We start from the raw sequence: 57482 nt of genomic DNA on the forward strand, positions 1-57482 counted from the left end.
GAAAGCGGTGCAGACTCAGCTTGTAGCCAATGTTGCCAGGGGGTATTATAACCTGCTCATGCTCGATGCACAGCTTAAAATAGCTAAAGAAAACGAAGCACTGAACACCAATACGCTCCAAATCATCACGCTGCAATATGATTCAGGGCAGGTTACCTCCCTTGCCGTGCAGCAGGCAGAGGCCCAGCAGCTGACTGCCTCCTCGCTTGTTCCGCGCTTTGAGCAGGAAATAGTGCTGCAGGAGAATGCCATAAGCCTGCTGCTTGGTAAAATGCCGGCACCAGTAGTGCGGGCTGCATCGCTCGATATATTTTTTCCCCTGGAATCCATGGGTGCCGGAGTTCCGGCGCAGCTCCTGCAGCGCCGACCGGATGTAAAACAGGCAGAACTTGATATTGTAAGGGCAAAGGCGGTAGCACAATTTACTAAGGCCAATATGTATCCGTCCCTGACCATTACGGCACAGGGTGGGGTCAATTCCTTTACAGCTTCCAACTGGTTTAACCTTCCCGCCTCGTTATTTGGAAATGTCATGGGCGGGCTTACACAACCCCTGTTCCAGCGCCGGAAACTAAAGACTCAATACGAACTTGCTAAAATTGAACAGGAGAAAGCGATCGTACGCTTTAAACAGCAGCTCCTTATAGCGGTAGGCGAAGTTTCTTCCGCGCTGGTTAAGATTGACAAACTGGGCAGCCAAAGGCTGGAGACAGACAAAAGAACACAGACACTCCAAAAGGCTACCGCCAATGCGGATTTGCTTTTTAAAAATGGGTTGGCTACCTACCTTGAAGTAATTACCGCCCAATCCAATGTCCTGCAAAGCGAATTGCAATCGGCAGAAATTAAGAGGGCGCAATTAGAGGCATCCATAGAACTTTACCGCTCAGTTGGCGGCGGCTGGCAATAATTATAAAAGATTAACTAACATAAATTACCATGAGTACACTTAAAGAAAAAACAATTGTGATCACAGGGGCAGCAATGGGACTTGGACTAGCGGCTGCGAGGGAAGCGGCATCACAAGGAGCTCACCTTGCATTGGTAGACCTCAACGAAGCGGCCTTGCAGGAAGCAAAAGCTGCGATTGTTGAATCGTTTCCTGGGGTGGAACTAATCACTATTATTGCGGATGTTTCAGATGAAGCAGCGGTAAAAAATTATGTCCAGGAAACAGTTGCCGCCTTCGGCAGAATCGATGGATTTTACAACAATGCAGGAATCGAAGGTGGTCAGACAAAATTAATTGATTACGATACTGACCTGTTTAAAAAAGTAATTAATGTCAATTTAATGGGAATACATTACGGATTACGATATGTGATCCCGGTTATGAAGAAGCAGGGTTACGGCAGAATTGTAAACGTATCATCAGTGGCCGGAATACATGGCGTGGTTGATAGAACAGCCTATGTAGCCACTAAACATGCAGTTGCTGGATTAACAAAAGTTGCTGCAATTGAATATGCAAAGGACGGGGTTGTTACTAATGCCATTGCGCCTGGTTTTATTTACACGCCAATGGTAGAGGAGGCTTTTCTAATAATGAACCCTGAAAACCCCAAAGCCGCCGAAATAGAGTCCTCACAAAGGAACCCTGCTAAACGATTAGGTCGGCCTGAAGAGGTTGCAAAAGTGGTTGCATTTCTTTTAAGCGAAGACTGTTCATACGTAAATGGGCAAATTATTGCTGTTGACGGTGGGCAGGCAAGCGCATACGGACCCGTGTAAAAAAAAATAAGACGTATTTTATAACTGCTGTCTTTTAATACCATTATGGCTACAACATACGCCATTTCGGCTAATCAGCCCGGGAAACTGAACCAGACATTTGTATAAGAAATAATAGAAGAATTAAAACTTAAAACAATGGAAAAGAAAACAATTTTTATTACCGGAGCTTCATCTGGGTTAGGCAAAGCAGCAGCTAAATTATTTCAAAGCAAAGGATGGAATGTTATCGCTACAATGCGCCATCCGGAAAAAGAGACCGCATTAGGCCAGTTGGAAAATGTGACCCTGCTGCCCTTGGATGTAACTAACAGCGCCCAAATTAAGGAAACCGTTCAAAAGGCAGCATCCATCCATCCGATTGATGTAGTGCTGAACAATGCCGGCTATGGGCTCATTGGCCCATTGGAAGCCTTTAGTGATGAACAGGTCACTGACCAGATCAACACCAACCTGCTTGGCGTCATTAATGTATCCCGCGCCTTTACACCTGCTTTCCGTGAAAAAAGGAGTGGCATGTTCATTAACGTGACCTCGACGTTTGGGCTGCTTAGCTTTCCAACCTGTAGTGTTTACAGTGCTACTAAATTTGCCGTTGATGGTTTTTCTGAAGGCCTTTCCCATGAATTAGCCCAGTTTGGCGTCCAGGTAAAAATAGTGGCGCCTGGTGGTATGCAGACCGATTTTGCAGGCCGTTCGATGCATGGTGCCATGCATGAGGCGTACGGCAAACTGGTGGAAAAGGTAAGTGAAGGGTATAGCGCCGAACAGGTTGCCAACTATACAAAAGCGGAAGATGTAGCACAGGTGATCTTTGAGGCAGCTACCGACGGCAAGGACCAGTTCCGGTACATAGCGGGTAAGGATGCCATAGCGCTATACGACGAGCGCACGGCAATGGGTGCCGAGGGACAGATAGCGAAAATTAGGGCTCAATTTATTTTTTAATTACATTTAGAATTTTAATACTGTATCGTATGAAAAAGCATCCCGTCGTTATGGACTCCTTGTCGCAGTTGCACAAGGCCATGGGGCAGCCAAAACCGCTGCATCCACTGATCAGCATCATAAATTATGGCGAAGCAATTTTTGACCCGCAAGATTACGAGCAGGGTATTGTCCTTAACTTTTACAAGATTTCCTTTAAGACCAATTTTTCAGGCAAGCTCAGGTATGGGCAGGGGTTTTATGATTTTGAGGAGGGCGGTATGTCGTTCATTTCGCCTGGCCAAATCCTGCGCATGCAGGAAGAGGAGGCGGACTATGAGGGCATGTCCCTGCATATCCACCCCGATTTCCTGCGCAACTATCCTATAAACTCAATGATCAAGCAGTACGGCTTCTTTAGTTATGCTGCTGCAGAAGCGCTTTATCTCTCGGATAAAGAGAAAACTAAGATACTCAGCATATTCCAGTTCATAAAAGATGAACTGGAGGAACGGATCGATAAGTTCAGCCAGGACGTAATCATTTCACAGATTGAATTGCTGCTCAACTACAGTAACCGCTTTTACGACCGCCAGTTCATTACCCGGAAAGCCGTGAATAACGATATCCTGGCCCGCCTTGAGCATTTACTGGATGAGTATTTTAACGGGGAGGGAACACTACTGGGCGGCCTGCCAACGGTAAATTCGGTGGCGGAACAACTCAGCCTCACCCCGAGATACCTAAGCGATCTCCTGCGCAGCCTTACCGGGCAGAACACCCAACAGTTTATCCATGGAAAGCTTATTGAAAAGGCGAAGGAACAGCTGGCAAAAGACACACTGACAGTAGCCGAAGTCGCTTACCTGCTGGGCTTTGAGCACCCACAGTCCTTTAACAAGCTGTTTAAAAGCAAGACCTCACTTTCCCCATCCGACTACAAAAAGAGCCTGCTGAATTAGGTAACTATCAGCACAGCGGAAGCCCCGTGCGAAGGATACCGGGCCCGGAAAAGTGCCGGTAGCCCGGGGTTACAAATCTATTATTACCCGCGCAAGCCAACTTAACCATCCGTACCCTAAAAGATAACGGACTTAATTTATATGCCCTGATCGTATCAGGCAGTTTTATACCCTAATACCAGAATGCCATGAAAGAGACAAATGAAGGTACTGTTTTTATAGTAGACATCAGTGGATATTCCAGGTTCATCAAGGAAATTGACCACTTTAATGGCATGGCGATCATCACCCGCCTTTTCAATGGCATTATTGAAGAAAACCACCTGGGATTTAAAATATCTGAAATCGAGGGAGATGCCATCTTATTCTACCGGTTCGGCAAACCCGTATCGGTACCGCGCATCTTACTGCAGTTTAAAAGCATGCTGTTGCGCTTCCAAAAGGAATTGCAAAAGCAGGTACGGGAGTTTTCAATTCTGGCAAGCCTCAGCTTAAAGGCTATTGTCCATTACGGCGATCTGGAAGAGTTTGCCGTGAACCGCTTTTATAAACTGTATGGTAACACGCTGGTCGATGCACACCGGTTACTCAAAAATAGCGTCCCATTGGATACCTACGTGCTTATAACAAAAGAGTACCTTAATAAAACCCATGAAGACCCTGATGGGGTTCCTTCGTGCGGGTTTAGCCAGTGTGAAATCTACGATGTAGGTAACTTGTGCTATACCTATTATCCCTTCGAGAGCCGCTCCCGTTCAAAACAGGCAATGAGCATAGGCTAAAAAAGATAGGCCGGATTAACTTAAGTGAAAAATTTCAAATCTATTTATACGGAATTTTGCCCTATAATATTAAAATACATACATAATGATTAGTAAAGTAAAAAAAATAATTGCGGCTGTATGCAGCCTTTGGATTCTGGCAGGCATGACGGTATTTACATCATGTTCGGACGATGACCGCCACGGCACCGTAAAAAAATCACCCGTCGTGCTTGTCCATGGCGCCTGGCAGGGTGACTACGCCTGGGAAGAAGTAAGGAACGGCCTGGTTGGGCGTGGGTATGACGTTACCGTAGTAGCACTGGCGGGGCACGGTGCCGATAACACACCGGTAAGTGGGTTAACATTTTCAGGTTACGTTAGCCAGGTAAAGCTGGCCGTTACCGCTTTTGATGAGCCGGTAATACTGGTAGGGCACAGCCTTGGCGGGGCATTGATCACACAAGCCGCTGCCGAAATTCCCGGCAAAATCAAAAAGCTGGTATATGTTGCAGGTTTCATACCCGCGAGCGGAAAAAGCGTACTGGATTATTCCATGTTGGATCCTGCTTCCCTGTTGGGCCCTGTACTTGAATTTAATGCGGAGGGCAGCCTGGCAGGGCTGGTAAATCCCGAAATTAATTTTCCTAATGTCTTTTGCCAGGATGGTACGCCCCAGCAAAAACAGTTCCTCCTGGAACACTATAAGCCGGAAGCTGTCGCACCCCTGGCCACACCACTTTCCTACCAGGCAAGCGATTACCAATCGGCAGGAAGCAAATATTATATCTACACGAAAATTGATAATGCTATCAGCCTTGGATTCCAGCAGCAGATGGCAGCAGATGCGGGCATTACCGCTACCTACACCATCGATGCGGGCCATAGCCCCTTTATCTCTAAGCCCGGTGAGCTTACTGCCATGCTGAGTGAAATTTTAATAAACAATAAATAAGGATATTACAATGGAGGTAGGTGAAAGAATACCCGAATTTACACTGACGGACCAAAATGGCGATAACTTTAACGTTCGTGATTATCTGGGCAGGAAACTAGTAATCTACTTTTATCCAAAAGATGAAAGCGGCGTGTGTACCAGGGAGGCCTGTGCGTTTCGCGACAGCTATACGGCCTTTGAGGCAAAAGGCACCACGGTGATCGGCATCAATTCCGGGAGCGTCGAAAGCCATAAAAAATTCGCAACGAACCACAGCCTGAATTTCACGTTGCTCAGCGACCCGGGGAATAAGGTACTAAAGGCGTTTGGCATTAAGAGCGTACTGTTCTTAACTGGTAGGGAAACTTTCGTTGTCGACGGGAGTGGTAGGGTGACCTATAAGTATCGGGGCTTTCTAAACGGTACGGCACATGTGCAAAAAACACTGGAATATTTACAACACTAATAAGGCATGGAGGATCTTCATTATTTAAGTGGAATCTTACTGCCATTTGCAGGGCTAACGGAAAATGATATTTCCGTTAGCCTTCGCTTTTGGCACAGGCGCAACATCGCAAAAGGGAATTTTTACAACCGGCAGAATGTAGTCTGCAAGGACCTTGGCATTGTAACGAAGGGCATTTTCCGCGTGTATTTTTTTGATCCCGCAACAGGTGAGCAAAAGAATGTCTTTTTCTTTTCTGAGGGCCAATTCATTGTATCTTTCCGTAGTTTTATTTTCCAGTACCCGTGCAATTACTTTATCGAGGCACTCGAAGATGCCGAAATTCTTTACGTCCCCTATCAGGACCTCCACTATTTATACAGTGAGCACAGGCCTTGGGAACGCTTTGGAAGGCTGCTGGCAGAACACTTTTTTAATGCCTCACAAGGGCGGACGGAAAATTTGCTTTTCCTTAACCATGAGCAACGCTACCTCGGTCTTTTAAAGGAACATCCTAATATTATACAGCGGGTTACCTCACAGCATATTGCCTCGTATCTCGGCATAAAGAACCAGTCCCTAAGCAGGATTAAAAACCGTATTGCCTCAGGCAATGCCAACCATAGAAATAAATAAGAGCCCCAGGTCGGGGCTTTCGCTTTTTAGCGGCTGTTGGCGCAGCGTCAAAATGGCTACATAACGAACCGGTCCGGTGCAGCACAGCCCGGAATTTGCCTCAAATTTACCTCACCCAACACGGTGGCAAGCCGTTAGAAAATTATATGATAAACAACTGTATAACACGAGGCAAGGCAGCATGCTGCCCTCATAATAAACATAAAAATGGATATAAAAAAATTTATTGAAGAGTGGATTATCGCAAGCAATAGCTTTAACACAGAAAAGTACCTGGACTTTTATAACGATCATGCCGTCCTGGACGACCCCTCCGTAGGTCGCAAATATAAGGGCAAAGAGGGTATCCGGGAGTATTTTGAGAGCTACTTTATAGGGTATAACACGCATACAACCATCATGGAGCTAGAAATTAAGGATACTGATCGTGCCCATTTGCGGGTGGAGTTTACGGGCGACTTTCCTGAAGGCACGATTGGCGGCACTTTCGACTTTAAATTTAAGAACCATAAAATAGAATCCCTTGGTGCTGATTTAATTTAAGATACCCTTTTCTGTAGCAGAACAAAAAATCCCAAAATGGCTTCATTTTGGGATTTTTGTTTAATGGCTGTGTTACACACTACTTAAAAATTTTGTGCACTTTCCAGCCTGCTTGATGAGTGGTTGTCTACAATACTATTGAGCAAAGTCCCATTCTGCTGGGTCTGCTTGGCTGCAATAACCGAGTCGACTGAAAAGGCAAGTAACGCCTGGTCGACAGAAAGGGTTCCTTCGGCGGAATCCTTCCTTCCGTTAAAGGCAAATATATCCGGGCCGCGCTGGCACTGGCTGTTAATGTTGATGCGCCCAACCTGTCCGGTCAGTCCATCGATCAGGGTGCTGATTGCCTGGGTATCATTACTAAATATACTTACCTGTTGCCCGTAAGGGGAATTGGTAACGTAATCTATCGGCGTAGCAATATCGGTAAATTCAATTATAGGTAGTACCGGGCCAAACTGCTCCTCGTGGTAGAGCTTCATGGCTTTTGTTACAGGGAAGACGATTGCTGGTTTTAAGAAGGATTCGTAATTTTCGCCCCCGCCGTCCTGTGCGTTAATAACGGTAGCGCCGTGCTTAATTGCATCCTGGATACATTCCAGCAAATAGGCAGGCTTATCGGGCTCTGCCAGTGGCGTAATATTTACGCCTTTTACCCAAGGCAGCCCTATTACCAGTTTATTGACCTCTTGGCGCAGGCGGCGGATGAATTCTTCGCGGATGTCCTTATGCACAAAAAATATTTTTAGGGCGGTGCACCGCTGTCCATTGAAGGCCAACGCCCCGGCAACGGCCTCGCTCACAGTAAGGTCCAGGTCGGCGTCACTCATGATAATAGCCGCATTCTTTGCATCCAGCCCCAGGACCGATTTCAACCTGTTGGATTTCGGGTGCATTTTCTTTAGGCTGTCCGCTACTTTACTGGAGCCTATCAGGGCCAGCACGTCCACTTTTCCGGATTGCATAAGGCCAGGTATAATATCCCTGCCCCTTCCATAAACGGTATTGATAACACCTTTGGGAAACGCTTTTTGGAAGGCATCGAGTAACGGCTCGAAAAGTAAGGTTCCCTGCTTTGGTGGCTTGAACATGATCACATTACCCATGATAAGGGCCGGGATCAATGTGGTAAAGGTCTCGTTTAAGGGATAATTGAATGGCCCCATACATAAGACCACGCCATAGGGCACTTTTTTCGTCTGCCCGATAAAGTTTTGCTCCAGGGTAAAGGCTGAGGTTTCAGTCTGCAACTTTTGGGCCGCTTTAATGGTTTCCTTAATATAGTCCACGGTCCTGTCAAATTCCTTCTCCGCATCAGTAAGCGTCTTGGCTATTTCCCACATGATCAGCTTTATGACGGCATCGCGCTTACTGATCATCCGGATAGTAAAATTCTCCAGGCATTCGATCCGCTCTTTCATGCTCATGGAAGGCCACTCACCCTTACCGGAATCGAAAGCTTTTAATGCGGCGTCTAGTGCCAGTCCGGCCTCCTTGGTTGTCCCTATAGGATAGCTACCAATAACCAGCGGCTGTTTTTCCGATAAATAATCTGCCTGCCCCTGACTGGTATCGGGGAATACACGGTCTGGGCCTTTCCCTCCCAATGGATCAGTTCCCCATTGATCAGTATTTTATTTTGGTGTACGGGGGCTAATAGCCGTACCTCCTGCGGTATTTCCTCCTTAAAGGGAATAATACCCTGTAGATAACTTTTGGTATCCATTTCTTTTCTCTTTTTAATTTAACAAATCAGTAACCTGCACATTAGGCAGCACGTAGAGCAGCTCCTCACCATAAGCGGACCCGGGCGACTGAAATCCTTTTTTAAAGGATCCGCCGAGCGTCCTGGAGGCAATTTCGACTGCCGAGAATACCGTCGGGGCATATCCCTCTTCCATATCTATTTTAGAGCTTACAACAAGCCCGTTTGCACCAGTTACTTCGGCAAGTAGGGTACTGATGCCCTTCCGGGTAGCATTGGGGGATTCTAAAGTCGCGATGGTGAGCGTTTCATCCTCCGGCAGGTCTTTAGGGAGCGCCATCTGGAAATATTCTTCTATGTTTTTAATTCCTGTCGATTTATAGGAAAGGACAACGCCCCCAGTGGTGTCGGCAGGCAGTCTTCAGGGCCACTTCCAAAATCAAACGCCCTGGGTAATGCCTCATTAAGTTGTACGAGCTCCCCATCCCTTCGTACCAGTAAACCGGCATTAATGATATTGGCGCTACTGGCAACGGAACCCGGGGTAAAGCCGCCGGAATATTTAAAGCCAACCCGTAAGGCCACCGGATCGGCGACGCGCTTGGCCGTATGGAGGACCAGCGGGTCATAGCTTACAAAAAGGCCGGCTCCTGACAATAGCATGATACCCGCGTTTTTCGCCGCTTCATCTTTGGACTCCGCAAGCCTGTAAATGCCTACCTCAGCCGTAATATCGGTATAATGAACCTTGTATTTAATACAGGCATTCATGGCCTGCTCAGCGGTTTCGCTAAATGGGCCTGCCACATTGAGCAGGGTTGTCTTACCCAAAAGGCTTTTACTCCAGCCAAATTCATCATCCACGGAAAAAACATGGTATGGTACGTTCAGTTCTTTTGCCAAAGCAGCAACCTCATGCGGGTTGCGTCCCGCAATTTCAAAGGTAAGGCCCCTCCGGGCAGCCTCCTGGCATATTAATCTGCCTGTATAGCCTGTGGCTCCATAGATCAGTAGGACCTTGTCCTCGTTATTCTCTTTTAGCATCAGTCTGTTTTTAAAGTTGATAACACGTTTTACGTAAACAATTTTTCTGTTTTCACAAGGAAATTTTCCAGGGCCTCTTCAATATCTATATCCATGCGCCCAGCAAGCACGGCCAGCCACCAAATACATTCTCCAAGTTTATGGGCCAACTCCGTATCAGGTTCCCCGCCCTTGGGCCATCTGCCTTGTTGTGACATGGTTAGCCTCCCTACAAGGCCGGCATCAGTTAAAAAAGCCAAGGCGTCTTCCTCAACCGTCCATTCGCTTCCATGGTGTTTGAGCTCAAGCTCATGGTACAGTTCCCTCAATTTCAGGGACCTTTCTATAAATTCCTTTAATTCTATATTTTTACGCATCGTCTTTTTAACTATTTAAAGTTGGTAATCAATATCACAATGGCCTGGCAGTACTACTTCTAAATATTCGAGATTTTCAAGAATAGGGCACAACCCATTATTATTTATGTGCAAACCGGATTAATTTAATGTTTACCAGGGCAGAACCCCCTGAGGCCCAAAAAAGCTTCCGGTAGGCAAATCATCGGTCGTTGTAGCATATTTAACCGAAACAGCTGCGCCCTCATCAGGACTAAGTGTTCCTGTATTACCGTTAAGGTCAGTTTTTATATGTCCCGGTTCTATGGCATACACCTTTATTTCCAGTGGCTCAAGTTCTTTTGCAAAGGCAACAATTACTGCATTAAGCGCTGATTTAGAACTGGAATATCCCATGTAATTAACCTGTCCATACACCGTGGATTTATCCTGGCTAAGCGTAATGGAACCTACAATGCTGCTTACCATAATAATCCTGGCCTGAGGCGCTGCCTTTAGCAAAGGAAGAAAGGACTGCGTTACACGGATAGGCCCAAAAACATTAACCTCATACGTCTGGCGAACGTTTTCGAGGCTCTCAATGCTTGGCGGACTTACTAAGTCTAAGGAAATACCGGCATTATTTATTAACAGGTTAAGGTGCGGCGTTTCGGCGGCTAACAAGGCTGCCGCCTGCTGTACGCTGGTGTCGCCGGTAACATCAATAAGAAGCAACCGTACATCAAGCCCTTCAGTACGAAGTTTCTGAACAGCAGCATTTCCAAGTGCCGCATCGCGTGATCCAAGCCATACGCGATAGCCTTGCCGGGCCAGTGCTTTTACGGTTGCAAAACCAATACCTTTATTAGCGCCGGTTACCAAAGCCGTTTTAGGACTATTCACTTTTAAGGTTTTTTGAGCTTTGTGCCGCAGGATTGGCATGATGTGTATAATCGCCTAAAAGACTGATTACCAAATTACGTTCTTTAAAATGCCAGCCACCATCAATACGCGTAAAACTGTCGTTATACCTGCCTATTATTATGGGCTGCAATGGGAAACCCCGGTCAAGATCCTGTTGAAAAATACTCATGTACGATGAGGCAGTGGCTGAATGATCATCATCACTGATTTTTAATACGGTATTTGTGGTTATGTGCGCAGTATTAGGCGTACCATTGCCATACAGCTGAAGGTTTTCTTTGAGGTGCTTCTCTATATTTTCACTGCCGTCTGCTACAATACCGGTCGATATGATCTTGCCGTATTTAAATAATCCTGCAACCCCGGCAAAATCCCCTGCGTCTAAAAAGTGGGTGTACTGTGCAATTAGATTCTCTATTGCTCTCTCGCTGCTAATTTTATAAGCTTGTTGTTCCATAATTGACTTTATTTAATATGTTTAATCTTTAAAGCGGTTGGTTATACCGTTGCGATTGTGCCGCCATCTATAACATAATTCGCACCGGTTAGGTAAGACGCCCTTGGGGAAACAAGGTAGCCTACAAATTCAGCAACATCTTCCGGACTTGCCATCCTGCCCATGGGTATTCCGCCAAGGCTGTTCATGAGGTTTTGTGTGATTTCATCAACGCTGACCCCGGCTTCCCCGGCAAGGGAGTGCAGGTAGGCATCCATCGTATCTGTTTTCACCATACCGGGGGACACAGTAAGTACGCGCACGCCTTTAGGGGTGAATTCTTTTGAAAGGCTTTTGCTGTAGTTTATCAAGGCTGCTTTTGCCACCGCGTAGGCACCCAGCGACTCATGCACGGGTGATATACCGGTAATCGATGATATGTGGATAATTACACCGCTTTTCTGCTCCAGCATGCCCGGAAGTACCGCCCTGTCAATACGGGCCGGCGCCAGGAGGTTCAACTGGATATCGTTCTCCCAGTGCTCATCTGTAAGGGCGCTGAATCCGCCTGAAGGGCTGCTGGAACCACCCATATTATTTACCAGGATATCTACGGTTCCAAATTTTTCATTAATCTCCCCTAAAACTTTAGCAGTCTCACTGGCCACTGTTAGGTCAGTGGCTATAAAATGATGCGGGAGATCGGTACCTGGATGGTTCCGGGCCGTAACGATTACACTTGCGCCTGCGTCGCGCAAACGGTCGGCAATCGCTTTTCCTATTCCTTTAGTCCCTCCTGTTACAAGGGCAATTTTTCCGTTAAGTTCTGAATTGTAATTCTGAGTGTTTTCCATTTTTAATAAAATTATGAAGTGATTGTTTTAAAATATGAGTGAAATAATTCTAAGTTAATTGTTTCAAAATAAGACAAAAAATTATGGCGTTAGCTGTGCAATAAGGTAGTGGGCCATTTTCTGGATCCGCTCGGTATCCTGGTGCAGTATGTAGGATTCATGCCAGCCGGTAAATGCATTGATGATACAATTGGTTGCAGTTTCAGCATCGAGGTCTTCCCGTAATTCATTTTGTGCTATAGCCTCCTTTATAAGTTGCAGCAAAAATGTATGGGCAAACTCGTTAGCCTGCCGCAGTAGCGCCTTGACATCGGGATCAGTCCCGGCGATCTCAAAGGTCATCTTAATGACCATACAGTTATTATTGCTGGCAATATTGTTTATAGCGGCATCTATAAAGCTGATCACTCCTTGCAATGGGGATGTATGGTTGGCCTTGTGTAAAAGTGCTTCTTCCCTGCTGGCCTTGGTATAGGAGCGGATGCACCGTACGAAGAGTTCCCGCTTGTCACCAATGGTATTGTACAAGCTGCTGCTGTTAATCTGCATCGCGTCCGTGAGGTCACGAAGCGATGCCCCGCTATAGCCCTTCCTCCGAAAAACTTCCATCGCTTTTTGGACTGCTGCCTCTTCGCTAAACTCAACATTTCTTGCCATAGCTTATTTGATTCAAGGCAAAGATAAATTAAATTATGAAACAATCGTTTTAAATTGAAAGATTTATCTAAAATCTATTACTAAAAAGGTGATGGCTTCTATACTTCAAAATATTATTCATGGGCTAATACCCACTAATTATCCTAAGATACATAGCAGGGTGATGATGTAAATCTAGTATTAAATCAAAAAGCTGTTTTAAGGGGATTAGCATAATGTCATGGGGTAAATTACCTAGTTAAGCTGAGGATCCACTTAAGCAATAGCAGCATTTTGACTCTTTACGACGTTAGAATTGCTATTAAACTTAAGTGGTCGGGTAGCAAAAATAGGGACTACGCGAGAGTTTTTAAGTAGCCTCAATACAATGACATTAAAGGGCTGGTACGGATGTGTTTGCAATTTCACGACCAGCTAAACATTTAACTATTAGAAAAAAGTCCATCGTTATTTTAAAAGATTCCACAAAAAAGAAATAGCGTCGGCCGGTGTAGGTAATGCCTGTTTATATCCGGTGGCTAATTCTCCTTACCTAGACGAATCAGCACCCGTACCTATCCATAGTAACAGTATGTAATGCCATATACTCAAACAACATCAATACGTTACCCTTGCCAAAGGCCGGAACTGGATGGCGAAGCTTGCGGGCTTATCCATTTTTTACCGTAGAATGGCTTTTGGAATATTTAGGCAGTAATAAAGTATGCCATGACATTCATGCCCGATTGCTCGAACAAAAGCAGGAACTTTACATTTTCCACAGCCATCAGGATGATGGAATATCGGAACGTGGCAGGGTCATCTTTGAGATGCCTGCCGCACCATGTTTTTATGTGTCCTATCATTGTCCACGTATTGTTGCCTTCTCTTTGTTTTTCTTCAACTATATAAATTAAGGTACTGATTGGTTTCGTTGGTAAATCGCTACCAGCGATTTATGGCACTGGTTGGCCTTGATAGGTTTAGAAGGGAAACTTTTCCCAAGATAATCCGGTAAAAGGCAGCTAATGTATTGCGGGTAAAGCCATCAGCAAAAGCAAAAGACTACGGCATAATGGCTTTGCTCGCATACTCACAAACCCACCCTTCGGGACTTATTCCGTTTCCTTTTGTTTTGCCGCTTTACCCGCACTGTTTATCTGCTTTCTTTTTCCGGTTTTCTTTTGGAAAAAAGTTATGCGGAGCGCAAGCGAGGCAGGACTGTAACAAATTGGAGGACTGGCAGAAGATACAAAACGAATGTATCATTTAATAAGGACGATTATGACAATTATTGGAAGAGTGACAAGGGACGCCGAGGTGCGCAGCCTGTCAAACAACAAAAGTGTAGTGAGTTTTTCTGTAGCCGTGAACCACGACTACAAAGACAAAAATGGGACGAAAGTAACCCAAACCGAATTTTTCGACTGTGCTTACTGGTTTTCTACAGGCATAGCGCAGTACCTGACCAAAGGCAGCCTTGTAGAACTTGCAGGGCGTGTGTCTGCCCGTGCTTGGATGGGCAACGACGGTGTGCCTAAAGCAGGACTGAACTTCAACACGACAGATATTACCCTGCACGGGGGAAATAAAAACGGTGCTCAGGAACAGCAGCCACAGGGAGAAACACAACAGGCGCAGCAACAAGCCCAACAACCTGAGCAGGCGGCAACGAATGCTGCACCCGCCAACGCAGCGGAAACTACTGTGTATGAAGCCGAAATACTGCCCAATGGAGCAGCACCTGACGACGACCTCCCATTTTAAGAACGTTTAACCTTAAAATTTAAAATCATGGCACATAATATAAATTTCAACGAAGCAACAGGGCAGCACGCCTTTATGAGCGTAAAGCAGCCCGCATGGCACGGATTGGGTCAAATCGTACAGGATTACCCGACAAGCGCACAGGCTATCGCCTTTGCAGGCTTGGACTATGAAGTGGCAAAAGCCCCGATTTTCGCACGTGGCGCAGGGCTTTTCGAGAGTTTTCCAGTCCCTGACCAGTTCGCCACCATGCGCACCGATACCAAAGCCGTGTTCGGTGTGGTGGGCAAAGACTACCAAATCGTACAAAATGCCGATGCGTTCGCCTTTTTCGATGCCATTGTAGGCGGCGGCGAGGGCATACAGTATGAAACCGCAGGGGCTTTAGGCAACGGGGAACGCATTTTCATAACCGCCAAGCTGCCCGGCTACATCCGTGTCGGTAACGGGGACGATGTTACAGGCAAATATATTTTCCTGACCACCTCCCATGATGGCAGCGGAAGCATTACCGCAGCTTTTACGCCCGTACGTGTAGTTTGCCAAAATACCCTGAACGCTGCGCTGCGTTCTGCTACCAATGTGGTGCGCATACGCCACACCGCAGGGGCAAAAGAACGCCTGGAACAGGCGCACAAAGTGATGGGTGTTGCCGATACGCTTTCCCTGCAATTAGAGGGCATCTTTAACGAGTGGGCAAATACCCGCATCGAAGATAAACAGGTAAAAGAACTGATACAGTTAGCCCTTTGCCCGAATAAGGAAACCTACAGCCTGCTTAAAAAAGGGGCTACCGAGGAACTTTCAAGCATGTACAAAAATGCCTGCGAAGCGGCATTTGAATACGCTATGGCAGATGACACGCAAAGCATGGAAACCACCAAAGGCACGTTATTTGGCGCGTACAATGCCGTAACGGGCTACTATCAAAATGTGCGCAGCTTCAAGACAGGTGAGGATAAACTCAAATCCATCTGCCTGGGAGGCACAGCGCAGGCACGGGGGCAAAAAGCCTTTGACCTGTGCGGGGGCTTTGCCAAAAATGGGGCAGCCGCCCTGATACTGAACTGATAGTTAACCGCAGCCCTGTTTTGCAGGGCTGCTTAAAATTAAAGTTATGAGTGTATTAGCACAAACCACAGAACGCAAGGCAATTACTGTATTGAAAAAAGTGTTGCCCTATTTTGAAAGGCTTGATACGGTGGCAATGACTGCCGAAGATGATTTTGACACGAGAACCGCCCTAAACCTGATAAGGCGGGTTATTGAGAGCAACCCCGCACGACAACGCAAAACCCTAAAATAATTGTTATGCCAGTTACTAATTTTTTCGCCCATGCAGCCGCCATTCCCTTTGAGGGCTGCCTGAACATCACCATAAAAAAGGATTCCGAACAGCTTACCGTTTCGGTTTTGCTGCAAAACGAGGGCTGTGGGGATGCTGCCAAAAACCATATACCGCCCCTGATACTAAAGGGCAGCGCAAAGGAATTGTGCGAGGGCTTTTTTGATGCCGTTACCGCACCGCTTGCCGAAACTTCCCAACTGCTTGTCAATATGGAGCAGTACCTTAAAGGGCAGGAAGCCGCAAAGAAAAATGCCGCTATGGAGAAAAAGAAAACCGAGAAAGCGGACAAAGCCGACAAGCCTGACAAGACCGCCACGCCTGAGGAAATAAAGGAAATGAAATACGGCGGCATTATGGCAAAAGTCGATGCCCTTGAAAAGGAGGGCAAATTCAGGGATGCGTGGCTCAAAGTGCCGCAGGCTTCCGAATTCCCCGACAAATCAGAAGAAACGCAGAAACGCAGGGCAAGCCTGTCCGCTAAGTTCAGCCCCGACCTGTTTGGGGCAGGGCAGCCTGCCACCGATGTAACCCATCTTGAACCTAAAACCGAGAACGATGCTACAGACAACACTGATGCCGAGGGTATTCCTGATGAAAGATAAGGGCAATGAGTTTGCCCTGACCGACCCCGACCCCAAATGGAGCATAGAAGCTGTAATGAATTTCTATGCAAACAGCTACCCGACGCTGACCACCGCCAAGACGGTCGGCCCTGAAATTACCAACGATACGGTACAGTACCGTTTTGAAACCACAATGGGGACAAAAGGATAATGATAAAAGTAAAATTATGGATTATGCAAAAGTTAATATCGGGGCAGCTACGGCTGCCCCAAAACAAAAGGCAAAAGCTGCTGCACAAAAACGCAGGCGAGTTCCTGATGGGCTTGCAGCGCAGGAGAGATACCGCCGAAGTAATTGCCGACCGACTGCACTCTGCCCCGCAGGGGCTGCTGCCTATGGTTTTCTGAAAACCCGTTTCCTGCCCCATCACACGGGGCAGCCCTTTACAGGGAATGATAAAGAAAAAGAAGATTTTTACCGCAGTTTTGATTTGCTGTGCAGCCACTACCGTATAAATCCCGTTGATACGCGTGGGTTCGCCTATCCCTATGGCAGGGAGGTCGCCCTACACGAAGCCGCACGGCTGCTAAGGGACAAACACCCGCAGCATATTGAAATGGAATTGCAGGAAGATAGTGGCAGTTTTGCGCTACAGGCTATCGAGCGTTTCAACACCCAAAATACGTTGTTCTATATCCCTGTATTGCCCCTGCATACCCTGATGCGGGACAGGAAAAAAAGGAAAGCGGCACGGCTGCTGCTCTGTATTTTCCGTTATCTCTGCCACTCCGCAGGCGTTCCGTTTTACACCGAGGAAAACAGCTACCTGTATTGGAATTATGAGATGCTTGCCGACTGGGTAACAGGCGACCCTGGCGGATGGGATGAGGAGGACTATTATAATAATGTGCGTGAGGTAAGGGCAGCACAATACATCGGGGACACCATGCTGCGCAGGCTATGGAACACCATACACCGTGACCGCTTTGGGGAGTGGGTTTCCCACTACCAGCCTAAGGATATGTTTGAAAGGGACTGCCACCGCCTTGCCAAAAAGTTTTATGCCCTCTCGCAGGACTATCCTAAAATGACGATGTATTCCCATGCCGATGAAAGCTGCCTGCCCGACCCTGAAAGCGATTGTTATGACGATAACGACTGTATTACTATGGAAAAATACATCGGCTTTGTGGCTTCCACCGACGGGTGGCTGTACAACAACCTCGAACAGTCCATCAACAGCGAATTTGGCGAATGCCTTTCGATACAGGAGCCTGTCCTTAAACGCTGCTTTGACGGGCGCAGTCAGGATAACGATACCCTTGACTACGAGTGCCGCCTTCTGCCCCTCATCAACGAATTGTGTTACCTTTTAAATAATTTGGATTATGACACCTGATATATTGCAACTCTACGAACCTAAAGCCGCCCTTGTGGTCTTTACTGCAAACGGCATTACAAAACCTTATATTGAATACTACGATATGGACAGCAGCGGCTGCCCCGTAAACCCGCACCCACTATCGGTACGGGAAGCGCAAAGCCTTGCCAAAGCCCTTGACACCCGTGAGCAGGCAGGCAAGGCATTCCTGCGCCCCGAGGGTATTTTGCCTGCGGGTGTGCTGCATATTGATCCCTCGGCAAACGGCAGCGTAGTATGGTATACCAAACCCCAAATACAGCGACTGTATTTTGTGGAGAGCCTGAACATGCAAAATGGCGATGTACACCTGCCTGCACTCGTATGGAAAGCCGATAAAAAGCAGTTGCAGGTCTTTGCCCTCAAAGGTAAAGCCAAACCGAAAACGGCTACGGTGCTTTATAATGCCCCGTTCTTTAATCTTTACCGTAAAGGTACTGTGTGCATGGGTACGGTCGATGTCTCTATCAAAGCCGCTGCCACATTGGAAGAATTTATGAGCGCATGGCAAGGCTACTTTTTCGGTAGCTATTTCAGCCACCACATCGACAGCCACAACCCAGTAGGGCAAAACCTTATCAGCCTGTACAGGGAGTTGATGGACAGCGAAAAGCCGTTTCCCTGCGATACCCTCATTACGACAAAGCTAACCCTTAAAAATCTATTCTGATGAAAACAGATAAAATAATAAAAGCGCACTTTACCGCACCCGAACTACTGAATCCGACCAATCCCATAGCCGTTTGCCTTATCGGGGCAGGCGGTACAGGTTCGCAGGTGCTGACAGGCTTGGCACGAATGTCCCACAGCCTGCAACAGTTGGGGCATGCAGGTTTTCAGGTCAGCCTGTGGGACAATGATGTAATTACCGATGCCAACCCTGGCAGGCAATTATTTGCCGAGTGCGAAATCGGCTTATCCAAAGCAGCCGCACTCATAACCCGTACCAACCGCTTTTTCGGAACGGCATGGAAAGCTGTAGAAAAGCCCTTTACCGCTGCAACCGCCACGGGCAGGGCAGCAATTTATATTTCGTGCGTAGACACCGCAGCAGCCCGTTTTGAAATTGCGGAAGTTTTAAGCGAACTGGATTTGAATCCAAGCCGTTCCGATACACCCCGCTATTGGATAGACTTCGGAAACGGCAAGGACACGGGGCAGGTTATCCTGTCTACCATAGGCAGTATCAAACAGCCTGCCTCTGAAAAATTCCTTCCTGTAGGCAGCCTGCCACAAGTTACGCAGGAATTTGGCGAACTACTCTTGCAGGGCGATACCGAAGACCTGCCAAGCTGTTCCCTTGCCGAAGCCCTTGAAAAGCAGGATTTGTTCATCAACTCCGTTTTAGCACAAATGGGCTGCAGCCTGCTATGGCAGCTGTTCAGGCAGGGGTTAACAACAGAAAGGGGCTTTTTTCTGAATTTGAAGGATTTTCGCAGCCAACCGTTATCGGTTGGCTGATTATGCCTATTTTCCGGTGCAGAAAGGCAATCCCCCCCGTGGTCGGGAACGCCTTTTTGCAGTTTGAAAGCGGTGCGCCCGCCAGGCAACAGCATCGGGGAAACCCCTGCTGCATTTGCCCGGCGGGCGCGTTTCTTTTGCCGGTGTCTGTACACCGTGCTTTCAGTTTAAAAATATTGACAGCCTATCCTTATAAATCAGAAAGTAGCAAACGACTTTCAATAAATCTGATTGAAGCGGAACTCACTTTAATACTACCTGACATAGTCCGGAGATACACGCTTCTGCCAATACTCAACGATAGTTTTAATAATATCATAGAGTTCAATAAAGTCGGAGGGTTTTATGAAAAATCCCTGTACGGATTTTGAATAGGCATCTATTACATTCTCCTGTTCCGCCACTGTGGAAAAAAACAGATATGGAATTGACTAATGCGGAGCTCTTCATTTTCACGGATCTTAGCACGCAGCTCCATACCATTTAACTTGGGCATATTAATATCTGAAAAAATAATGAACGGCTCCGTTTTATTTTCGGTCAGGTAACTAAGGGCAGCCTCCCCATCACCAAAAAACACGATCATTTTTATATTTCAGCTTTTGGAATACCTCCGATAGAAATTCCTGGTCATCCAGGTCGTCTTCAATTATAATTATGGGTCCTGTCTTATTCATAATGATTTAATTAACAAACTTATACAGTGAAAACAATATATTTACATTGGTAATTTTATTTATGTAAATATAGTAGAATTTTCGCAAAGCTGGTTTATAGTCCCGGCCTGAAGATGTTGTACAACTTCTTTCAATGCATTTTGCAAATCCCGAAAATCCCGTGGCTTATTAAAAAAGCATAATGCACCTAATTCTTTCGCCTTAGTTACTTCTCCAGCGTTTTGAGAAGTAGAATACATTACAACAGGGATTTTTTTATAAGTATCATGACCTTTTAACATCGAAAGAACCTCCCATCCGCTCATTCCGGGCATGTTTATATCGGTGAAAATTATGTTTGGCCTACCGGTACTGCTTTCCGCTAACGTAGATACCAGAATATGCCCATCATCTAAGGTAATACTCGATACATCGCCCGTGGAGATCTTTTCAACAGCATCCCTAAAGAAAAGCCGGTCATCACTGTCATCATCTATAAGAAGAATTTTATACTGCATAGATATAATAATATTTATTATTGTAAGGAAATGATAGTGTAAGTAAAGCACCTTTATTCGTAGCGCTGCAGGCAGATATGCAATCCTGGTAACTAACCGATTATTTTGCATAATCCCAATCCGGAACCTTACTATAACCCGGCATTTTGAACCTGGGGAAGGAGTTAACAATATTTTACGCATATTGCTGATCGAAATCTATGCCGTTGTAAGAAATTGTTATCGCTGCATAATTATCTTTGTTGCGTACAAGTTTAAAAGTTTATCGAAATATGCGAAGGTCTTCCTACCATCGTATATATGAGCAACTTCAAACTAACTTGTAGAACAGCTGGTAAAACAGCACGGGACAGCCTTCGATTAATGGCAGGCGTCCAGGGCCGCCGGCCGAAGCTCCAATAACGACGCTGCTGTCAAACTTTATAAAAGCGCTTTCGCTATTATATAGCGCGAATTAAAATTATTATCGCAAGGTATAATGTTGAAAGGTAGGTACATAAATCTGCTTCTGCAAAAAGATTAACATAGCGTAGTTGCTATCTTTATACTATGACCCAGTAGCTTCCCTCATAGATACTTCAGATGGCTTGCAAAGCAGCGATCGAACATACATATGAATATGAGAATTATAGGTTCTGGCAGTTGTATTCCCGAAATCAAAGTCTCCAATCAGGATTTTGAAAACCATAGTTTTCTGCATGAGGATGGAAGTCTGCTATTGCACCCCACAGAAAATATTATCAGGAAGTTCGCCGTCGTTACAGGAATAGAAGAACGCCGTTACGCACACCCCAGTGTTGTAACCTCCGACCTCGCTTTTATTGCGTCTGAAAAGGCTATTGAAGATGCAGGTATTGACCGGGAGGGCATTGACTACATTATTACAGCACATATTTTGGCGATGTACGCTCCGGCACGATCCAGTCAGACTGCATACCCAGCCTTGCCGACGTGTTAAACGTCAGTTAGGCATAAAAATGGCAGGTGTGTTGCTTACCACCTCATTTTTGGATGCCGGGCTGGTTTGAAGGTATGGTGCAGGCCAATGCGTACTTCCGTTCGGGAATTGCCAACATGGCCTAGTAATCGGTGGGGGAACTCTTTCCCGTGTCGTAGACCGCCACGACAGGCAATCAATGATCTATGCCGATGGTGCGGGTGCCGCCATTGTAGAAGCTTCAGATGCAGCAGGCGGATTGCTTTTGCATGAAAGCGCCGGCTTTACTTTCGCCAAAGCAGGGTTCCTTTACTTTGGAGGGTTGTAAACCATGACCCCGACGGTCGGAAAATTAAAATGCACGGTCGGAAAATTTATCAGTTTGCCCTAAGCCACGTCCCTGAAGCTATGAAAAGTGCCCTGGATAAAGCCGGGATAACAATTGAAGCGGTGAAAAAAATATTGATTCACCAGGCAAATGAAAATGTGGACGAGGCGAGAGTCTCCCCATTATACAAACTCTATGGCAGGACACCACCCAAAGATATAGTGCCGATGAGCATACACCTGTTAGGCCTGTCATGAAGGCGGACATAATTTGACCCGACCTTGCGGCTGCGGCTGGTAAAAAGGCTGCGTTTTATCTTTTTTATAGGCGAAGGTGCTAGGATATTAATGCACTATGGTATTGACCTGCCTAACATACTTCATTTTCATTTTGCGGGGGAAAAACAGTGCCTCCTGGCAGACTTTGCTCCGACAAAATACATGTACCGGCAGCCGTACTCATGGCTGTGTAACGAGGATATTGATTTTGTGATCCTGATTTGAATAAGTTTCCGCTCATAAGAATGTGAAACCCTATCTGGCTACCTGAAGCATGGCGAAATGCTGAACTGCCCCAAGGCTGGTGGCATTATATGAAGTATACCACACCCGGCTTTTCCCTAAGCTTGCGCTCCCTGTCGGCGAGGCCTAAAGCCTAGTCGCAGCTTTAGCTAATAATGTAATGCTAATAGTGGTGCTTCAATTATTAATTTTAGGCGATATTAACGTTAAAGGCAAGAAGAAAATCAAGAGTATTCTTTTTTGGTTTTATAAGGTATTGTTATCTCTGTTTTGGATCCCTCAGCAGGACCGCTTTCTATTTTCACTTTGCCATTAAACGTTTCTACCCTGTTCATCATATTTGAAATACCTATACCCTTTCTTTTAGATTCCACATCATATCCTTTTCCATCATCCTGCACACTTATATAAATACTTTGTCCCACGATACATATAGAAATATTTACATTTTTTGCCTCAGCATGTTTCAAAATGTTATTTATCTGTTCTTGTATAATCCTATATATATTTAACTTTAGATCATCAGAAACTTCATCGAAAACTTCGTACTTAAAATTTATTCTTGGCAGAGCATCTGTGCTATAATTGTGTTTATTTATGAGATCCTGAACCAAGTCCTGCAACTGAATGTTTTTAAGTGGTGTTACCAAATTATGGCATAATAGACGGATTTCTTCCATAGAGTTGTCTATTAGTTGCATGGGGTATTCGATAAGTTCTTTTACATTTTTATCCTTTCGCCCGGCAATGCTAAGGTGAAATTTCGTACCAAATAGTATTTGGTTTATATTATCGTGTAGTTCCTGGCCTATATGGTTCCTTTGTTGTTCCTGGGCTTTTATAATGGCCCGCGATATTTTTTTTTGCCCCTGTATTCTTTGTTCCTGTAATTTTTTTTCCAGTAATATCAAATTTTCCGCAGATTCCCTGCGTTCCGTTATATCCTGCAGGATTCCAAAAAGTCTTACAGGAGTTTGGTCTTTATTAAATTCAAACCGCCATTCAATATAACCATATCTCTTTTTGCCAGCCTTGGGTAAAAGCCGGAAGTCAATTTTTGATTCTGTAAAATTCTGCAGTGCATCCTTCAACAGTTCCTCTGCAATTATCCTGTCGTCCGGATGGATAAAAGAGAGGAAGAGCTCAATTGATGGAATGGTTCCTGTTTTATTAAGGCCATATATCTTATATACCTCATCAGACCATGTGTGCATATCTTTCTCAAGATCAATATCCCAATTCCCTATATGTGCAATTGCCTGGGCTTCACTTAATCGCATTTGACTTTGTATAAGCTCCTGCTCGGCTTTTATTTTTTCAGTAATATCGCTAACAATTACTATTCTTACTTGCGTATTATATTGATTAAAAGAATGAGCTGTTGTCTCTACGATTATTATTTCTCCGTCCTTTTTAATGTGCCGCCAGTTCCCTGACCTGGAACCGGTATAATCATGAGGTATTTTGGTAATATCTTCCAAAAGTGCTTCCACGTCTTCCTGAGGCCTGATATCTTTAATAGTCATTGCTAGAAATTCCTCAACAGAATATCCGTAGTGTTTCACCGCAGCTTCATTTACATCAATAAAGCGCAAGGTTTCATAGTTGTATATCCAGGTAGGAAGTGGGCTTTTTAAAAATAAGGTGCGGTATTTTTCTTCACTTTTGATAAGTTGCTCGCTAATTTTTTTACTGTTTGTTATATCCTGGTAGAAGATTGTAAGCCCTTTGTCAGATGGATAACCTTTTGCGAAAAACCATTTATCCATTGGAGCATAGTAGCTCTCTACTTCTACTTCCCTACCATCATTCATTGCTTTCTGGTAGGCATCATAAAAAACTGTGCCTTTCATTTCTGGGTGTACCTCCCATAAAACCTTACCCAGCGTCTTCTTTCTGCCAAGTTGATGGTTAACCATAGCTGAATCATTTATAAAAGTATATCTCCAATCTTTATCGACAAATACCACCGAGTCGTTAATACGGTTAATAAAAATTTCCAGGTCTTTTTCTGTCTGTTTTCTCTTAGATCGCTGCCAATACAGGTTAACCGCAGTATAAATAATTAACATGCCCATAAGAAGGATAAATGCAATGGTCAACTTTCTCACTTTTCCTATATTCTCATTTAATTGCACTTTACACGAATCAAATAAAAAATCAGTTCTATGAATGCCCTGGCCTATGAGTGAATCTATATTTTTCAACGCAGCAATATGCACATCTGAATTGTGATGGTTTAAAGAATCAAGTATATTATTGTTCATAAGCCAGGATAATTCCTGCTTTATTATACTATCTAATTTATAAGCAATTTCCACATTCACCGTATCCCGCACCACTGATTTTAAAAGAAACAATTGTTGAGTAATCGATGTGCTGTCAGCAAAAAATAACGACTGGACTTTGGCTGACTTGCTGGCTTTAACTATTGTAGGGTTTATAATTGCTAAGTTATTTATTTCCTTTGAGAGGCTTTGATAATAGCCATGCACCGCATCGTGCCTATTCGATATATCTGAATATGCTATTATTTCTCTATATGTCCTGTTTAAAAAAAAAAGCAATAATGACAATACGATAAAAACAGTAAAATAAAATAATTTTCTTTTATACATGCAAAGCTTAAAGTTAGATTAAGAATAATGAAATCAGAAAATATGTAGTTGAGCCTTAAGTTCAAACTAATATCCTAGATATTTCCTGTGCTAATACTGTCTAAACCTTTAGTTTTTATAACAATATCTGCGTGATGGCTTAGATGATAATAGTATTTTCTTCGTCTATTAATACTGATTTTTAGATATTTTTTATAATCTGTTTTTTGAATTGAACTCATATGCTATTTTATAATAATTTAGATAATCTTCACCGTGACGGTTATTATACAATTTGAAAATATTTCTACTATAAATGAATATATTATTCATTTTATATTTTATGATAAAATTAACTATAATTACGATCAAAGCCAACAATCATCGATGAAGTGTATATGTTAGATTATAAACGTCTTAAGGACGTAAGAGAGGATTTTAACAATATCATGAGATTTAATATGGATGCCAAAAAACTTGAAAAGTAACATTACAAAAAAAACAGCCTACTCCCTCTCATTATCGAAATTACTTAATAATTAGGATAGAAAGGTTTACCTTTATAAAAAATCGTTATGAAATATAATCACATCTATACAAGGTTCTTCATTACTGTGTTGCTGACTGTCTTTATTGCAAGTTGCAGCATACATACATCATCTACAGGCTCAGGCAAAGTACCTCCGGGACAGGCAAAAAAAGCGTCTGGAAGTAAGAGTGCTAAACCTTTTGCTCCCGGCCAAAAGAAAAAAAGCTAAAGTCAGTTCGTGACATTTTCACTAATTTATTTGACAGTTTACCAATGTATAAAGATACAAAGCCCAAGGGCAATCAGAAATGCGGGAATGAAATTTGGCACGACTGAAAATTGACTAACACAGGCTTAATGTAGGACAATTGCACCACCTAAAAGGCATAATTTTATTTATCACTTTTGCATTTATAGTTATTTAGACATATATTCTTAGAAATTTTATTAAACTACCAGTTCTTTAAGGAACTTCCGGTTTATGGGGTATATCCTATATACACCATGTTATCATCTAGGATACAGAAGCGAGGTAGACAGACTGTTTGATCTGCTAAATAAAAAAGGGGCAGCTACCCACTGCTGCCCTTTTAAGAAGTAAAAACCTCTTTTTTCCAAACTCCAAAAAGATTGGAACTACTAACTAACCCAAATTATTATATTACTGTAAGCATTAAAGCTTGTATATCGTCTTCCATCAATGCAGGATTTGCACCTGCCGAGGCTGCAACCAGCGCTCCAACAGCACAGGCATAATCTATTGCATGTTGCGGATCCTGCCCTGTAAGCAGCCCCATAATAAGGGTGGCAAGGAAGGATTCGCCCGCACCCACTGTATCTATTACCTTTACAGGATAGTCGTTATTGCTGTACAGGTTGCCTTCCCACATGAGTACGGCACCATGTTTGCCTTTGGTAACGCACATAGAGCGCGTTTTCGTCTGATTAGCAATAAACTCCTTATTATCTTCCACTAATGTGTATGTAGAACCCATGCCTACAGCTATCTCAAGTAATTCTTCATCATTAAATTTAATGAAACTTGCCGATTTTATTAGGCTCTCTACAATTTCGTGAGTATAATGCGGCGGTCGCAGGTGGGCATCAAATACTTTGTAAATAGTGTTTTTAAGAAGTTCCTCCAGTGAATGCTTTGAATCTTCATCGCGGCACCGCTACTATAGATCACTACAGTTTACTTTGCTCAACAATTACTCGTTCATGGCAAAAGTGACACTCAAATTACTTATTCGATGAATTCATGTCGATTGTGAGGGATTTATCGAACACTAAATACCATCACAATCAAAATAACCAACTTTAAGTTAAAAATATATCATTTTAAACAACAAAATCATTGATTCCTCAATGATTTTTAATTGGTGGAGTGAATGGGAATCGAACACGAATAAGCGCTAATTATATAGATAATCTATTTTAATGTTTTCGGCTAATCCCAAATTTGTAACAATAATACATGCGCATTAGTTAGATTTAAAGTAAAAATCAAATTATTTACTGAAATAATTTTCAAGTTGCTCAAACGCTATAAAAGCAGTAAGTTCGTTCTGACACTGTATCTTAAATCCCCTGAAACACATAAATTCTGATAGGGGGATTTCTGCCAATTGCGCCACGGTGTAAATTTCTGCTCTTGTAAAGAAATTCAGCATCCTTTTGCTGAAGGGAAATTCGCTTTCTGAGAGTTGCATTTGAAGTTTTGAACCTGTTGCTACCATATCTCTAATTGTTAAGATTACAATTGCGTCAGTGTAGCTTTATGTGATAGCCTAAAAAAAATAGGCGCAGACCACTACACTTACCGACACTGAGGCACTGGTATACCCGACTTCGAATAAGCGAGCGCCCACGCCGTAGCATGAGCGTCTCCACTTAGTCTCGAAGTCTTTAAAAATTACCAGTTTTCAGTGACGAGACTTAAAGCAAAAACACTTTAAGATTTTCTATATTTTACACAACGATAGCGAGGTTTACCGTATAATCCAATCGCTTACTTTTGTACTCCTTTAAAATTTGACATGGAGCCTGCTAATTGGCTGCGCCTTTATCAAGTCAGAGTTTTTCAGCTTGAGTACCTGCCCGCGTCCACCATCTTTTTCAACTACTTCAATATGCAGTACCTGTCCGTCAGTCAGCGTAAACACATCCAACAAAAAGATATTTTTTTCGGTCGTATTTCCCATAACCGGTTGCAATGGTTTATACGTGCGTAACGGTGTAAGGGTACGCTCCTGTACCACCGTGCGCTTAGCTACCTTCCGGTCAATTACCTTGATGCTAATGAAATCAACGTTAAAAGGGACAAATGTTTCATTTTCGATCTGGATATGGAAATAGTATTTGCTATCGTGGACATAGATACCTTTTAGGCGCAACGTGATACCATAGCTCTCAGATTTAATTTTCCGGATCGTCTTTCTGTCTTTTTCATACAGCTGTTCCATGAGTAATCCCGCAACTGAAGCCGGTGTTTTGCCCAACGCTTCAAAACGGACATCGGTAGCTTTCGAGCGGTCAGCCAGCTTTTGACCCTTGATAAGGTTGTAACTCATTATCTGGGGCGCATCGCTATAGCAGGCATTAAACCCGTAAAAATTGCCATCCTCTGTAATTACTGAGAAATTGGTTTCGGGCTCAAAGCCTTTTGCAGCAGCCTTTACCCGTAGCACATTGTCAGCATCATCTGCCTTGCCTGCTATTATGTAATCACTCCCCAGATCGACATAACGGATACCGGCAGGAAAAATAATATGGGAGGTTTTGTCGTAGGTAACCTCTATAAAGTAAGGTGGAACTTCACCCAGGGGTAACACTTCAGGTTGCTTTACCTGTGCCTGTAGCAATAATGGTATAGTGAATATTATAGCCAGCAGGCTATTTTTTATATGCTGTAGTTTCATAATGTAATTCTTTAAAATTATTTCTATTTAGATACCAGGAACAGCTGGTAACCCTGTTTCAGGGTTGCTTTTTGCGCCGTTACCTTTTTTGAAAAATAGCCCGACACGCCCTGGATCAGCCCCCTTGTCATATCCGAGGTAAGCTGCTGCCCGGCAGAACGGTTCAACGTAAAGCTGCTGCCACCGGTGTTGCCCATATTGGCCAGCGTGCCGTTTACAGCCGTGACTTCAGCCGAATACGGCAGGTTTAGTCCTTTCTGGCCGTCCAGGTCGTACACCGTAAGATTTACGGGTACGATACTCCCGTCAATTTCTATGGATACTACCTGCATTTGCAGCCGGTTACCTTGAAATTTTGTAGCAGCGGTCAGTATATAGCCACTGGGTAACACCGCTTTCCCTATACGCACATCCTGCAAAAGGCGCAATTGAACGCTGCCTTCACCAACTAACTTATGGGTTTGGTGGATACAGGCACGGATGGCGTTGGGCGGCAGTGAAACGCCCTGAGCGTAGCCCGCCGTGGTAAAACCGTGGTACTCTCCGCTGGCAAGACGTGCCAGTAACAATGAGTCCGGAACCTTACGGTAGAGCTGTGATACCACTGTTTTTTTGTCGGTAACAACAGCTACAAAATCCTGGTCTGCACTTTCCTTCTTTAATCGTCCGGCTGCAAGGGTATCTACAGGTTGTGGGACACCCGGAAAGTACTTCGCAGCCATCTGGTAGGATTTCTCCATCAGTGCCAGGCGATCGTCCGGCTTTGGGCCTTGTGAAGCCTGCTTTTCTCTAAGCTGGTTCTTCAGCCGTTCATTTTCCGCTTGTAAGGCTTCCTGTACCCGGTCTTTCTGGTAGAAGCTGCCCAAGGAGTGCTGCATCGTTTTGTAGCTGCTCAGCGCGGGGTCGGCATCCTTATGAGGCTTTTTTTCCTGCGCGTTTTCCGAAAGGCCGGCCGCAGTCTCTTTATCCTGACCGGTGCTATCCGACTGCCAGTAATCGGACAGGGTCATCAGCGCTTCGCGCTTTTTCCGTTCCTTGTCCTCCAGCATTTCCTGTTCATAGGCTTTCCCCTTATCGGTAGGCAGCCCTTCACCGGATGCCTGTGGCACGGCAGCGTTGATGCCGATATCGATGGCTTCTTTCGCCTTGTTTCCACCATCCCCACCAAAGATTAAGTAAAGGCAACCCAAAAATACCAGCCCCATTACACTAAAGATTAGGGGCTTTTTTAACCGTTCCTTGTTGGTACCGGATCCGTTTTCGGGTGTATTTGCCACAGGTGTACCCTCGGTAACCTGCACGGCTGCTTTCTTTTTCTCATTCTCTTTCATCATTTGCTGTTTTAGGTTAATTTATGTTTTTACTCGCTTTAACATTAGCAACCGGGTTGCTAATGTGTTTGATTTCCATCGTTTTTTGCCCAGCGTAAAGTTGATACACGACCTGTACAATTATCATCAGGGTAATCAACAGATATCCGGCAAAGCTGTACAGTATAATACGGCGTGATTCCCTTGCCGGCAGTTGTTTCCAACGCCTGTCAATGGTGTCCATCCAGGAACTCAGTGAGGTGGTATACGCTTTCATAATTGTTTATTTACGGTCGATTACCTCAACGTCCCGGTTCTCCAGTACCCTGAACTGTTCGATATTGAACCCCTGCGGGTTGTCATCGGAGCGTACTGAATTGACCAACAGGCATGATGTAACCAGGCTCCTGCGTGTCACGTTACTGGCGCGGATGATATACTCCTGGGCGTAGGTGCGTACTGCATAGGGATACTTTTCAAAATTGCATTGCACGCTGTCCACCTCAAGGCGCTGCTGCACATTAGCCGATATAATACGGTTGTAGTACCCTTTTTCAGAAAGGTCTTTGTAGTAATCAAAGGCACTTTTATCAGCCAGGCTAAATGCCCGCTTCATATTGCTTTCTATGGCCGCCTTATCGGGTGCCAGGGTAAAGAAGAGTTCGTGGAAACGCCGTACATGCTCACGGGCCTCTACCGGGCGGTTGATGGACGCGTCCTGAGATAAGGCCAGCATTAACGATTTTCCCTGGTCCAGCACATAGACCTTTTCCCGCTGTACTTTGGCAAAACGGTAGGATTCCCATACAGCGTAGCCAGTGATACTGAGGCATACCACGGCAAAAATGATGGCATACAGCCGTATCTGCCGGAAACTATTCTCGATATTCCTTAAGGTTTTAAATTCCATAATTAAAGGTTTTAGTTTTTATTCATGAGCCTGCCGCCGATATTGCCTGTAGCCGCACCTGCTGAGGCACCGGCAACATTCCCTACTTTCTGGGTAGCCTGGTTGACATTCCGGGTATAATTTCCTGCGCCGCCTGCCTGTATGATCCAGCCGGTAACCGTCGGTATGGTAAAATAGCCGATGATCCCGATGATCATAAAGATGATGTACACCGCGTTAGAGGTATCCGGGATGAAGGTCGGGTCCGACAGGTTCTCAATATCTTTTTCCAGTATCAGCGATTGTATCTTGGCGAGCATCGAACTGAAAAGGTCGGAAACCGGCAGCCACAAATACACGCTGATATACCTTGTAAACCACTGGTTAAGGGTAGACTGGAAACCATCCCAGACCGAAATGGCAAAAGCAATCGGCCCGAGTATGGACAGCACGATCAGGAAAAAGGTGCGGATGGTATCAATGACCAGTGCCGCCGCCTGGAAAAGGATCTCCAAAAGCTCCCGGAAGGCATTGCGTATATCCTGCTTCAGCTGGTACATGCCCCGTTCCAGGTACATGCCCGACATCGTGGCCAAATCCGAGGGCGACCAGCCCAGTTCTTCCAGTTCCTTGTCAAATGCCTCGTCAGAAACCAGGTAGGCAGTCTCGGGGTTGCGCAACATGGCCTCGCGTTCCAGCTGGTCTTTCTGTGCCTGCAGCTCATTAAGGTCTAAAACCTGCCCCTCCAAAATACCGTGGGTACCGGTAACGATTGGGCTGAGTACGGCATTGACCGTCCCCAATACCATTGTAGGGAAAAACATGATACACAGCCCAAGGGCAAACGGCCGGAGCAGCGGGAACAGGTCGATGGGTTCGGCACGGCTGAGCGCCTGCCAGACTTTCAGGGCAACGTAAAATAACGCGCCCAGCCCGGCAAGCCCTTTGGCAACAGCCGCCATCTCTGCCGAGAGCGGCAGCATCTCATCATAGAGGTTGCGCAGCATCTCGTGCAGGTTGTTGAATTCAATATCCAAAAGCATGGCTATTTACCAGTATTTTTGGTTCGCCGGGCCGTAAAGCTCCAGTACGCGCTGGGTATCGTTTTGTTTCCTCGCCCTGACAAAACTTACCGAAATATTCTTTTTGGTATAGTAGCGTACCAGGTTATAGTAATGCAGTACTTCCGCATGTACGCGCTCAATGATGTCCATACGTTCCTTATCGCTGAGCGACAGGCTCGAAGCCGTGATGATCTGGCTCAGGTCGCCCAACAGCCCGGTGGTCTCATTCAGCAGCTTGGAGTAACCAAAGGCAATGGCGCTCAGTTCCTGCGGGCTAAAGTTTGGGTCGTTCATCATCAGGCCAAACCCGGTTACATACAGGTCGGAGATATCCCCGACCAACAGCACCGTTTGCTGTACACGTCGTGCGTCCTGTACCAGGTTATTGACCGATTTCAGGGCATCGTAATATTCCTTGCCCTGCTCGAAGACTTTCTTGACCTCTTTAAAACTATCGAGGGTATTGCTGGCCGTCGCGGATGTTTCAATGATCTGGTTGGCGGTATTGATAATGCCCTGCGCGTAACTACCCGGGTCACTCACGACCCATTGCGCCCTTGCCGGTGTAGCAGCCAGTAGTAGTACTGCCAGCACCGTGTAAATGATTCTTTTCATGGTTTTAATTTTAATTGTTATTATTTATTCCTCGCGGCGCCTTGCCGCGATACGCCGGATGGCGAGTTCTACATTGCCCCCAAGCTGGCTGGCCAGCTCCATGACTTCCATTTTCTCACTTTCTTCCGTAGTGTAGGCCAGGTACTCCTCCAGGCTGACCTCTGTAGCATAGACTGCCGACTGGATGCCGCCAAGGCCGATCCACACTTCTTTGTACAATCGGGATGGGTCATTGTTCATGTTGATGGAAAGTACCTGTGCTTTTTCCTTGTCCGTTAGCCCCAGCATCGCCTGGATATCATCAAATTTGTTCATGTACTTGCGCTGGTCCAAAAGGATCTTGCAATCCGAATTATTGATGATGCTTTCCTTCACAATGGGCGACTGGATGATATCATCTACCTCCTGGGTCACCACGATGGCCTCACCAAAGAATTTCCTGACGGTCTTGAACAGGTATTTGATGTAATCCGCCATGCCTTCCTTGGCAATCGCTTTCCAGGCTTCCTCAATAAGGATCAGCTTGCGCTGCCCTTTGAGCCTGCGCATCTTGTTGATGAACACTTCCATGATGATGATGGTCACGATCGGAAAGAGGATTTTATGGTCTTTAATCGCATCGATCTCAAAAACGATAAACCGCTTGTTGAGCAAATCCAGTCGTTTGTCGGAATTGAGCAGGTAGTCGTATTCGCCACCCTTGTAATAGGGCTCCAGTACATTCAGGAAGTTCGCAAGGTCAAAGTCTTTCTCCCTGACCTTTTTATCTTCCAGTACCTTGCGGTAATCTCCCTGCACATAGTCGTAAAACCCATTGAATGATGGCAGCACCCCTCCCCTAACCTGCTCAATATACCCGCTTACCGCATTGGAGAGCGCCACCTCCTCCGCCCGGGTCGGCGGCTCGTCATCCCGTTTCCACAGCGTCAGCACCAGCGTCTTGACGCTTTCCCTTTTCTCAATATCAAAGACACCATCGTCCGTGTAGAAAGGATTAAAAGCGATGGGATTACTTTCGGTATACGTAAAATACACGCCGTCTTCGCCTTTGGTCTTCCCGTGGATGAGTTCACACAATCCCTGGTAGCTGTTACCGGTATCCACAAGCAATACATGCGCGCCCTGTTCATAGTACTGGCGTACCATATGGTTGGTAAAGAACGACTTCCCGCTGCCTGAAGGGCCTAAGATGAATTTGTTACGGTTCGTGATGACCCCGCGTTTCATCGGCAGGTCAGAGATATCCAGATGAATGGGATTGCCCGTCAGGCGGTCGGCCATCTTTAGGCCAAAGGGCGATGGCGAATCCCTGTAGTTGGTTTCCTGGCTGAAGAAGCACAATGCCGGTTCGATGAAGGTGTAGAAGCTCTCCTCACTGGGGAAGTCACCGCCATTACCGGGGATTCCCGCCCAGTACAGGGTGGCCACATCCGTCGTATTATGTCTGGGCTTGCATTCCATTAAGGCCAGTGCACTTCCCGTATCGTTCTTCAGCTGCTTAAGTTCTGCCGGGTCGTCCGACCAGGCAACCACATTGAAATGCGCGCGGATGGAAGACTGCCCAAACGAGTGCGCTTCGTTCAAATACCGCTCAATCCATTCCTTATTGATCTGGTTGCTGCGGCTGTAACGTGCCAGCGAATGCATGTTCTTTGCTGACTTCTCAAATTTCCGGAGGTTGTCATCGCTGTTGTCCAGGAACAGGTACTGGTTGTAGATGTGGTTGCAGCTGAGCAGCAATCCCACCGGTGCGGCAAAAGAGAGCCTGCATTCGCTGCGGTCGGTAGAGAGTTTTTCATAGCGGGTGTCGGCGGACACGGTTGCCGGTAGGTCATCGGTATCAGATAGTGTATGCAGGCACAGCCTTTTGTTCCCGATACGTACTTCTTCGCTACCAAGCGCGATATCCTGCAGTGGCTCATCATCGTTTGTCGACAAGGTCAGGTATTGTTCTAACAGCCCCTGCTTTTCATCCGTACCTACAATGTCCTCTTCGGTGAGGCGTACCATTTTGAGCAACCCGGAATCGTTCACAATACGCTCAAACTGGGCAACGGCTTCCATAAACTGGTGCACCGCTTCCTTGTCCCTCGATTCTTTCGGGATAAGCTTGCCACGGCAAAGCGACGAGAAGTTGCTCTGCATGCGCATGCGCTCCTTCGTCGTCTTGGTCAGGAAGAGGTAGCAGTAATGGTTCAGGAACGGGCGTTCGTTAAAATGCTGCTTGTAGGACTTGCCTAAAAAGCTCAGGCCTTCTTCGGTCAGGACGGGCGCATAGGTTTCTTTGATGAACCAGTCCTGTTTATGCACCACCGTATAATCCGGCAGCGTTTTAACCGCTTTGTGCCAGGCCGCATGGATGGCTTCATACTCTGCCGAGCCAACGGTAAACAGTTCCGGCAGGCCGACCGCAAAACAGGCGGTAATGTCGGCATCCTTGCTGAGGATGCAATTCTCTTCAACCGCCAGCAGTGGGAACTTTTTCTCTAAGGTGGTTGCTTTGGCTGTATTTCTCATGGCGTCTCCTTTTTAAGGTTCGACCTTACAAAGCGCCCAATACGCCTGCGGGAAAGTATGTACTTAGGATGGCGTTTACGCGCCGCAACCTTCATAAGCCCGTGCTCCCCGTACTTTTTGTTCATGGCAAAGGTTTGCCAGATAAGGAGCGATGCACCGCCACCGCCGATACCGATACACACATACGACCCCATCCCTGCGATGTACAATACCATGACCAAAACCAGCACACCCAGTAAGCCGCCGGCGAAAATGAACAGGTACTGGGCTTTAAGCCCCTTGAATTCGACCGTCCTGCCAATGCCCTTGTTGATGTTATAGCTATTCATAACATTCTGGATTACAAGAAGAAGGACCTTAGGATGGTCGCAGCCACGATAAGGAAGATACAGGCACCGAACCAACTGGCCGCCGTCTTACTGGTATCAGGGTCGCCGCTGCTGAACTTGTTGTACACCTTTACACCGCCAATCAGCCCGACAACAGCCCCTATGGCGTAAATAAGCTGTGTGGCGGGATCGAAATACGAGGTCACCATCTGTGTGGCTTCCGTGATCCCCGCCGAACCGTCTCCCTGGGCAAAAGCCCCCGATACTGCCAGCAGCAAGGCTGCCGTAAACAGTACTTTTTTGCTTTGTTTTTTCATAACATTTACCGAATTAAAGATTTTTAATTACCTGATAATAGCAGGATTACGGCAAATATGTAGATCAAAATGGCTCAATTAAGAAGAGGGCGTTTATTGGTATACCTTGTCTGCTAATGGTAGTGGGATTAGAGGAGGCTATGGATATTTCATCTGCATTTATGATTACTTTTGCATTGACATTACATGGGGAAACCATAAATTTGAATGGTCATTAACCCTAATGGCACCGCGAAGACCGGTAATCAATAAACTATCATGAAATGGACATATACAGGCAACCCGACTATATCTCAGAAATAAAACTAATACTCTCCCAGGCGCGTAAAAAGGCATATACAGCTATCAATGCAGCTATGGTGGAAGCGTATTGGCAGATAGGGAAACGTATCGTTGAAGAAGAACAAAACGGTACAGATCGTGCAGGTTACGGAGATGAAATCCTTAAAGTATTATCAGAAGCACTTATCCATGAATTTGGCAAAGGCTTCTCCCACACAAGCCTTAAAAATTTCAAGAAATTTTACCTTACTTTCAGGGAAGAACAAAAAGGGCAGACACTGTCTGCCCAATTGAGCTGGTCGCATTATGAGCGGCTGATGCGCGTGCCTGATACTGAGGCAAGGGCCTGGTACATTTCGGAAGCAGTTACACAGAACTGGTCTGTACGTGTCCTCGATAGAAACATATCTACCTTATACTATCAAAGGCTGCTATCGTCACAGAAAAAAGAGCTCACAAAAGATTCCGAAGTACCGGAAACCCACATGACCGATGAATTTATAAAAAATCCGGCGGTACTGGAATTTTTAAAGCTGCCGGCCAATAAATCCTATACCGAACAGGAATTTGAGCAGGCACTGATTGACAACCTGCAACAGTTCTTACTGGAACTTGGCAAAGGTTTCTCGTTTGTAGCACGTCAAAAGCATATACGTACCGAAACGGCTGATTTTTATATTGACCTTGTCTTTTATAACTATATCCTGAAATGCTTCGTTATAGTAGAGCTTAAAACCAATAAAATCACCCATCAGGATATCGGGCAGCTGGACATGTACGTGCGCATGTACGACGACCTGGAGCGCACTGAAGGTGATAACCCGACAGTTGGTATCTTGCTATGTACCGAAACCGATAGCACCATAGCACGGTATTCAGTGCTGCATGAGAATAAACAATTGTTCGCTAACAAATACTTGGCGTACCTGCCTACAGAAGCAGAGCTGGCAGCAGAAATAGAGCGTGAAAAACTGGTTATTAAGCAGCAGTTGGGGCTGTAAATCATCAAAAGTAAATAGTACTCCGATCAACTTTATAATTTGTACTAATATGATATGGGGTATTAAACATAATCCCTTATTTCAAAATTTTCCTGGCCGCCATCCCGCAAAGTGGAAGTACCATCATCCGGCTGCTTAGCAATACCTCGGTCCAACAGCAAAGCTATCCTTTTTGAGGCATCGCCGATTTTACTTTCGAGCAATCCCAAAAGTTCGGTTCCGTCAATTTTTGAAACTAGGGTTATAGCCGTTTTTTCTTCTGTGGGATGAAGCGACTGGCGCGCCAGCATCTCTTGTGCGATAGCAAGTTCATCAAAGGTAATCCCGGTAGCAAAATCTTCGTTTTTTTCGAAAGCCGCATACTCCTGCATTTCCTGCTCCTCTTCCTTCAAGTCCGGTTTCGTGTTAACGGCATCGGGCCCTTCTTGCAGCATTTCAGAAATTTTGGATGTTCCCTCATTTATTTTATCAAAGTTATCGGTTGCGCTGATACCACTTTCTCTTTTGCCTTGAATATTAGTAGTGGTAGAAGAATAGCTTGGAGTACTTTTTGGCCTCCCGATAATATCCGGCAATCCTGCCAACGGGTCTTCATTTTGCCGCACGTTATTTTTGTCCTTTTTTCCTTGCGCTATTACATACAGTAATAAGGCAACTGCCAGTACCAACAGGCCTATAATAATTGTTCCCATAGCTATAATATTGGTTTATATTTGTCATCAAAACTTTTTTTAATCTGGTCGCCAAACTCCCTGAAATGGTATTCCAGCACATTCTCCAAATAGGAATACAGGCTTACTTTGTCTTCGCCAATAACCTGCACAATGCGTGTAAGCCGCTCATGGAAATCCTGGCGGATATAGACTGATTTTCCATTGCGGGCATTACCCTCCGTAATTCGTAAAAACAAAGTTTCGTAGTCCTCACTACTGTTTTTTCGCTGCTTTTTCTCTTTGTTTACAGAAGGCTCTTTCATGGGGTCTTGCTCACTGGCGGCAGCTTTCGGCTCAAACCCCTCTCTACGCACACCGCCTGCCATCATGGACATCAGGTATTGTTCATCAATTTCGCCGCTGTTGCTGTTCTTTTTATCATCCTTTTCCATATCCGTCATAATTTGAGCATTTGTAAAAACTCGTTGATAAAGGCATCAAGGTTACAGCCCTGCATCAGCCGTTCATCGGGTGGCAATAAAGTAGACCGAAATACTGCTTTTGCATCGGGCTCACTTTCTTTCCGGAATCGTACACTGCTTGCAATAGCCGATTCCATTAGTTCAAGCCCAAGCGAACGGATAAGTTCCCCATAGGACGCATACAAAGGGTTACGCTCCCTGCCATCCACCTGATTCCAAAACAGGTAAACATCCTTAATAGTTACACTCTGCTGTTTCATCAGTACATCGGTAATCAACTGGGTAAAAACCAGGGTACTTTCCATAACCACCCGGTCAGCGATTATGGGTGTAAACACATAGTGCATTCCCGCCAATGCCTTTATAATACCCGCTGAGTTTACCGTACCGGGCAGGTCAAAAAACAAGAGGTCTACAGGAACTTCTGAAGTGGCGATAAATTCCCGGGCAGCCTCAAGCACAGTATCCGCTTTTTGCTGCAGGACGGGATAGGCTTTTTTATTCAGGGTTGTGAACTGCCGGTGCGCCATCTTCTTAAACGCTTCATTTTCCATTACGGTTTTCATATCCCTTGCCCGTATTTGTACAAGGCTGTACTGCGGGAAGTCGCAGTCGAATACCGCAACATTGTAACCCAGGCGATAGTGCATCGCACTGGCTACTAAACTTGTAAAAGTGCTTTTGCCAACGCCGCCCTTTTGGGAAGCAAAGGCTACAAATAATGTGTTGTGCTGTGTTTCCATATTGATGTACTTAATTGTGTATGTGTATTTGTAATGCCGTGCCATGCTATGTATACCGTTATAATTGTACGGTGATACGTAAACCCGTTTATACTTGCGCAACTATGTATTGAGCAGCATACAACAGTATGCCGGTACGGACGTATGACTGTACTGCTGTTGGTACTTCGTGATCTATATCGGTACTTATTTACCCATGTTTGTATACACTTCCTGCGGTACGTTTATACCGCTTTACCTGCATTCGGGAGTACCGGTGTAGCTACGTACTGACGTATATACATAGCAACGTACTTACAGATGCAGGTACAATAGTACGCTGCTACTTCGCCAATTTCCCATATTGGAAGGTATTGACACTATATGTCTTTTTATGTCACTGATTTCGTTGTCAACGATTTAAAAAACAAAACTTTACTTTGTAAACTACAAAGTGTAATGGCAAATTTTGGATAAACGGCAGGGAGCCGTTTTCATCCACGCTAACCTTAATCCGTCCCACAGGGCGGATTTTCCTTTCGCAGGAAAGGAGCAAGTTGTGTTTTGAGGCACCCCAAACTACGCGGGTGCCCCAAAACAACTTGCCCCTGCAGGGGGCTGGAAAACACCCTCCGAAGTCGGGGTTTTGTACAACGTAAAATGGACTGATATGGAAGGAGCAGATAAAAAAAGAGGTATTGGCGGAAGGAAGCCTAAGGCTGACCCGAGTACCCACCGGTACGTGTTCCGGTTAACCGATCAGGAAAATGCAAAATTCCTGTCACTTTTCGAGGCATCAGGCTTGGATAACAAAGCGAAATTTATCGTATCTGTACTATTTGAAAGGGAGATCAGGGCAGTGAAAATAGATGGGGCTGCCATGGATTATTACATGCGGCTGACCACATTGTACGGGCAGTTCCGGTCCGTCGGGGTAAATTACAACCAGATCGTTAAGATACTATACCGGAATTTTTCGGAGAAGAAGGCCGCTGCCTACCTCTTTAAACTGGAAAAGCAAACGGCAGAACTGGCTTATTTGTGCAAACAAATAATGGATTTGACAGACGAATTCGAAGTAAAATACCTGAAAAAGTAGCGGTTATGATTGCAAAAATTGGTCATGGGACAAATATTATGGGCGCACTTTCCTATAACCTGAGCAAGGTTAACCAGGAAAAAGGGCACGTTTTATTTACCCAAAAAATGCGTGAAAGCAGGGATGGTACCTTCAGCCTGGGTGATTGTTATAAGTCGTTTGAACCGTATTTAGCGGCCAACAGGAACACTGAAAAACCGGCATTACACATATCCCTTAATCCCGATCCGGGAGACAAGGTCGACGATAGCCGGTATATTGCCATGGCACAGGAATACATGAAGGAAATGGGATATGGGCAGCAGCCTTACATTGTATTTAAGCATACCGATATCGAGCGCACCCACATCCACATTGTTTCGACCAACGTGGACCGCCTTGGGAAAAAAATACCGGACACTTTCGAGCACAGGCGCTCCATGCAGGCCTGCCGCGAACTCGAAAGAAAGTATGGACTTACTATTGCGCCGGGGGCAGAAAAAGACAGTGCACAGGAAACGTTGTTTAAACCGGTGGACTACAGTAAGGGAGATATAAAAAGCCAAATTGCGGCTGTGGTCCGTTATCTCCCCAAGTATTACAGTTACCAGAGTTTAGGGGCGTACAACGCGCTCTTATCCCTGTTCAATATTACCGCCCAGGAAGTGACCGGCGAGCAGTTAGGAAAATCCCGCCAGGGTATCGTCTATTTTGCTTTGGATGCCTCCGGGCAAAAAGCGAGCAACCCTTTTAAAGCCTCGCTGTTTGGCAAAAATGCCGGCTTTACAGCATTAAAGGCGCATTATGAAAAATCGGGTGAAGTATTTAAAAATGGTACCTTAAAAGGTATACTTAAAAATACCCTTGAGGCTGCAATGCACATTGCCAGTGGCGAAGCCGATTTCACTACGATGCTGAAAGGACAGGGTATTAATACCGTGGTTCACCGAAACCCGGAAGGGCGCATTTACGGGATTACCTTTATTGACCATACCTCAAGGGCCGTCTGGAACGGTTCCCAATTAGCGAAAGGCCTTTCTGCCAATGTATTTAACGAGTGGTGGACTAATGGGATCAACCCAAAGAGCATGGATGTCGGCCGTGATCAAATACTGAAACAAAATTTCTCATCTCAGGAGACTGCAATGGAGGGGCCGTTTGGCTTTTTGGACAAGACAAACAACGATAGCCATAATGCCGGAAATGTACTGGCCGAAGTGATAGGTGGATTATTACCCACTGACCAGGGAGAAAATTATGAGGAACTGGCTTTCGCCAATAAGATGAAGAAGAAAAGAAAGCACTAAAGAGGCCAGAGAAAGTAGTTCATTATATTTTATACTCAGAGTTTTTCGGCCTTTTGAACAAAGTGAATTCGGACATTTGAACAAAGCCGCCAAGTAAGATCCTATCTACTTTTGTCTTAAGTAAATTTTAAAATAATGAGACAGACAAATTACAACGGGGCATTACAGAAACCTCTCAATTCAGGTTTCAACGCAAAATCAGTTTCAACAGAAGTAGCCAGAGGAATAGACCTTACAAGCAAAATTGCCATTGTAACAGGTGGAAATACGGGGATTGGGCTCGAAACAGTAAAAGTACTGGCAAATGCAGGTGCAGTAGTAATTGTCCCGGCAAGGGACATTGAAAAAGCAAAAAGGAACCTGCAGGGAATTGCCAATGTCGAAATAGAAGCGATGGACCTGATGGACCACAAATCCATCGACGCATTTGCAGAAAAATTTCTGGCTTCGGGCAGGCCTTTACACTTGCTTATCAACAATGCGGGAATTATGTGGGTTCCGCTTCGCAGGGACAATCGCGGGATTGAATCTCAATTGGCAGTGAATTATTTAGCACAGTTTCAACTAACTGCCAGGCTATGTACAGCATTAAAACGTGCAAATGGTGCAAGGGTTGTAAATGTTTCTTCGCAGGGACATCAATTTGCACCTTTCAATTTTGACGATCCGAATTTCATACATCGTGAATATGAAACCCTGCAGGGTTATGGGCAGTCCAAGACAGCTGTCAATCTATTTTCGCTTGAACTGGACAACCGCATAAAGGAGTTCGGTGTCAGGGCATATTCACTGCATCCCGGTTCTATCGCAGGAACCGAATTAGGAAGGGAAGCATCTTTAGAGCTGTTTATAAAAATGGGCTTTTGCGATGACAAGGGAAATATGCTTCCCGAGGTTAGCGCTTCTTTAAAAACAATTCCACAAGGAGCATCTACGACAATTTGGTGTGCTACAAGTCCACAACTAAATAACCTTGGCGGTGTATACTGTGAAGACAATGACATTGCCGAACTATATTGCGGGCAGGAATTTTCGTCAGGTGTTAAACCTTATTCGTTAGAGGAAGGCAACGCCAGAAAATTGTGGAAATGGAGCGAGGAAATAACAGGCATACTATTTCCGGTTGATCGAATTTTGTAAATTTGAGGCAATGGGCGTTACAAGGGTTTCACCGTGCTATATTGAAAAGGGAAGGAGTAAATACGAGATGGCCACCTGCATTTGAAAGTATTATTTTTGAACAGTATACATTACATAAGCTATATGGAATTTCATTTAAAATATATAACAGACGATATTAAACTTTCCTGTTACGAAGACAAGTTGTTCAAAACTGAAGTCGTTTTTGATCATCATATGCTTGTGTGGTTTATTTCGGGTGAAACCAAAATTATTCAGGCAGATCAAAATTATGTATTTAAAGCTGGGGACATTTTTCTTATCCCAAGAAATCAATTAGCAACAATTATCAATTATCCGAAAGACGGACTGCCCCATAAATCAGTTGTAATGCACTTAACTATTGAACGGCTAAGGGAGTTTTACACAAACCTAAATGTAAAAACAAAAGTTTCTGCAACACAAAAAGTTCGAAGTTTTGACAAACACCCTTTTTTGGAAAGCTGCCTTGCTTCGTTGATACCTTATTTTGACCTGCAGGAAGCTTTTCCCGAAAATATAGCTTCACTAAAGATTACTGAAGCAATCTCAGTCCTTAGAACGATTGACAAAAGCATCGACGACATATTGGCGAATTTTGAAGAACCGCATAAAATTGACTTATCCGGTTTTATGGAAAAGAACTTTATGTTCAATATGCCTCTGGAAAAATTCTGCTACCTGACCGGACGAAGCATGACAACTTTTAAACGTGATTTTCACAGGATTTACAATACAACGCCACAGCGTTGGCTCACACTAAAGCGGTTGGAGCTGGCCCATTACCAACTTTCAAAAAAAAATAAAAAACCTGTTGAAGTGTATTTAGAAACAGGCTTTGAAAACCTGTCGCATTTCTCCTACTCTTTTAAAAAACATTTCGGTTACACCCCCACAGAATTGATTGGTCAGGATTAAAATGAGCGGTAAATTTTTGGAATCACTTGCTTTTCCAGCTATCAGAATTACAAAAGCCAAATCCAGTCAAGGTATTGAAATAGACTCCCACATTTCCCAGTCCGGTCTTTAAAGCCTTTAAATTCATGTCCGGACATTAAATATTAGTAAAATGCAGGGAGAAGATGATTTAAGGGGGTTGGCCAGGATAATGGCGTTCATGCGCGCGGTAAGTATGTTACTTTGAAAACCAAATGAAAAGAAAGAGGAAATATCGAAGACGACAGTAGTAGGTTTAATACAATGAAAATAAATGCTGCCCGGGCAATCAATTAAACAACTGCCTGAATTCTAACGGCGAAACGTTAGTTTTTGTCTTAAAAAGTTTACTGAAGGATTGCGGGTGTTCAAAACCCAATTGAAAAGCTATCTCACTTACGGTTAAATGGGTAGTGGATAATCTTTCTTTCGCTTTTTCTATAAGCTTCAGGTGAATGTATTGCTGCGCGCTTTGTCCTATCTGTGACCGAAGCAAATCACTTAAATATCCCGGCGACAAATGCAATTGTTCTGACAGAAACTGTACGGTTGGCACACCCTGATTTACCGTCTTTTGGGTAGCAAAATAGTCATCTAAAATGGCTTCCGTTTTTTGAAGGACATCGTTATTAACCCCTTTACGTGTAATGAACTGCCGTTTATAGAATCGGTTGACATAACTAAGCAACAATTCTATCTGGGAAACAATCACTTCCTGGCTGAACTCGTCCACACGGGCATTGATTTCCTGTTCCATGATTTTATACACCGATAAAATGACCTCCCTTTCCTGGCTGGATAAATGCAATGCTTCATTCATCGAATACGAGAAATAACCGTACTGCTTAATTTTCTCTGCCAATGGATATCCTAACAAAAAATCAGGGTGTATAAGCAGCAGATAAGCATACGTATTCCTGTTGTATTCATTACTTCCTACCAGCTGGTTAGGCGCCGTAAACAACATACTGCCCTCATTAAAATCATAATAATCCTGCCCGTATTTCAACCTGCCGCTATTTTGCGTAATGAAGGTTATTTTATAGAAATCCAGCACATCATAAATAGGTGCCATGTCCGTATTAAAAGGATTGCTTTCATTGAAATGGACCAAACTTATGAGCGGGTGCTGGGGTTTGGGTAAACCAAACGCCTCGTGGCTTTCCGATATGGAGCGAAACCGTACTATGTTCTTATTTTTCATTATTCAAATCTAATCAAAAAACCTTTGGCGGATGTATTGGCATCGCCATAGGTTCTTTCTTTTTAAATATTACCAGGGAAGTACATTGTCAGCACCGGCAAAATCGGCCGGTCCTGTAAAGCTTCCATTGGGAAGGTCTTCTGCTAGTGCTACGCGTATGGGTTCCAACGAGCCGTGTTCCACAGTATCGGTTCCCTGAAAGTTATTGAGTGCTGTCGCCGTGAAGCCTGGGCTTACCAAATGAATTTTGATGTTGGTGTTTTCCAATTCATTGGCTAAAGACAGGAAAATTCCGTTAAGTGCCGTTTTAGATGCCCCATATACTGCGTCAAATGCTGCACGGTACGGATTTTGGGGATTCGCATTTAATGTAAGTGAACCCAAAGCACTGGATACGGTAACAATACGTGCAGCTGGTGCGTTTTGCAGCAGCGGTAATACTGCCTGTGTTACCGCAAGTGTGCTAAATACATTCGTGTCCCAAACCGTACGCAGCTCACTCATAGAAGCAATGCTGGGCTTTTGGGCACCTAATACCTCTTCCATGGTGCGCCCTTCTTTTCCGGCATGAGAAATGGCGGCATTGTTAACCAATAAGGTAAGATACCCGGATTCGTCCTGAATTTTTGCTACTGCTCTATTGATGGTATCCGTATCGGTAATATCCAAATGGATGGCTTTGGCAGCATTGCCGATCGCAGAAGCCGCAGCTTCCCCTTTTTGCAGGTTTCTTGCCCCAACATACACCGTATACCCTTCAGTAGCTAACGCTTTAGCGACCTGAAATCCAACTCCGGTATTGGCACCTGTTACAAGTGCTACTTTTTTTTTGTTCGTCTCCATAATTTTATCTTTAAAAATTTAATACCCCAAAATTCCAGTATATTGATGCGGTAGTTGTAGTCAGATCAGGAATTATTGTAGCCTAATCGAGGATTGCACTTAGTAGGTGCCCGATGGTAAAAGTCCCTGAAAATAACAATCAACACCAACAGTGCCATTTACTGCTATCCGCAGCCAAAATAAAAGGACTAAGTTCCACACTTTTTAAATTCAAACCTGCTTAGTTAAGATTTTTGTTGTGCAGGGAGAAGACGATTTAAGGGGCTCGCCAAGATTATGGCGTTTATGTGTGCAGTAAGTATATTACTTTGAAAACTAAATGAAGAAAAAGAGAAAACATCGAAGAGGATAGTAATATGTTTAATGGAATGAAAATAGATGATGCCCGGGCAATCAATTAAACAACTGCCTGAATTCCAAAGGCGAAACGTTTGTTTTTGTCTTAAAAAGTTTGCTGAACGATTGCGAATGTTCAAAACCCAGTTCATAAGCTATTTCCGAAACGGAAAGATTTGTAGATGATAATTTTTCTTTCGCTTTTTCTATGATTGCACTCTGAATATATTGTTGTGTATTTAGCCCCGTCAAGGAACTCAACATATCACTAAGGTAACGTTGCGATAGCTTTAATGCTGTGCTGATATATTTTACCGATGGCAGACCGTTTTTCAGGCTGTTTTCTTTTTCAAAATAGTCGTTTAACAGCCTGTCCAATGAAGTTACGATATCGTGATTGACTGCTTTTCGGGTAATAAATTGCCTGTTGTAAAAACGATTGCTGTAATTCAATAATAATTCTATTTGCGATACCAAAACATCCTGGCTGAAACCGTCAATATTGTTGTCCAGTTCATTGGCTATCGTAGCAAATAAATTGGCAATAATTTCTTTTTCCTTTGCCGATAAAAATAATGCTTCTGAAACATCGTACGAGAAAAACCCATAGTGATGTATTGTTTTTCCTAAGGGGTAATTTCGTATAAAGTCCGAATGGAAATACAAGGCAATACCCTCATAGCTATCAATATCTTCTGGTGGAAAAACAACTTGTTTGGGCTTTAAAAATGCTAACCCGCCTTCTTCAAAATCGTAATATCCCTGCCCGTATTTTATTTGTCCTGTAAATGTAGGCTTAAAAGAAATTTTGTAAAAATCAAGGCTTACTTTTTCCCCTTTCGGAAACATGTCTATCGAAACATTATTGTAGTCAACCACTGCGATCAAAGGGTGCAATGGCGCAGGAACTCCCAAAACACGCACAAGTTGCGATATACTATTAATGTGGTTTATGTTAGGCTGTTGTTGCATTTTGTTTACGAATTTAATCTATTTTGTTTTGCCGGGCGAATAACAATGTCGCCAATTTCAACATCGTCAGGCTGGCTTATTGCATAAATTACAGCATTGGCAATGGCTACCGGATCTATAGCAATTTGTTCCATTCCTTTTTGAACAGCTGTTTTCATTTCTTCGTTTTTTATGTTGTTCGCAAAGTCTGTTTTTACAAACCCGGGCGAAATGCCTGTAATGCGAATGTTTCCGTCGGACTCCTGACGAAATGCTTCTGCAATAGTGCGAATGGCATTTTTAGTTCCGGCATAAACGCCCTGCATTGGCACGATCTTTATACCTGAAGTTGAAATAATATTGACGATATGCCCCGATTGTTGTTGTTTAAAAACGGGAATTGCAGCAGCCATCCCATACAAGACACCTTTAAGGTTAATGTCGATCATTTCTTCCCAGCCATCAATATCCAATGCGTCAATGCGGCTTAACTGGCTGACGCCTGCGTTGTTTACAATGACATCTAATTTTCCGTAGTGTTCCACTGCTGTATTTACCAACCGGGCCAGATCGGCTTTATCCTTTACATCAATTGTAGTACTGGCAGCTTCGCCACCTGTACTTTTAATTTCTTCAACAAGTTGTTGTAATGGCTCTGTTCGTCTTGCTCCCAAAACAACCTTTGCCCCGTTTTTTGCTAATTCTATAGCAATGGCCTTACCCATACCGCTGCTTGCACCAGTAATGGCTATAACTTTATCTTTGATATTTTCCATTATGTTCGTTTTATTTGTCTATTTGCTTTTCTAAAACTTCGGGATAACGGTCTCCAACAAGCGTAATTGCGCTTACGGTTGTGTTTATTTTTGCGAGTTCATCGGCTGTTAGTACAATGTTTGTACTTCCAATGTTCTCTTCTAAACGATGCAATTTTGTAGTCCCCGGTATTGGTGCTATCCAGGGCTTTTGAGCTAAGAGCCATGCCAGTGCTAACTGTCCGGGAGTAACATTTTTTTGTTTTGCAATTTCAGAAAGTGCGTCCACTAAAACCATATTGGCTTTTATGTTCTCTTTGCTGAAACGGGGAATTATATTTCTGCGGTCGACATCCGCTAATTTTGAATTTATGGTACCCGTAAGGAAGCCTTTGCCCAACGGGCTGAACGGAACGAAACCAATTCCCAGCTCCTCTAATGTCGGTATGATCTCATTTTCGGGTTCACGCCAAAACAAAGAGTATTCGCTTTGTAATGCTGATACCGGTTGAATTGCATGTGCCCTGCGAATCGTATTGGCACTTGCTTCCGATAAACCGAAATATTTTACTTTACCCTCTTGTATCAGGTCTTTTACAGTACCTGCAACATCTTCTATCGGAACATTAGGGTCAACCCTGTGCTGGTACAGCAAATCAATGTAATCTGTTTTTAATCTTTTTAAAGACGCTTCGGTTACTTCCCTGATCGTTTCGGGCCTGCTGTCTAAACCTGTTATTGGCCTGGCATCTTTACAGCCAAATTTTGTTGCTATAATAACGTCTTTTCTATAAGGCTGTAACCCTTCGCCAACTAGTTCTTCATTGGTGTAAGGCCCGTAGGCCTCTGCAGTGTCAAAAAATGTGATACCCCTTTCAACTGCGTTGCGTAATAGTGTCATGGCCTCGTTCTTATCAAGACCTTTCCCATCTAAAAAGTTTAAGCCCATACAGCCAAATCCTAATGCGGAAACTTCTAATCCGCTATTTCCTAATTTTCTTGTTTGCATAATTGTTTTTGAATTGTTTTTAAAACCGACTTAATTTCAGGTACAAAATTGCTGATTGTTGTGCTTTGAGAAGTAGTCAGGTTGGTAATTGTTGTAGTTAGATTTTCAAACGTTATTTAAACACTGTAAATTAGTCCGCGACCTTTATCTAACGATTTTATCGTTGCCATATCATCAGCAGACAACTCAAAGTCAAATACATTGAAATTTTCCTCTATCCTTTTCACGTTCGTTGATTTCGGGATAACAACTACTTTCCTTTGAATTAACCATCGCAGAACCACTTGGGCAACACTCTTATTATACTTGCCTGCAAGCACTTTTAAAGGTTCATCATTAAAAAGATTATTTTTACCCTGGGCGAAGGGTGCCCAGGACTCCAACTGTATGCCTTGAGATTTCAAAGCGTTCTGCATTGCTGTTTTTTGGGAAAATGGATGGGTTTCCACCTGGTTGACTGCGGGTACCACACTATGCTGTTTAATTAAATCTGAAACCTGGCTTATTTTGAAATTACTTACACCTATAGCCCGTACTTTACCTTCCCTGTATAAATCTTCCATTGCGCTCCAGGAAGAATTTATGTCTCCCTGCGGTAGATGGATTAAGTAGAGATCCATATAATCAAGCCCCATTTTCTTTAGCGATGCTTCAAAAGCGCTTTTTGCATTTTCATATCCGTGATCCGCGGGTAAAAATTTTGTAGTCACAAAGATTTCTTCCCGTCTGATATTACTTTTCTTAATGGCTCTGCCCACCGATGCCTCATTGTGGTATGCCGCGGCGGTGTCTATGAGCCTGTAGCCGATATTTAATGCATGTAGCACCGACTGCTCACACTCAGAACCGTCCCGAAGCAGGTACGTACCAAAACCAAGAAGCGGGATTTTTACCCCATTATTTAATAGTATATGTTCCATTTTACACTGACTTTAATTACAAGTGCAAAATTCTTAATAGCCGTCTGATGAAATGTATCTGAATTGGTAATTGTTGTAGTCTAAAATAAAATAATGACCTCCAAAACCAAACACTGTCAAGCACCGCCGGTGAGTGCCACATTCTTATAGACAAAATGTAGAGCCTTTAAATTCAAGTCCGAACATGAAAAATTAAAGTAATGCAGGGAGAAGATGATATAAGGGGGCTCGCCAAGATAATGGCGTTCATGCGTGCGGTAAGCATTTTATTGGTACTGATGCATTTTTACTGGTTCTGTTATGGCGTTTTTTTTGATAAAGGCTGGACGTTACAGCTAATTAATACCATACTGTCTGGTTTCCAGCAAAAGGCAGGCTTATTCTCCGAGTTGCTGTACACAAAGCTATTTGCTTTGGTGCTACTTGCGTTAAGCTGCCTGGGTACCAAGGGGGTTAAAAATGAAAAGGTAACCTGGCGCAAGATCAACAGTACACTTGTGTTTGGTTTTGCGTTATTTTTCTTCAATACGCCCTTATTGAGGGCTTTGGGTACTACCGGGGTATTCTTGTACATACTTACCACAAGCGCGGGATATATTGCATTAATGGTAGCCGGTGTCTGGATGTCCCGTTTACTGCGCAACAACCTCATGGATGATGTATTTAATATGGAGAATGAAAGTTTCCAGCAGGAAACACAATTGATGCAAAACGAGTATTCGGTTAACCTTCCTACAAAATTCTATTACGAAGGGAAGTGGAACAAGGGCTGGATTAATATTGTGAACCCCTTCAGGGCGACCACCGTGCTGGGTACACCGGGTTCCGGTAAATCCTTCGCCATTATCAATAATTATATCCGGCAGCATATTGAGAAAGGGTTTGCCATGTACATCTATGATTTTAAATTTGACGACCTGTCTACAATTGCCTACAATCACCTGTTGCATAATACTCACGGCTACAAAGTAAAGCCGAAATTCTATGTGATCAATTTTGACGACCCGCGCCGCAGCCACCGCTGCAACCCCATTAACCCGGAGTTTATGAGTGATATTTCCGATGCCTACGAATCGGCCTATACCATCATGCTGAACCTGAACCGGAGCTGGATACAAAAGCAGGGCGATTTCTTTGTGGAATCTCCGATTATCCTGTTGGCCGCTATAATTTGGTTTTTAAAGATTTATGATAACGGAAGGTACTGTACATTTCCCCATGCCATTGAATTACTGAACAAAAAATATGCGGATGTGTTTACGATTCTCACATCGTATCCTGATTTGGAAAACTACCTGTCACCCTTCATGGATGCCTGGCAGGGCGGCGCGCAGGACCAGCTACAGGGACAGATCGCCTCAGCAAAGATTCCACTGTCAAGGATGATCTCGCCCCAGCTCTACTGGGTAATGACCGGCGATGATTTTTCATTGGACATTAATAATCCAAAGGAACCTAAAATACTTTGTGTGGGTAACAACCCGGATCGCCAGAATATTTATTCTGCAGCCCTTGGCCTGTACAATTCAAGGATTGTAAAGCTGATCAATAAGAAAGGGCAGCTTAAAAGTTCTGTAATTATTGATGAGCTACCCACGATTTATTTTCGTGGGCTGGACAACCTGATTGCAACTGCCCGGAGCAACAAAGTTGCCGTATGCCTGGGCTTCCAGGACTATTCGCAACTGACCAGGGATTACGGGGATAAGGAAAGTAAGGTGATCCAGAACACGGTCGGCAATATCTTTAGTGGGCAGGTCGTAGGGGAAACGGCCAAAAGCCTTTCGGAACGCTTTGGGAAGGTCTTGCAGAAAAGGCAAAGCATGACCATCAACCGCAGCGATAAATCCACGTCTATCTCTACACAGCTGGACAGCCTTATACCGGCTTCCAAGATAGCGACACTTACCCAGGGGATGTTCGTGGGCGCAGTCTCAGACAATTTTGACGAGCGCATCGAGCAGAAGATCTTCCATTCGGAAATTGTGGTAGATACAGAAAAAGTAGCAGCGGAAGAAAAACACTATCAAAAAATACCGAACATACGGTCATTTACCGGTAAGGATGGTAAAGATAACATGGTACGGGAAATTGATGATAATTACCGCCAGATCAAACTCGACATTGTAAATATTATTGATTTGGAGCTAACCCGGATAAAAAATGACCCCGATCTCGCACATCTTGTACCTACGCAAAACAAGAAATAGGTGTTAAAAAAAAAGCCTCTAACCGGGATAATTCCGATTAGAGGCTTAAAATTGAACATTTCATAGTGTATTGGTTATAAACAGAAAGTAACGTGGTATTATAGAACACTCTCGTGCACTGCAAGCAATAATTGGCCTTATTAGACCCATTATGCGTAAGTGGTTTAATAAGGCCAACTAAGAATTCCGTAAAGTTTCGCTGGAGGAATCTAAAAAATAGCAGAAAGGCTTGCCGTGGTTACGGCAAGCCTTTTATTATTGGCCTATGGCTTTATCATTGCCAAAGTCGAATTGAACCTCACACTTTTCATTTAAAACAAGACGCGCCGTAAAACCCTTACCGGATTTGCTCTTCATCCCCTTCAAAAGGCTGGTTGCCTTTCCTGTAACGAGATTATCAATTTCGCCTATAGAAAGCACCAAGCCACATATTTTTCGGAACTGGAGCCAGCCACAGCACGCATCAGGGCATTTGACAACCTTGTCGGTAATGAATAAATGTTGTGTGTTACACTTTGGGCATAAAAGTTCCGGCATACCTTCTGTCTTAAATTGGGCCTGCAATAACTCCTTGGTCACTTCCCGCGTATACGCTTCAATCTCACGTTGAAAATCCTGGCTGTCTAAAAGGCCATCCTCAATCGCTCCCAAAGCCATTTCCCATTCGCCTGTCAGCGCAACAGAGGAAATACTCATGGATGCGACCATGTCATAAACGGCTTCCCCCTTCGCCGTAGGTACCAGTGCTTTCCCTCTTCGTTCAATATAGTGCCGCCCGAGCAACGTCTCTATGATTCCCGCCCGCGTGGCGGGTGTGCCCAAACCCACACCTCTGAAAGTTTGCTTTGTATCGGGGTCATAGGTGTTACTGGTGACATGTTCCATACGCGTTAAAAGGGTAGCTTCTGTAAAAAGCTGCGGCCCCCGGTGCTGCTTTTCTAAAATGGCACTCCCTGTAATGGATAGCGGATCACCCACAGTCAGTTCAGGGACATCGTTTTCCAGTGCTTCATCGTCGTCAAATTCATTTTGAATCCCGCGCCATCCCGGCTCCAGCACATTTACCGCCTTTATTTTAAAATCATAGTGCAACACCTGTAGCCCGGTAGCGACAATTTCCCTCACACAGATTCCTGAAACGGCTTCCAACAAACGCAATGCGATCATCTGGTACAGGGTATTTTCTTTGGCCGATAAGGCGGAAGGTACCTTTTCAGTGACCAGCAAACCGTGGTGGTCGGTAACCTTGCCCTCATTTACAATGTGCTTGTTAAGCTGTCCAAATTTGATCTTGGGTAGGTGTTTGCCCAGCGCAGCATCCTGCCCAAGCCCCCTGATAAGCCCCGGGAGCACTGCCCAAAGGTCTTCGGTAATATAGTTGCTGCCGGTACGCGGGTAGGTAATAAATTGTTTCTCGTACAATGCCTGGGCGACCTCCAGTGTCTCGGCAGCAGTAAACCCGAACTTCCGGTTGGCGGCCTTCTGCAACCCTGTCAGGTCGTAAAGCAGCGGCACCGGGTCCTGTATGATCTCCGAGTTGACACGGGTAACTACAGCCTGGTTTTTACGCAGTATGGATTTCAGCGCTTCTTCGGCTTTCTCCCTGCTCTCGAAAGACAAAGAAGAAAGGCTGTTAAAATCGGTAAATGACTTTGTATGCGTGAGTTGCAGCTGCCAGTATTTTTCGGGCATAAAATCGCGGTACTCCTTATACTTTTCACAGATCAGTGCCAGTGTTGGGGTCTGTACGCGGCCAAGGGAATACACACCGGAACCTGCCACCAGGCTGAGCGCCTGTGACGCATTGATACCCAACAACCAGTCGGCGCGGCTGCGCGCACGGGCGGAAAGGTACAGGTTATCGAAATCACCGCCCGGCAGCAGGTTGTCCAGGCCATGGCGCAGCGCCTTTTCGGTCAATGAGCTTACCCAAAGCCTGCTAAAAGGTTTGGTACAATTGAGGTATTCATAGATGTAACGGAAGATGAGTTCACCTTCACGGCCCGCATCCGTCGCAACGATGATTTTTTCACTCTTTTTAAATAGCTCCCCAATTACAACAAGTTGCTTTAGGATCCTTTTGTCAGGCAACAGGCGCTCAGTTCCAGTACCTTTCCTGGGGGTCAGCAAAAAGGGCGAAGGCAAAATCGGGAGGCTTTCTTTCCGGAATCCCCTGATACCATAATCTTCCGGCAGCCCAAGGGCAATGAGGTGGCCGAGCGCCCAGGTTACCAAGTAGCCGTTGCCTTCCATATAACCTTCTTTTTTTGCCGTCGCGCCCAACAGCGTAGCCAGTTCACGGGCTACGCTGGGTTTTTCTGCTACTACTGTTATCATGGTACATAATTATTTGTTACATTTTTCTTCCCCTGCTTTTTGCCGGGGCATCCTGTGGTTCCTGCTCCTGCTTAGCGGTAGTTTCCTTTTGGTTCTTTTGGTCCTCTTTTGCAGCATTTCCTGCCTGTGCCGTTTTGTTCTCTGTAGCTGCGCCCTGCGAAGCCCCGGCAGGCAGGGATTCCTCTTTTGATTTGGCAGGGTTGTTAAAGGAAAAGCCCACCTTGCCGCTTTCACTGTTGTAGGTGATATAGCCATGGTATTCCTTTTGGTTTTTGTCTACTAGGCCGCTCACATAGACCGTTAACCCGTCCTTCAGTTTATTGTACTGGTCATCGGTAAGTTCCTTGCCCCTGAACTCCCTCGGTGCCTCGTCGTACGTCCTGCCTTGTGACTGGCCTTGGGCGGGCTTGTTGTCGAACAGGAATTCCACGTAACGCTTATCGGCATTGAACTGTACCGTGGCATCAAAGGATTCACCTTTCTTCGAGGTCATCCCTTCAAGCTGTAACGGTTTACCTTCCTGTAAAACTTGTTTTTGGGCATCGTCCAGTTTAACGCCTTTAATTTCGTCGGGTATCTTGATCCATTCTGCCTTGTAGGCTACCAGCTCGTTGGTTTTACGGTCGACACTGATCACGGAAGGGATATTTTCACTGGTTTTCTGATTAAATAGATCGACGACCCTGCCCATATTCCCGGTGTTCAAAAGGTTATCCTTGTCTTCCTTCGTAAACTCATGCCCGAAAAACGGGTAGTTCAGGTTAGGCTCTTTTCGTATGCCGTGCATGGCCACGACGACCTGGCCCGCATCATTGGTTTGTAACGACAGCCGGGCATCCAATTTTGCGACCGCATCACCCATGGTAAGGGTAAGTGGTACGGTATCGTTGGTCTTAAACCCTTTTAGCAAGGGCTCCATCAGGTTCATTTTTTCAAGGCGCTCCTTGTTGATTCCTAAATTGGCGAGTGATTCCCAATTCACCTGTTCCGGTTTGAATTTGTACTCGCTTGTCTCCTGTGTTGACGGTGTTGTTTCCATAGTATTATGATTTTTAAATTGATATTCAGAATTGAGTGCATACTTAGACATGAGCTTTTGGGCATCTTTTCCAAGGTTGTCCAAATGCGACTGGAGCTCGGCGGCTATCTCTTTCCCTAATGCGTAGGGTACGCGGAAGAAGTCAAAACGGGTGGGCTCTTTGAGCTGGCGCATGAAATTGGCGAAGAAGTTGGAAAAGAAGTCGCCATTGCGCTCGACACGCATGAAATCCTGCTGCTTTTTTTCATCAATGCCCTCCGCCTTTACGATGCCGTCCTTCGAAAGCCCCTTGACACCCTTGACCTTGTTTTCTTTTTTATCCAGGACAAGGAGCATTTCATTGAGCTCGTCAGGACTCTTCTGGATTTTTGGCTGGTCTGGCATAACAAAATATTTAGGGATTAAAACTATAATAGCCATTCCTTAGGGAGGGAGTTAAAGGCGCGGCAGGGATTGTTTGTCATCCGGTGGCCTTGCGCTGCGGTTCCGGGCGGTGGAAGCTTTCCCTGATAAACTGGTGCACGTCGGAAAGTTTATAGTACAGCTTCCCACTTATGGTATAGTAGGGAAGCTTTCCGTCAGAACGGTAGCGTTGCAGGGAGCGCGAACTGATTTTGAGCATCTGGAGCACGTCCTGGTTGTCCAGTAATTCTTCGCCATCAATACTGTTATGGCGCTGTTCCACCTTATGGATCTTCTCGGCAAGCAGGTCAAAGCGCTGCATTACACGTTCCATCCAGGCGTGAAATTCGGTTCTGTCTATATTCATGGTGTTGGATTTATGGTGATACTTTGCTTCCCAATGTTGGCCGGTTATCCAGGCACACATCAAAGTAAGCGAACAGCTAAAAAGTGCACAACTACAACTTTTGTTGTAGCCTTTTGTGTACCGGGTATCCCTTTAAAATTTGTTATGGGCAGCCATCATTTGTATAGGAAGCAGTTGTGGGGTATCTAAAAATAAAAAAGCGGATGGGAAGAGAACTTCCGACCCGCTGGTACTAAGACGATGTATGTAATTGGGTTAATGGCAATATCCATCCCGATTATAAGTTCAGTAAGTTTTTATTTTTCGGATGATCTTCTCCAACGCAGCAATTGCGATTTCTTTATCCTTATCCTCGGCCTTATAGGAATTGATGCGCACAGCATTGTAGGAGAGGTCCTGTTTATGGGCCGTAGCAAGAAAAGGTATGATACTTTTAAATACTTTGCTCATTGATTTTGCCTTGAGTATGCGCAGCTCATCTGCTGCCCGCAATATGATGCCGATCTGGTCGGAAGATAGGTCACATAAAACTTTTTCATTATTATTAAATTCCGGGGCATGCCCCTCCCCTGTCGATTGCACAGGCATTGGCATTGTTTTCTCCAGATAAGCAATCTCGTTACTAAACCAATTCGCTAAACTGACCTTGAGGTTTTGATGGTGGGGATACAGCACGGTATTCTGGTTGCAATGCATCTGCTTAAATTCTTTAAAATGGAAATGGAGGCTGTCTGCACGTTCCGCTTTATGCTCCAACATGTTTATTTTATCAGCGATACACCGGGTAAAATAATTGATATAGCTCCTGCTATTAAAGTTCATGTAGATCAGCAGTTCATTAAGGGCGGTGTAGATACTGGTTTTATTTTTGGCTCTGCCCAGGAGTTCCAGTTCTTTTACAAGTTCTTTACGGTAAAGCAATTCCCTAAAACTTGTCGGCGGGTCTTTTTTTGAATTTATAAAATTATAGAGATTGCCCAGGACAATGTCTGTAAAACGCACGTCGGCCACTTCCGTGATCAGGCGTTTACGTATACGGTCTAATTTCATACGCATCTCCATCTTTGAAACTTCAAGGTAGGTGGACGGCACCCGTTCATCCAGGCTGAGGAAATTTGCAAAGCGTGTTTCAATAAATGACAGTATCTCATCCAGGCAGGAAGTGAGTGTCTTTGTAATGTTGACAAGTTCCGATTTTTTGAACAGCTCGTTCTTTTGATAGTCAATGACACTATCCAGGAGAATGATCAGCGCTGAATGGTATTTGCGCACCAGTAACCTGATTTGGTTCTCCTTTGGAAGTGAAAATACTTTATTTTTTAGTTCCGATTGTATATGGAGCGTTTCGATGATTGCCTTCTCCGATAATGCCTGTGCTTCCTCCTTCGTAATGTCCTGAAAATACATTTTTTTTGGGTTCAGCGTTAAGGTGATTAGCGAATCCAGCCACTCCAGGGGATAGTTCTGTATCATAATCCACGGGGATAATTATTATCGTCGAAAAGAGTTGGGGGGTACTCCTCTGTTATGCTTAAAAAATGCGGTAAAAGACGCGCTGTTCTGAAATCCCAGCTGTTCTGAAATTTGCATGACAGTGTCATCTGTAGTGCATAGCAATTTCTCTGCCTGCTCCATAAGGATAGCGACAATAAACTGCTTTGCAGACATATTTAGGGTAACATGTACACAACGCGTGAGGTAGCTGGCTCCAATACATAAGATATCCGCATAATAGTGCACATCATGGTGCCGGGTAGCCTCGCGCTGTACCAGGACTATAAATCGGTAGGCGATTCCCAAACGCCTCCCATAAGGCCCAATATCCGGCACTACGTTAAGATCTGACGGCGCAAGTAAAAGTTCCAAAAACGAAAGAAATTGGCCTTTCTTTTCCTCCCGGCTTAATAATACCTCTCCAAGAACCGTTTCAATACAGGAGGATTGCGCTACCGATAGGGATATAAAAGGAGAAGTGCTGCTTACCGCATCACCATCTTCAGGTAAAGATTGTGAAAAGCCTGAATAAA

At 44.7% G+C, this 57482-nt stretch carries 61 protein-coding genes and 2 pseudogenes (2 of these 63 running past the window's edge); 28 read left to right on the plus strand and 35 right to left on the minus strand.

The window, feature by feature from the left end:
- From DYH63_RS09035 to DYH63_RS09075, 9 genes are all read left to right on the plus strand, one after another.
- Positions 1–910, plus strand: partial view of a TolC family protein gene (locus tag DYH63_RS09035; RefSeq protein ID WP_116788499.1) — the 3' portion only. Its footprint begins 515 nt before the window's first position; only the last 910 of its 1425 coding nucleotides appear in the window; the start codon falls outside the window, past its left edge; it ends in the stop codon at positions 908–910.
- A gap of 29 nt (positions 911–939) precedes the next feature.
- Complete coding sequence (locus DYH63_RS09040) at positions 940–1731, plus strand: SDR family oxidoreductase (RefSeq protein ID WP_116788500.1); 792 nt, start codon at positions 940–942, stop codon at positions 1729–1731.
- Between the two features lie 138 nt (positions 1732–1869).
- Complete coding sequence (locus tag DYH63_RS09045) at positions 1870–2679, plus strand: SDR family oxidoreductase (protein WP_116788501.1); 810 nt, start codon at positions 1870–1872, stop codon at positions 2677–2679.
- A gap of 29 nt (positions 2680–2708) precedes the next feature.
- The gene (locus DYH63_RS09050) at positions 2709–3620 is read left to right on the plus strand and encodes a helix-turn-helix domain-containing protein (protein WP_116788502.1); all 912 of its coding nucleotides are present in this window, start codon (positions 2709–2711) and stop codon (positions 3618–3620) included.
- 188 nt (positions 3621–3808) lie between these two features.
- Complete coding sequence (locus DYH63_RS09055; RefSeq protein ID WP_116788503.1) at positions 3809–4402, plus strand: DUF2652 domain-containing protein; 594 nt, start codon at positions 3809–3811, stop codon at positions 4400–4402.
- Between the two features lie 85 nt (positions 4403–4487).
- Positions 4488–5336, plus strand: coding sequence for an alpha/beta fold hydrolase (locus tag DYH63_RS09060; protein ID WP_116788504.1), 849 nt, complete (start codon positions 4488–4490; stop codon positions 5334–5336).
- A 10-nt stretch (positions 5337–5346) separates the two neighbouring features.
- Positions 5347–5784 (plus strand): peroxiredoxin, encoded by a 438-nt coding sequence (locus DYH63_RS09065; RefSeq protein ID WP_116788505.1) that lies wholly within the window; start codon positions 5347–5349, stop codon positions 5782–5784.
- 6 nt (positions 5785–5790) lie between these two features.
- On the plus strand, positions 5791–6399 hold the full coding sequence (locus DYH63_RS09070; RefSeq protein ID WP_116788506.1) for a Crp/Fnr family transcriptional regulator: 609 nt from the start codon (positions 5791–5793) through the stop codon (positions 6397–6399).
- A 207-nt stretch (positions 6400–6606) separates the two neighbouring features.
- Positions 6607–6942, plus strand: coding sequence for a nuclear transport factor 2 family protein (locus DYH63_RS09075; RefSeq protein ID WP_116788507.1), 336 nt, complete (start codon positions 6607–6609; stop codon positions 6940–6942).
- Between the two features lie 83 nt (positions 6943–7025).
- Here DYH63_RS09075 and DYH63_RS09080 read toward each other — a convergent pair whose 3' ends face one another.
- The 9 genes from DYH63_RS09080 to DYH63_RS21280 form a co-directional block, all read right to left on the minus strand.
- Positions 7026–8549 carry an aldehyde dehydrogenase family protein gene (locus DYH63_RS09080; protein WP_240409085.1) on the minus strand — a complete coding sequence of 508 codons (1524 nt, stop codon included), beginning with the start codon at positions 8547–8549 and terminating at the stop codon, positions 7026–7028.
- A 132-nt stretch (positions 8550–8681) separates the two neighbouring features.
- Positions 8682–8987, minus strand: coding sequence for a hypothetical protein (locus DYH63_RS21460; protein WP_205528300.1), 306 nt, complete (start codon positions 8985–8987; stop codon positions 8682–8684).
- 14 nt (positions 8988–9001) lie between these two features.
- Positions 9002–9691 carry a saccharopine dehydrogenase NADP-binding domain-containing protein gene (locus DYH63_RS09085; RefSeq protein ID WP_205528301.1) on the minus strand — a complete coding sequence of 230 codons (690 nt, stop codon included), beginning with the start codon at positions 9689–9691 and terminating at the stop codon, positions 9002–9004.
- Between the two features lie 29 nt (positions 9692–9720).
- Positions 9721–10047 (minus strand): nucleoside triphosphate pyrophosphohydrolase family protein, encoded by a 327-nt coding sequence (locus DYH63_RS09090; protein ID WP_116788508.1) that lies wholly within the window; start codon positions 10045–10047, stop codon positions 9721–9723.
- 132 nt (positions 10048–10179) lie between these two features.
- Positions 10180–10908: an SDR family oxidoreductase gene (locus DYH63_RS09095; protein ID WP_205528302.1), complete on the minus strand. Its 729-nt coding sequence runs from the start codon at positions 10906–10908 to the stop codon at positions 10180–10182.
- A complete protein-coding gene (locus DYH63_RS09100) occupies positions 10901–11386 on the minus strand; it encodes a nuclear transport factor 2 family protein (protein ID WP_116788510.1) in 486 nt (161 codons plus the stop codon). Before DYH63_RS09100 ends, DYH63_RS09095 begins: the two co-directional genes overlap by 8 nt.
- Before the next feature lie 41 nt (positions 11387–11427).
- Positions 11428–12219, minus strand: a complete 792-nt coding sequence (locus DYH63_RS09105) for an SDR family oxidoreductase (RefSeq protein ID WP_116788511.1) — start codon at positions 12217–12219, stop codon at positions 11428–11430.
- Between the two features lie 81 nt (positions 12220–12300).
- Complete coding sequence (locus DYH63_RS09110; protein ID WP_116788512.1) at positions 12301–12876, minus strand: TetR/AcrR family transcriptional regulator; 576 nt, start codon at positions 12874–12876, stop codon at positions 12301–12303.
- Positions 12877–13562: 686 nt separating this feature from the next.
- Positions 13563–13721 (minus strand): plasmid mobilization protein, encoded by a 159-nt coding sequence (locus DYH63_RS21280; RefSeq protein WP_162926867.1) that lies wholly within the window; start codon positions 13719–13721, stop codon positions 13563–13565.
- Positions 13722–14139: 418 nt separating this feature from the next.
- Between DYH63_RS21280 and DYH63_RS09115 the strand changes: the two genes are divergently transcribed.
- From DYH63_RS09115 to DYH63_RS09150, 8 genes are read left to right on the plus strand one after another with little or no spacing between them, the layout of a single operon-like run.
- Positions 14140–14622 carry a single-stranded DNA-binding protein gene (locus tag DYH63_RS09115; protein ID WP_116788513.1) on the plus strand — a complete coding sequence of 161 codons (483 nt, stop codon included), beginning with the start codon at positions 14140–14142 and terminating at the stop codon, positions 14620–14622.
- 27 nt (positions 14623–14649) lie between these two features.
- Positions 14650–15693, plus strand: coding sequence for a DUF932 domain-containing protein (locus tag DYH63_RS09120; RefSeq protein WP_116788514.1), 1044 nt, complete (start codon positions 14650–14652; stop codon positions 15691–15693).
- A 46-nt stretch (positions 15694–15739) separates the two neighbouring features.
- A complete protein-coding gene (locus DYH63_RS09125) occupies positions 15740–15928 on the plus strand; it encodes a hypothetical protein (RefSeq protein ID WP_116788515.1) in 189 nt (62 codons plus the stop codon).
- A 5-nt stretch (positions 15929–15933) separates the two neighbouring features.
- Positions 15934–16572, plus strand: a complete 639-nt coding sequence (locus tag DYH63_RS09130) for a prtrc system protein e (RefSeq protein ID WP_116788516.1) — start codon at positions 15934–15936, stop codon at positions 16570–16572.
- On the plus strand, positions 16526–16744 hold the full coding sequence (locus tag DYH63_RS09135) for a PRTRC system protein C (protein ID WP_116788517.1): 219 nt from the start codon (positions 16526–16528) through the stop codon (positions 16742–16744). Before DYH63_RS09130 ends, DYH63_RS09135 begins: the two co-directional genes overlap by 47 nt.
- Positions 16745–16760: 16 nt before the next feature.
- On the plus strand, positions 16761–17933 hold the full coding sequence (locus tag DYH63_RS09140; protein WP_162926973.1) for a hypothetical protein: 1173 nt from the start codon (positions 16761–16763) through the stop codon (positions 17931–17933).
- Positions 17923–18624: a PRTRC system protein B gene (locus DYH63_RS09145; RefSeq protein ID WP_116788519.1), complete on the plus strand. Its 702-nt coding sequence runs from the start codon at positions 17923–17925 to the stop codon at positions 18622–18624. Before DYH63_RS09140 ends, DYH63_RS09145 begins: the two co-directional genes overlap by 11 nt.
- A complete protein-coding gene (locus DYH63_RS09150; protein WP_116788520.1) occupies positions 18624–19415 on the plus strand; it encodes a PRTRC system ThiF family protein in 792 nt (263 codons plus the stop codon). The genes DYH63_RS09145 and DYH63_RS09150 overlap by 1 nt, the downstream gene beginning before the upstream one ends.
- 736 nt (positions 19416–20151) lie before the next feature.
- Here DYH63_RS09150 and DYH63_RS09160 read toward each other — a convergent pair.
- On the minus strand, positions 20152–20589 hold the full coding sequence (locus DYH63_RS09160; protein WP_162926974.1) for a response regulator: 438 nt from the start codon (positions 20587–20589) through the stop codon (positions 20152–20154).
- Between the two features lie 619 nt (positions 20590–21208).
- On the opposite strand from DYH63_RS09160, the gene DYH63_RS21600 reads away from it, so the two are divergent.
- The 3 genes and pseudogenes from DYH63_RS21600 to DYH63_RS21695 all read left to right on the plus strand — a co-directional run bounded on the left by DYH63_RS21600 (position 21209) and on the right by DYH63_RS21695 (position 21854).
- Complete coding sequence (locus DYH63_RS21600) at positions 21209–21547, plus strand: beta-ketoacyl-[acyl-carrier-protein] synthase family protein (RefSeq protein WP_240409086.1); 339 nt, start codon at positions 21209–21211, stop codon at positions 21545–21547.
- Positions 21548–21674: 127 nt separating this feature from the next.
- Positions 21675–21725 (plus strand): annotated as a pseudogene (locus DYH63_RS21605) (hypothetical protein); the annotation flags it as partial.
- The gene (locus DYH63_RS21695) at positions 21726–21854 is read left to right on the plus strand and encodes a hypothetical protein (RefSeq protein ID WP_256386734.1); all 129 of its coding nucleotides are present in this window, start codon (positions 21726–21728) and stop codon (positions 21852–21854) included.
- 745 nt (positions 21855–22599) lie between these two features.
- Here the strand turns inward: DYH63_RS21695 and DYH63_RS09175 are convergent.
- Positions 22600–24993 carry a PAS domain-containing sensor histidine kinase gene (locus DYH63_RS09175; RefSeq protein WP_116788523.1) on the minus strand — a complete coding sequence of 798 codons (2394 nt, stop codon included), beginning with the start codon at positions 24991–24993 and terminating at the stop codon, positions 22600–22602.
- A gap of 554 nt (positions 24994–25547) precedes the next feature.
- Here DYH63_RS09175 and DYH63_RS09180 point away from each other — a divergent pair.
- Positions 25548–25730: a hypothetical protein gene (locus DYH63_RS09180; RefSeq protein WP_116788524.1), complete on the plus strand. Its 183-nt coding sequence runs from the start codon at positions 25548–25550 to the stop codon at positions 25728–25730.
- Between the two features lie 427 nt (positions 25731–26157).
- Here the strand turns inward: DYH63_RS09180 and DYH63_RS09185 are convergent, their stop codons facing one another.
- From DYH63_RS09185 to DYH63_RS09235, 10 genes are all read right to left on the minus strand, one after another.
- Positions 26158–26646 carry a carbohydrate kinase family protein gene (locus tag DYH63_RS09185; RefSeq protein ID WP_116788525.1) on the minus strand — a complete coding sequence of 163 codons (489 nt, stop codon included), beginning with the start codon at positions 26644–26646 and terminating at the stop codon, positions 26158–26160.
- A gap of 882 nt (positions 26647–27528) precedes the next feature.
- A complete protein-coding gene (traN, locus tag DYH63_RS09195) occupies positions 27529–28422 on the minus strand; it encodes a conjugative transposon protein TraN (protein ID WP_116788527.1) in 894 nt (297 codons plus the stop codon).
- Positions 28423–28445: 23 nt separating this feature from the next.
- Positions 28446–29756, minus strand: a complete 1311-nt coding sequence (gene traM / locus DYH63_RS09200) for a conjugative transposon protein TraM (RefSeq protein ID WP_240409087.1) — start codon at positions 29754–29756, stop codon at positions 28446–28448.
- 13 nt (positions 29757–29769) lie between these two features.
- Positions 29770–30009 (minus strand): nitrogen regulatory IIA protein, encoded by a 240-nt coding sequence (locus DYH63_RS09205; RefSeq protein ID WP_162926975.1) that lies wholly within the window; start codon positions 30007–30009, stop codon positions 29770–29772.
- Positions 30010–30015: 6 nt separating this feature from the next.
- The gene (gene traK / locus DYH63_RS09210) at positions 30016–30642 is read right to left on the minus strand and encodes a conjugative transposon protein TraK (RefSeq protein WP_116788530.1); all 627 of its coding nucleotides are present in this window, start codon (positions 30640–30642) and stop codon (positions 30016–30018) included.
- 11 nt (positions 30643–30653) lie between these two features.
- Positions 30654–31652: a conjugative transposon protein TraJ gene (gene traJ, locus DYH63_RS09215; RefSeq protein WP_116790787.1), complete on the minus strand. Its 999-nt coding sequence runs from the start codon at positions 31650–31652 to the stop codon at positions 30654–30656.
- Positions 31653–31670: 18 nt separating this feature from the next.
- The gene (locus tag DYH63_RS09220) at positions 31671–32300 is read right to left on the minus strand and encodes a DUF4141 domain-containing protein (RefSeq protein ID WP_116788531.1); all 630 of its coding nucleotides are present in this window, start codon (positions 32298–32300) and stop codon (positions 31671–31673) included.
- A 24-nt stretch (positions 32301–32324) separates the two neighbouring features.
- Positions 32325–34817, minus strand: coding sequence for a TraG family conjugative transposon ATPase (locus tag DYH63_RS09225; protein ID WP_116788532.1), 2493 nt, complete (start codon positions 34815–34817; stop codon positions 32325–32327).
- Positions 34814–35146 carry a DUF4133 domain-containing protein gene (locus DYH63_RS09230; protein ID WP_116788533.1) on the minus strand — a complete coding sequence of 111 codons (333 nt, stop codon included), beginning with the start codon at positions 35144–35146 and terminating at the stop codon, positions 34814–34816. The genes DYH63_RS09225 and DYH63_RS09230 overlap by 4 nt, the downstream gene beginning before the upstream one ends.
- Positions 35147–35157: 11 nt before the next feature.
- Positions 35158–35463 (minus strand): DUF4134 domain-containing protein, encoded by a 306-nt coding sequence (locus DYH63_RS09235; protein WP_116788534.1) that lies wholly within the window; start codon positions 35461–35463, stop codon positions 35158–35160.
- Positions 35464–35726: 263 nt separating this feature from the next.
- On the opposite strand from DYH63_RS09235, the gene DYH63_RS09240 reads away from it, so the two are divergent.
- Positions 35727–36746 (plus strand): PDDEXK nuclease domain-containing protein, encoded by a 1020-nt coding sequence (locus tag DYH63_RS09240; protein WP_116788535.1) that lies wholly within the window; start codon positions 35727–35729, stop codon positions 36744–36746.
- A gap of 62 nt (positions 36747–36808) precedes the next feature.
- Here DYH63_RS09240 and DYH63_RS09245 read toward each other — a convergent pair whose 3' ends face one another.
- Genes DYH63_RS09245 through DYH63_RS09255 form a run of 3 tightly spaced genes read right to left on the minus strand, consistent with a single transcriptional unit; the run spans position 36809 to position 38624 of the window.
- Complete coding sequence (locus DYH63_RS09245; protein ID WP_116788536.1) at positions 36809–37438, minus strand: hypothetical protein; 630 nt, start codon at positions 37436–37438, stop codon at positions 36809–36811.
- 2 nt (positions 37439–37440) lie between these two features.
- On the minus strand, positions 37441–37851 hold the full coding sequence (locus DYH63_RS09250) for a DUF3408 domain-containing protein (RefSeq protein WP_116790788.1): 411 nt from the start codon (positions 37849–37851) through the stop codon (positions 37441–37443).
- A 5-nt stretch (positions 37852–37856) separates the two neighbouring features.
- A complete protein-coding gene (locus DYH63_RS09255) occupies positions 37857–38624 on the minus strand; it encodes a ParA family protein (RefSeq protein WP_116788537.1) in 768 nt (255 codons plus the stop codon).
- Positions 38625–39273: 649 nt separating this feature from the next.
- Between DYH63_RS09255 and mobA the strand changes: the two genes are divergently transcribed.
- The 5 genes and pseudogenes from mobA to DYH63_RS21835 form a co-directional block, all read left to right on the plus strand.
- A complete protein-coding gene (gene mobA, locus DYH63_RS09260) occupies positions 39274–39702 on the plus strand; it encodes a conjugal transfer protein MobA (RefSeq protein WP_116788538.1) in 429 nt (142 codons plus the stop codon).
- A gap of 5 nt (positions 39703–39707) precedes the next feature.
- Entirely contained in the window at positions 39708–40988 is a 1281-nt protein-coding gene (mobB, locus tag DYH63_RS09265) for a conjugal transfer protein MobB (protein ID WP_116788539.1), read from the plus strand.
- A gap of 135 nt (positions 40989–41123) precedes the next feature.
- A complete protein-coding gene (locus DYH63_RS09270; RefSeq protein WP_116788540.1) occupies positions 41124–42128 on the plus strand; it encodes an SDR family NAD(P)-dependent oxidoreductase in 1005 nt (334 codons plus the stop codon).
- Positions 42129–42251: 123 nt separating this feature from the next.
- Positions 42252–43064 carry an AraC family transcriptional regulator gene (locus DYH63_RS09275; RefSeq protein ID WP_116788541.1) on the plus strand — a complete coding sequence of 271 codons (813 nt, stop codon included), beginning with the start codon at positions 42252–42254 and terminating at the stop codon, positions 43062–43064.
- A gap of 151 nt (positions 43065–43215) precedes the next feature.
- Positions 43216–43287, plus strand: a pseudogene (locus DYH63_RS21835) (YWFCY domain-containing protein); the annotation flags it as partial.
- Between the two features lie 84 nt (positions 43288–43371).
- Here DYH63_RS21835 and DYH63_RS09285 read toward each other — a convergent pair.
- From DYH63_RS09285 to DYH63_RS09310, 6 genes are all read right to left on the minus strand, one after another.
- Positions 43372–44286, minus strand: coding sequence for a helix-turn-helix domain-containing protein (locus DYH63_RS09285; RefSeq protein WP_116788542.1), 915 nt, complete (start codon positions 44284–44286; stop codon positions 43372–43374).
- A 69-nt stretch (positions 44287–44355) separates the two neighbouring features.
- On the minus strand, positions 44356–45129 hold the full coding sequence (locus tag DYH63_RS09290; protein ID WP_116788543.1) for an SDR family NAD(P)-dependent oxidoreductase: 774 nt from the start codon (positions 45127–45129) through the stop codon (positions 44356–44358).
- A gap of 393 nt (positions 45130–45522) precedes the next feature.
- A complete protein-coding gene (locus DYH63_RS09295; RefSeq protein WP_116788544.1) occupies positions 45523–46437 on the minus strand; it encodes a helix-turn-helix domain-containing protein in 915 nt (304 codons plus the stop codon).
- A gap of 5 nt (positions 46438–46442) precedes the next feature.
- Positions 46443–47192 carry an SDR family oxidoreductase gene (locus DYH63_RS09300; protein WP_116788545.1) on the minus strand — a complete coding sequence of 250 codons (750 nt, stop codon included), beginning with the start codon at positions 47190–47192 and terminating at the stop codon, positions 46443–46445.
- A 10-nt stretch (positions 47193–47202) separates the two neighbouring features.
- Positions 47203–48180, minus strand: a complete 978-nt coding sequence (locus DYH63_RS09305; RefSeq protein ID WP_116788546.1) for an aldo/keto reductase — start codon at positions 48178–48180, stop codon at positions 47203–47205.
- Between the two features lie 116 nt (positions 48181–48296).
- Positions 48297–49100: an aldo/keto reductase gene (locus DYH63_RS09310; RefSeq protein ID WP_116788547.1), complete on the minus strand. Its 804-nt coding sequence runs from the start codon at positions 49098–49100 to the stop codon at positions 48297–48299.
- Between the two features lie 200 nt (positions 49101–49300).
- On the opposite strand from DYH63_RS09310, the gene mobC reads away from it, so the two are divergent.
- Entirely contained in the window at positions 49301–51310 is a 2010-nt protein-coding gene (gene mobC / locus DYH63_RS09315) for a conjugal transfer protein MobC (protein WP_116788548.1), read from the plus strand.
- 255 nt (positions 51311–51565) lie between these two features.
- On the opposite strand, the gene DYH63_RS09320 is transcribed toward mobC, so the two are convergent.
- From DYH63_RS09320 to DYH63_RS09340, 5 genes are all read right to left on the minus strand, one after another.
- Positions 51566–53647 carry a type IA DNA topoisomerase gene (locus DYH63_RS09320; RefSeq protein ID WP_116788549.1) on the minus strand — a complete coding sequence of 694 codons (2082 nt, stop codon included), beginning with the start codon at positions 53645–53647 and terminating at the stop codon, positions 51566–51568.
- Positions 53648–53663: 16 nt separating this feature from the next.
- On the minus strand, positions 53664–55070 hold the full coding sequence (locus DYH63_RS09325) for a DUF3945 domain-containing protein (RefSeq protein WP_116790790.1): 1407 nt from the start codon (positions 55068–55070) through the stop codon (positions 53664–53666).
- Between the two features lie 76 nt (positions 55071–55146).
- A complete protein-coding gene (locus DYH63_RS09330) occupies positions 55147–55455 on the minus strand; it encodes a helix-turn-helix domain-containing protein (protein ID WP_116790791.1) in 309 nt (102 codons plus the stop codon).
- A 285-nt stretch (positions 55456–55740) separates the two neighbouring features.
- The gene (locus DYH63_RS09335; RefSeq protein ID WP_116788550.1) at positions 55741–56928 is read right to left on the minus strand and encodes a hypothetical protein; all 1188 of its coding nucleotides are present in this window, start codon (positions 56926–56928) and stop codon (positions 55741–55743) included.
- 18 nt (positions 56929–56946) lie between these two features.
- On the minus strand, positions 56947–57482 hold the 3' portion of the coding sequence (locus tag DYH63_RS09340; protein WP_162926976.1) for a helix-turn-helix domain-containing protein. 220 nt of this gene lie beyond the right edge of the window; the window shows 536 of its 756 coding nt (coding positions 221–756); its start codon lies beyond the right edge, outside the window; the stop codon is at positions 56947–56949.

It is taken from the genome of Flavobacterium psychrotrophum, from assembly GCF_003403075.1.
Lineage (GTDB): Bacteria > Bacteroidota > Bacteroidia > Flavobacteriales > Flavobacteriaceae > Flavobacterium > Flavobacterium psychrotrophum.

Excerpts from the sequence above, each read along its gene's own strand:
- DYH63_RS09040 (WP_116788500.1), top strand. The coding sequence starts at position 940 with ATGAGTACACTTAAAGAAAAAACAATTGTGATCACAGGGGCAGCAATG.
- DYH63_RS09045 (WP_116788501.1), top strand. The coding sequence starts at position 1,870 with ATGGAAAAGAAAACAATTTTTATTACCGGAGCTTCATCTGGGTTAGGC.
- DYH63_RS09050 (WP_116788502.1), top strand. The coding sequence starts at position 2,709 with ATGAAAAAGCATCCCGTCGTTATGGACTCCTTGTCGCAGTTGCACAAG.
- DYH63_RS09055 (WP_116788503.1), top strand. The coding sequence starts at position 3,809 with ATGAAAGAGACAAATGAAGGTACTGTTTTTATAGTAGACATCAGTGGA.
- DYH63_RS09060 (WP_116788504.1), top strand. The coding sequence starts at position 4,488 with ATGATTAGTAAAGTAAAAAAAATAATTGCGGCTGTATGCAGCCTTTGG.
- DYH63_RS09065 (WP_116788505.1), top strand. The coding sequence starts at position 5,347 with ATGGAGGTAGGTGAAAGAATACCCGAATTTACACTGACGGACCAAAAT.
- DYH63_RS09070 (WP_116788506.1), top strand. The coding sequence starts at position 5,791 with ATGGAGGATCTTCATTATTTAAGTGGAATCTTACTGCCATTTGCAGGG.
- DYH63_RS09075 (WP_116788507.1), top strand. The coding sequence starts at position 6,607 with ATGGATATAAAAAAATTTATTGAAGAGTGGATTATCGCAAGCAATAGC.
- DYH63_RS21460 (WP_205528300.1), bottom strand. The coding sequence starts at position 8,987 with ATGGCGCTCCCTAAAGACCTGCCGGAGGATGAAACGCTCACCATCGCG.
- DYH63_RS09085 (WP_205528301.1), bottom strand. The coding sequence starts at position 9,691 with ATGCTAAAAGAGAATAACGAGGACAAGGTCCTACTGATCTATGGAGCC.
- DYH63_RS09090 (WP_116788508.1), bottom strand. The coding sequence starts at position 10,047 with ATGCGTAAAAATATAGAATTAAAGGAATTTATAGAAAGGTCCCTGAAA.
- DYH63_RS09100 (WP_116788510.1), bottom strand. The coding sequence starts at position 11,386 with ATGGAACAACAAGCTTATAAAATTAGCAGCGAGAGAGCAATAGAGAAT.
- DYH63_RS09105 (WP_116788511.1), bottom strand. The coding sequence starts at position 12,219 with ATGGAAAACACTCAGAATTACAATTCAGAACTTAACGGAAAAATTGCC.
- DYH63_RS09110 (WP_116788512.1), bottom strand. The coding sequence starts at position 12,876 with ATGGCAAGAAATGTTGAGTTTAGCGAAGAGGCAGCAGTCCAAAAAGCG.
- DYH63_RS21280 (WP_162926867.1), bottom strand. The coding sequence starts at position 13,721 with ATGATAGGACACATAAAAACATGGTGCGGCAGGCATCTCAAAGATGAC.
- DYH63_RS09115 (WP_116788513.1), top strand. The coding sequence starts at position 14,140 with ATGACAATTATTGGAAGAGTGACAAGGGACGCCGAGGTGCGCAGCCTG.
- DYH63_RS09120 (WP_116788514.1), top strand. The coding sequence starts at position 14,650 with ATGGCACATAATATAAATTTCAACGAAGCAACAGGGCAGCACGCCTTT.
- DYH63_RS09125 (WP_116788515.1), top strand. The coding sequence starts at position 15,740 with ATGAGTGTATTAGCACAAACCACAGAACGCAAGGCAATTACTGTATTG.
- DYH63_RS09130 (WP_116788516.1), top strand. The coding sequence starts at position 15,934 with ATGCCAGTTACTAATTTTTTCGCCCATGCAGCCGCCATTCCCTTTGAG.
- DYH63_RS09135 (WP_116788517.1), top strand. The coding sequence starts at position 16,526 with ATGCTACAGACAACACTGATGCCGAGGGTATTCCTGATGAAAGATAAG.
- DYH63_RS09140 (WP_162926973.1), top strand. The coding sequence starts at position 16,761 with ATGGATTATGCAAAAGTTAATATCGGGGCAGCTACGGCTGCCCCAAAA.
- DYH63_RS09145 (WP_116788519.1), top strand. The coding sequence starts at position 17,923 with ATGACACCTGATATATTGCAACTCTACGAACCTAAAGCCGCCCTTGTG.
- DYH63_RS09150 (WP_116788520.1), top strand. The coding sequence starts at position 18,624 with ATGAAAACAGATAAAATAATAAAAGCGCACTTTACCGCACCCGAACTA.
- DYH63_RS09160 (WP_162926974.1), bottom strand. The coding sequence starts at position 20,589 with ATGCAGTATAAAATTCTTCTTATAGATGATGACAGTGATGACCGGCTT.
- DYH63_RS21600 (WP_240409086.1), top strand. The coding sequence starts at position 21,209 with ATGAGAATTATAGGTTCTGGCAGTTGTATTCCCGAAATCAAAGTCTCC.
- DYH63_RS21695 (WP_256386734.1), top strand. The coding sequence starts at position 21,726 with ATGATCTATGCCGATGGTGCGGGTGCCGCCATTGTAGAAGCTTCAGAT.
- DYH63_RS09175 (WP_116788523.1), bottom strand. The coding sequence starts at position 24,993 with ATGTATAAAAGAAAATTATTTTATTTTACTGTTTTTATCGTATTGTCA.
- DYH63_RS09180 (WP_116788524.1), top strand. The coding sequence starts at position 25,548 with ATGAAATATAATCACATCTATACAAGGTTCTTCATTACTGTGTTGCTG.
- traN (WP_116788527.1), bottom strand. The coding sequence starts at position 28,422 with ATGAAACTACAGCATATAAAAAATAGCCTGCTGGCTATAATATTCACT.
- traM (WP_240409087.1), bottom strand. The coding sequence starts at position 29,756 with ATGATGAAAGAGAATGAGAAAAAGAAAGCAGCCGTGCAGGTTACCGAG.
- DYH63_RS09205 (WP_162926975.1), bottom strand. The coding sequence starts at position 30,009 with ATGAAAGCGTATACCACCTCACTGAGTTCCTGGATGGACACCATTGAC.
- traK (WP_116788530.1), bottom strand. The coding sequence starts at position 30,642 with ATGGAATTTAAAACCTTAAGGAATATCGAGAATAGTTTCCGGCAGATA.
- DYH63_RS09220 (WP_116788531.1), bottom strand. The coding sequence starts at position 32,300 with ATGAAAAGAATCATTTACACGGTGCTGGCAGTACTACTACTGGCTGCT.
- DYH63_RS09225 (WP_116788532.1), bottom strand. The coding sequence starts at position 34,817 with ATGAGAAATACAGCCAAAGCAACCACCTTAGAGAAAAAGTTCCCACTG.
- DYH63_RS09230 (WP_116788533.1), bottom strand. The coding sequence starts at position 35,146 with ATGAATAGCTATAACATCAACAAGGGCATTGGCAGGACGGTCGAATTC.
- DYH63_RS09235 (WP_116788534.1), bottom strand. The coding sequence starts at position 35,463 with ATGAAAAAACAAAGCAAAAAAGTACTGTTTACGGCAGCCTTGCTGCTG.
- DYH63_RS09240 (WP_116788535.1), top strand. The coding sequence starts at position 35,727 with ATGGACATATACAGGCAACCCGACTATATCTCAGAAATAAAACTAATA.
- DYH63_RS09245 (WP_116788536.1), bottom strand. The coding sequence starts at position 37,438 with ATGGGAACAATTATTATAGGCCTGTTGGTACTGGCAGTTGCCTTATTA.
- DYH63_RS09250 (WP_116790788.1), bottom strand. The coding sequence starts at position 37,851 with ATGGAAAAGGATGATAAAAAGAACAGCAACAGCGGCGAAATTGATGAA.
- DYH63_RS09255 (WP_116788537.1), bottom strand. The coding sequence starts at position 38,624 with ATGGAAACACAGCACAACACATTATTTGTAGCCTTTGCTTCCCAAAAG.
- mobA (WP_116788538.1), top strand. The coding sequence starts at position 39,274 with ATGGAAGGAGCAGATAAAAAAAGAGGTATTGGCGGAAGGAAGCCTAAG.
- mobB (WP_116788539.1), top strand. The coding sequence starts at position 39,708 with ATGATTGCAAAAATTGGTCATGGGACAAATATTATGGGCGCACTTTCC.
- DYH63_RS09270 (WP_116788540.1), top strand. The coding sequence starts at position 41,124 with ATGAGACAGACAAATTACAACGGGGCATTACAGAAACCTCTCAATTCA.
- DYH63_RS09275 (WP_116788541.1), top strand. The coding sequence starts at position 42,252 with ATGGAATTTCATTTAAAATATATAACAGACGATATTAAACTTTCCTGT.
- DYH63_RS09285 (WP_116788542.1), bottom strand. The coding sequence starts at position 44,286 with ATGAAAAATAAGAACATAGTACGGTTTCGCTCCATATCGGAAAGCCAC.
- DYH63_RS09290 (WP_116788543.1), bottom strand. The coding sequence starts at position 45,129 with ATGGAGACGAACAAAAAAAAAGTAGCACTTGTAACAGGTGCCAATACC.
- DYH63_RS09295 (WP_116788544.1), bottom strand. The coding sequence starts at position 46,437 with ATGCAACAACAGCCTAACATAAACCACATTAATAGTATATCGCAACTT.
- DYH63_RS09300 (WP_116788545.1), bottom strand. The coding sequence starts at position 47,192 with ATGGAAAATATCAAAGATAAAGTTATAGCCATTACTGGTGCAAGCAGC.
- DYH63_RS09305 (WP_116788546.1), bottom strand. The coding sequence starts at position 48,180 with ATGCAAACAAGAAAATTAGGAAATAGCGGATTAGAAGTTTCCGCATTA.
- DYH63_RS09310 (WP_116788547.1), bottom strand. The coding sequence starts at position 49,100 with ATGGAACATATACTATTAAATAATGGGGTAAAAATCCCGCTTCTTGGT.
- mobC (WP_116788548.1), top strand. The coding sequence starts at position 49,301 with ATGCAGGGAGAAGATGATATAAGGGGGCTCGCCAAGATAATGGCGTTC.
- DYH63_RS09320 (WP_116788549.1), bottom strand. The coding sequence starts at position 53,647 with ATGATAACAGTAGTAGCAGAAAAACCCAGCGTAGCCCGTGAACTGGCT.
- DYH63_RS09325 (WP_116790790.1), bottom strand. The coding sequence starts at position 55,070 with ATGCCAGACCAGCCAAAAATCCAGAAGAGTCCTGACGAGCTCAATGAA.
- DYH63_RS09330 (WP_116790791.1), bottom strand. The coding sequence starts at position 55,455 with ATGAATATAGACAGAACCGAATTTCACGCCTGGATGGAACGTGTAATG.
- DYH63_RS09335 (WP_116788550.1), bottom strand. The coding sequence starts at position 56,928 with ATGATACAGAACTATCCCCTGGAGTGGCTGGATTCGCTAATCACCTTA.